The 56871-nt window shown below is 61.7% G+C and carries 54 protein-coding genes and 1 other RNA gene (2 of these 55 running past the window's edge); 40 read left to right on the forward strand and 15 right to left on the reverse strand.

Annotation, left to right across the window (positions count from 1 at the left end; genetic code table 11):
- On the forward strand, positions 1-905 hold the 3' portion of the coding sequence (gene zapE, locus BMZ23_RS07485; RefSeq protein WP_093474887.1) for a cell division protein ZapE. The gene continues 187 nt to the left of window position 1, outside the view; 905 of the gene's 1092 nt are visible here — the last part of the coding sequence; the start codon falls outside the window, past its left edge; its stop codon occupies positions 903-905.
- Here zapE and BMZ23_RS07490 read toward each other — a convergent pair whose 3' ends face one another.
- Together BMZ23_RS07490 and BMZ23_RS07495 are read right to left on the reverse strand one after the other, a co-directional pair.
- Complete coding sequence (locus tag BMZ23_RS07490) at positions 906-1841, reverse strand: GlxA family transcriptional regulator (protein ID WP_245748154.1); 936 nt, start codon at positions 1839-1841, stop codon at positions 906-908.
- Positions 1842-1967: 126 nt separating this feature from the next.
- Entirely contained in the window at positions 1968-3008 is a 1041-nt protein-coding gene (locus tag BMZ23_RS07495) for an NADP(H)-dependent aldo-keto reductase (RefSeq protein ID WP_093474893.1), read from the reverse strand.
- A gap of 289 nt (positions 3009-3297) precedes the next feature.
- On the opposite strand from BMZ23_RS07495, the gene rplM reads away from it, so the two are divergent.
- From rplM to BMZ23_RS07530, 7 genes are all read left to right on the forward strand, one after another.
- The gene (rplM, locus tag BMZ23_RS07500) at positions 3298-3726 is read left to right on the forward strand and encodes a 50S ribosomal protein L13 (RefSeq protein WP_093474896.1); all 429 of its coding nucleotides are present in this window, start codon (positions 3298-3300) and stop codon (positions 3724-3726) included.
- Positions 3727-3739: 13 nt separating this feature from the next.
- Positions 3740-4132, forward strand: coding sequence for a 30S ribosomal protein S9 (rpsI, locus tag BMZ23_RS07505; RefSeq protein ID WP_093474899.1), 393 nt, complete (start codon positions 3740-3742; stop codon positions 4130-4132).
- A 215-nt stretch (positions 4133-4347) separates the two neighbouring features.
- Positions 4348-4941: a ubiquinol-cytochrome c reductase iron-sulfur subunit gene (gene petA / locus BMZ23_RS07510; RefSeq protein ID WP_093474902.1), complete on the forward strand. Its 594-nt coding sequence runs from the start codon at positions 4348-4350 to the stop codon at positions 4939-4941.
- The gene (locus BMZ23_RS07515; protein WP_093474905.1) at positions 4941-6164 is read left to right on the forward strand and encodes a cytochrome b; all 1224 of its coding nucleotides are present in this window, start codon (positions 4941-4943) and stop codon (positions 6162-6164) included. The genes petA and BMZ23_RS07515 overlap by 1 nt, the downstream gene beginning before the upstream one ends.
- The gene (locus BMZ23_RS07520) at positions 6164-6943 is read left to right on the forward strand and encodes a cytochrome c1 (protein WP_093474908.1); all 780 of its coding nucleotides are present in this window, start codon (positions 6164-6166) and stop codon (positions 6941-6943) included. Before BMZ23_RS07515 ends, BMZ23_RS07520 begins: the two co-directional genes overlap by 1 nt.
- A gap of 133 nt (positions 6944-7076) precedes the next feature.
- Entirely contained in the window at positions 7077-7706 is a 630-nt protein-coding gene (locus BMZ23_RS07525; RefSeq protein ID WP_093474911.1) for a glutathione S-transferase N-terminal domain-containing protein, read from the forward strand.
- A gap of 19 nt (positions 7707-7725) precedes the next feature.
- Positions 7726-8118: a ClpXP protease specificity-enhancing factor gene (locus BMZ23_RS07530; RefSeq protein ID WP_093475163.1), complete on the forward strand. Its 393-nt coding sequence runs from the start codon at positions 7726-7728 to the stop codon at positions 8116-8118.
- Between the two features lie 65 nt (positions 8119-8183).
- Here the strand turns inward: BMZ23_RS07530 and BMZ23_RS07535 are convergent, their stop codons facing one another.
- Genes BMZ23_RS07535 through BMZ23_RS07550 form a run of 4 tightly spaced genes read right to left on the reverse strand, consistent with a single transcriptional unit; the run spans position 8184 to position 11532 of the window.
- On the reverse strand, positions 8184-8759 hold the full coding sequence (locus tag BMZ23_RS07535) for a BON domain-containing protein (RefSeq protein ID WP_093474914.1): 576 nt from the start codon (positions 8757-8759) through the stop codon (positions 8184-8186).
- Positions 8756-9349, reverse strand: a complete 594-nt coding sequence (locus BMZ23_RS07540; protein WP_093474917.1) for a phosphoheptose isomerase — start codon at positions 9347-9349, stop codon at positions 8756-8758. The genes BMZ23_RS07535 and BMZ23_RS07540 overlap by 4 nt, the downstream gene beginning before the upstream one ends.
- Before the next feature lie 8 nt (positions 9350-9357).
- Complete coding sequence (locus tag BMZ23_RS07545; protein ID WP_093474920.1) at positions 9358-9723, reverse strand: YraN family protein; 366 nt, start codon at positions 9721-9723, stop codon at positions 9358-9360.
- A 3-nt stretch (positions 9724-9726) separates the two neighbouring features.
- Entirely contained in the window at positions 9727-11532 is a 1806-nt protein-coding gene (locus tag BMZ23_RS07550; RefSeq protein ID WP_093474923.1) for a penicillin-binding protein activator, read from the reverse strand.
- A gap of 178 nt (positions 11533-11710) precedes the next feature.
- Between BMZ23_RS07550 and rsmI the strand changes: the two genes are divergently transcribed.
- The 18 genes from rsmI (at position 11711) to lpxC (ending at position 30977) form a co-directional block, all read left to right on the forward strand.
- Positions 11711-12562, forward strand: a complete 852-nt coding sequence (gene rsmI / locus BMZ23_RS07555) for a 16S rRNA (cytidine(1402)-2'-O)-methyltransferase (protein WP_093474926.1) — start codon at positions 11711-11713, stop codon at positions 12560-12562.
- 89 nt (positions 12563-12651) lie between these two features.
- An RNA gene (gene rnpB / locus BMZ23_RS07560) (RNase P RNA component class A) lies at positions 12652-13005 on the forward strand.
- Positions 13006-13308: 303 nt separating this feature from the next.
- Positions 13309-13761 (forward strand): division/cell wall cluster transcriptional repressor MraZ, encoded by a 453-nt coding sequence (gene mraZ, locus BMZ23_RS07565; RefSeq protein ID WP_093474929.1) that lies wholly within the window; start codon positions 13309-13311, stop codon positions 13759-13761.
- Positions 13758-14699: a 16S rRNA (cytosine(1402)-N(4))-methyltransferase RsmH gene (gene rsmH, locus BMZ23_RS07570; RefSeq protein ID WP_425431671.1), complete on the forward strand. Its 942-nt coding sequence runs from the start codon at positions 13758-13760 to the stop codon at positions 14697-14699. The genes mraZ and rsmH overlap by 4 nt, the downstream gene beginning before the upstream one ends.
- On the forward strand, positions 14696-14989 hold the full coding sequence (ftsL, locus tag BMZ23_RS07575; RefSeq protein ID WP_093474935.1) for a cell division protein FtsL: 294 nt from the start codon (positions 14696-14698) through the stop codon (positions 14987-14989). Before rsmH ends, ftsL begins: the two co-directional genes overlap by 4 nt.
- Positions 14989-16716 (forward strand): peptidoglycan D,D-transpeptidase FtsI family protein, encoded by a 1728-nt coding sequence (locus tag BMZ23_RS07580; RefSeq protein WP_425431672.1) that lies wholly within the window; start codon positions 14989-14991, stop codon positions 16714-16716. Before ftsL ends, BMZ23_RS07580 begins: the two co-directional genes overlap by 1 nt.
- Positions 16713-18161, forward strand: a complete 1449-nt coding sequence (locus BMZ23_RS07585) for a UDP-N-acetylmuramoyl-L-alanyl-D-glutamate--2,6-diaminopimelate ligase (protein WP_093474940.1) — start codon at positions 16713-16715, stop codon at positions 18159-18161. The genes BMZ23_RS07580 and BMZ23_RS07585 overlap by 4 nt, the downstream gene beginning before the upstream one ends.
- Positions 18158-19528, forward strand: a complete 1371-nt coding sequence (locus tag BMZ23_RS07590) for a UDP-N-acetylmuramoyl-tripeptide--D-alanyl-D-alanine ligase (protein WP_093474943.1) — start codon at positions 18158-18160, stop codon at positions 19526-19528. The genes BMZ23_RS07585 and BMZ23_RS07590 overlap by 4 nt, the downstream gene beginning before the upstream one ends.
- Position 19529: 1 nt before the next feature.
- Positions 19530-20612, forward strand: a complete 1083-nt coding sequence (gene mraY, locus BMZ23_RS07595) for a phospho-N-acetylmuramoyl-pentapeptide-transferase (RefSeq protein ID WP_093474946.1) — start codon at positions 19530-19532, stop codon at positions 20610-20612.
- Positions 20613-20622: 10 nt separating this feature from the next.
- Positions 20623-21972, forward strand: coding sequence for a UDP-N-acetylmuramoyl-L-alanine--D-glutamate ligase (gene murD, locus BMZ23_RS07600; RefSeq protein ID WP_093474949.1), 1350 nt, complete (start codon positions 20623-20625; stop codon positions 21970-21972).
- A 5-nt stretch (positions 21973-21977) separates the two neighbouring features.
- On the forward strand, positions 21978-23147 hold the full coding sequence (gene ftsW, locus BMZ23_RS07605; RefSeq protein ID WP_425431673.1) for a putative lipid II flippase FtsW: 1170 nt from the start codon (positions 21978-21980) through the stop codon (positions 23145-23147).
- Positions 23144-24217: an undecaprenyldiphospho-muramoylpentapeptide beta-N-acetylglucosaminyltransferase gene (gene murG / locus BMZ23_RS07610; RefSeq protein WP_093474955.1), complete on the forward strand. Its 1074-nt coding sequence runs from the start codon at positions 23144-23146 to the stop codon at positions 24215-24217. The genes ftsW and murG overlap by 4 nt, the downstream gene beginning before the upstream one ends.
- A 31-nt stretch (positions 24218-24248) precedes the next feature.
- Entirely contained in the window at positions 24249-25661 is a 1413-nt protein-coding gene (murC, locus tag BMZ23_RS07615) for a UDP-N-acetylmuramate--L-alanine ligase (protein WP_093475165.1), read from the forward strand.
- The gene (locus BMZ23_RS07620; RefSeq protein WP_093474958.1) at positions 25661-26578 is read left to right on the forward strand and encodes a D-alanine--D-alanine ligase; all 918 of its coding nucleotides are present in this window, start codon (positions 25661-25663) and stop codon (positions 26576-26578) included. The genes murC and BMZ23_RS07620 overlap by 1 nt, the downstream gene beginning before the upstream one ends.
- A 10-nt stretch (positions 26579-26588) precedes the next feature.
- Complete coding sequence (locus BMZ23_RS07625; RefSeq protein WP_093474961.1) at positions 26589-27455, forward strand: cell division protein FtsQ/DivIB; 867 nt, start codon at positions 26589-26591, stop codon at positions 27453-27455.
- An 8-nt stretch (positions 27456-27463) separates the two neighbouring features.
- A complete protein-coding gene (gene ftsA / locus BMZ23_RS07630) occupies positions 27464-28696 on the forward strand; it encodes a cell division protein FtsA (protein ID WP_093474964.1) in 1233 nt (410 codons plus the stop codon).
- Positions 28697-28773: 77 nt separating this feature from the next.
- Positions 28774-29955, forward strand: a complete 1182-nt coding sequence (gene ftsZ / locus BMZ23_RS07635) for a cell division protein FtsZ (protein WP_093474967.1) — start codon at positions 28774-28776, stop codon at positions 29953-29955.
- Between the two features lie 110 nt (positions 29956-30065).
- Positions 30066-30977, forward strand: a complete 912-nt coding sequence (gene lpxC, locus BMZ23_RS07640; RefSeq protein ID WP_093474970.1) for a UDP-3-O-acyl-N-acetylglucosamine deacetylase — start codon at positions 30066-30068, stop codon at positions 30975-30977.
- 204 nt (positions 30978-31181) lie between these two features.
- On the opposite strand, the gene BMZ23_RS07645 is transcribed toward lpxC, so the two are convergent.
- From BMZ23_RS07645 to gatC, 5 genes are all read right to left on the reverse strand, one after another.
- Positions 31182-33254, reverse strand: coding sequence for a BCCT family transporter (locus BMZ23_RS07645; RefSeq protein WP_093474973.1), 2073 nt, complete (start codon positions 33252-33254; stop codon positions 31182-31184).
- Positions 33255-33350: 96 nt separating this feature from the next.
- Positions 33351-33737 carry a septal ring lytic transglycosylase RlpA family protein gene (locus BMZ23_RS07650; RefSeq protein ID WP_093474976.1) on the reverse strand — a complete coding sequence of 129 codons (387 nt, stop codon included), beginning with the start codon at positions 33735-33737 and terminating at the stop codon, positions 33351-33353.
- A 55-nt stretch (positions 33738-33792) separates the two neighbouring features.
- Positions 33793-35241 carry an Asp-tRNA(Asn)/Glu-tRNA(Gln) amidotransferase subunit GatB gene (gatB, locus tag BMZ23_RS07655; protein WP_093474979.1) on the reverse strand — a complete coding sequence of 483 codons (1449 nt, stop codon included), beginning with the start codon at positions 35239-35241 and terminating at the stop codon, positions 33793-33795.
- Between the two features lie 17 nt (positions 35242-35258).
- Positions 35259-36710, reverse strand: coding sequence for an Asp-tRNA(Asn)/Glu-tRNA(Gln) amidotransferase subunit GatA (gene gatA, locus BMZ23_RS07660; RefSeq protein ID WP_093474982.1), 1452 nt, complete (start codon positions 36708-36710; stop codon positions 35259-35261).
- 22 nt (positions 36711-36732) lie between these two features.
- The gene (gene gatC / locus BMZ23_RS07665; protein ID WP_093474985.1) at positions 36733-37020 is read right to left on the reverse strand and encodes an Asp-tRNA(Asn)/Glu-tRNA(Gln) amidotransferase subunit GatC; all 288 of its coding nucleotides are present in this window, start codon (positions 37018-37020) and stop codon (positions 36733-36735) included.
- A 263-nt stretch (positions 37021-37283) separates the two neighbouring features.
- Between gatC and mreB the strand changes: the two genes are divergently transcribed.
- The 8 genes from mreB to tldD all read left to right on the forward strand — a co-directional run bounded on the left by mreB (position 37284) and on the right by tldD (position 48059).
- Positions 37284-38321, forward strand: coding sequence for a rod shape-determining protein MreB (gene mreB / locus BMZ23_RS07670; protein ID WP_093474988.1), 1038 nt, complete (start codon positions 37284-37286; stop codon positions 38319-38321).
- A gap of 99 nt (positions 38322-38420) precedes the next feature.
- Positions 38421-39335, forward strand: coding sequence for a rod shape-determining protein MreC (gene mreC, locus BMZ23_RS07675; protein WP_425431674.1), 915 nt, complete (start codon positions 38421-38423; stop codon positions 39333-39335).
- Positions 39325-39798, forward strand: a complete 474-nt coding sequence (gene mreD, locus BMZ23_RS07680) for a rod shape-determining protein MreD (RefSeq protein WP_093474994.1) — start codon at positions 39325-39327, stop codon at positions 39796-39798. The genes mreC and mreD overlap by 11 nt, the downstream gene beginning before the upstream one ends.
- Entirely contained in the window at positions 39788-40381 is a 594-nt protein-coding gene (locus BMZ23_RS07685) for a Maf family protein (protein ID WP_093474997.1), read from the forward strand. Before mreD ends, BMZ23_RS07685 begins: the two co-directional genes overlap by 11 nt.
- Before the next feature lie 92 nt (positions 40382-40473).
- Positions 40474-41931 (forward strand): ribonuclease G, encoded by a 1458-nt coding sequence (rng, locus tag BMZ23_RS07690; RefSeq protein WP_093475000.1) that lies wholly within the window; start codon positions 40474-40476, stop codon positions 41929-41931.
- 16 nt (positions 41932-41947) lie between these two features.
- Entirely contained in the window at positions 41948-45763 is a 3816-nt protein-coding gene (locus BMZ23_RS07695; protein WP_177197243.1) for a YhdP family protein, read from the forward strand.
- A 5-nt stretch (positions 45764-45768) separates the two neighbouring features.
- Positions 45769-46620, forward strand: a complete 852-nt coding sequence (locus BMZ23_RS07700) for a carbon-nitrogen hydrolase family protein (RefSeq protein WP_425431675.1) — start codon at positions 45769-45771, stop codon at positions 46618-46620.
- Complete coding sequence (tldD, locus tag BMZ23_RS07705) at positions 46617-48059, forward strand: metalloprotease TldD (protein WP_093475009.1); 1443 nt, start codon at positions 46617-46619, stop codon at positions 48057-48059. Before BMZ23_RS07700 ends, tldD begins: the two co-directional genes overlap by 4 nt.
- Before the next feature lie 9 nt (positions 48060-48068).
- Here tldD and BMZ23_RS07710 read toward each other — a convergent pair whose 3' ends face one another.
- Positions 48069-48557, reverse strand: a complete 489-nt coding sequence (locus BMZ23_RS07710; protein ID WP_093475012.1) for an asparaginase domain-containing protein — start codon at positions 48555-48557, stop codon at positions 48069-48071.
- Positions 48558-48587: 30 nt separating this feature from the next.
- Between BMZ23_RS07710 and BMZ23_RS07715 the strand changes: the two genes are divergently transcribed.
- The 3 genes from BMZ23_RS07715 to BMZ23_RS07725 all read left to right on the forward strand — a co-directional run bounded on the left by BMZ23_RS07715 (position 48588) and on the right by BMZ23_RS07725 (position 51788).
- Positions 48588-48875 (forward strand): GIY-YIG nuclease family protein, encoded by a 288-nt coding sequence (locus BMZ23_RS07715; protein WP_093475015.1) that lies wholly within the window; start codon positions 48588-48590, stop codon positions 48873-48875.
- A gap of 72 nt (positions 48876-48947) precedes the next feature.
- Entirely contained in the window at positions 48948-49886 is a 939-nt protein-coding gene (locus BMZ23_RS07720) for a glutathione S-transferase family protein (protein WP_093475018.1), read from the forward strand.
- 279 nt (positions 49887-50165) lie between these two features.
- Positions 50166-51788: a methyl-accepting chemotaxis protein gene (locus BMZ23_RS07725; protein ID WP_093475021.1), complete on the forward strand. Its 1623-nt coding sequence runs from the start codon at positions 50166-50168 to the stop codon at positions 51786-51788.
- 200 nt (positions 51789-51988) lie between these two features.
- Here BMZ23_RS07725 and BMZ23_RS07730 read toward each other — a convergent pair whose 3' ends face one another.
- Genes BMZ23_RS07730 through coaE form a run of 3 tightly spaced genes read right to left on the reverse strand, consistent with a single transcriptional unit; the run spans position 51989 to position 53756 of the window.
- Positions 51989-52921: a Nudix family hydrolase gene (locus BMZ23_RS07730; RefSeq protein ID WP_281242313.1), complete on the reverse strand. Its 933-nt coding sequence runs from the start codon at positions 52919-52921 to the stop codon at positions 51989-51991.
- Complete coding sequence (yacG, locus tag BMZ23_RS07735; RefSeq protein WP_093475024.1) at positions 52918-53109, reverse strand: DNA gyrase inhibitor YacG; 192 nt, start codon at positions 53107-53109, stop codon at positions 52918-52920. Before yacG ends, BMZ23_RS07730 begins: the two co-directional genes overlap by 4 nt.
- Positions 53106-53756 (reverse strand): dephospho-CoA kinase, encoded by a 651-nt coding sequence (gene coaE / locus BMZ23_RS07740; protein ID WP_245748156.1) that lies wholly within the window; start codon positions 53754-53756, stop codon positions 53106-53108. Before coaE ends, yacG begins: the two co-directional genes overlap by 4 nt.
- Before the next feature lie 271 nt (positions 53757-54027).
- Here coaE and BMZ23_RS07745 point away from each other — a divergent pair, with 271 nt between their 5' ends.
- From BMZ23_RS07745 to fliD, 3 genes are all read left to right on the forward strand, one after another.
- Positions 54028-55515: a flagellin gene (locus BMZ23_RS07745; RefSeq protein ID WP_093475027.1), complete on the forward strand. Its 1488-nt coding sequence runs from the start codon at positions 54028-54030 to the stop codon at positions 55513-55515.
- A gap of 72 nt (positions 55516-55587) precedes the next feature.
- Positions 55588-55974, forward strand: coding sequence for a flagellar protein FlaG (locus BMZ23_RS07750; protein ID WP_093475030.1), 387 nt, complete (start codon positions 55588-55590; stop codon positions 55972-55974).
- A gap of 97 nt (positions 55975-56071) precedes the next feature.
- A protein-coding gene (gene fliD, locus BMZ23_RS07755) for a flagellar filament capping protein FliD (RefSeq protein ID WP_093475034.1) crosses the window boundary here: on the forward strand, positions 56072-56871 show its 5' portion. The gene runs 673 nt beyond the window's last position; the window shows 800 of its 1473 coding nt (coding positions 1-800); its start codon is at positions 56072-56074; its stop codon lies beyond the right edge, outside the window.

Genomic DNA, 56871 nt, shown 5'->3' on the forward strand with positions numbered 1-56871 from the left:
TCTGGGGCGGCGTCGGTCGCGGCAAGACTTATCTGGTCGACACCTTTTTCGATGCCTTGCCGTTCCAGCGCAAGATGCGCACCCACTTTCACCGGTTCATGCAGCGTGTACACCAGGAACTGAAAGGTCTCAAGGGTGAAAAAAATCCGTTAACCCTGATCGCCCGGCGCTTTGCCAACGAGGCGAGGGTAATCTGTTTTGACGAGTTCTTTGTGTCCGATATCACTGATGCGATGATTCTGGCCACCCTGCTGGATGAGTTGTTCAGGAACGGCGTGACACTGGTAGCGACCTCCAACATAGTGCCTGACGGGCTGTACAAGGACGGCTTGCAGCGTGCGAGATTCGTGCCGGCGATCGATCTGCTGAATCGTTATACCGAAGTGGTGAACGTCGATAATGGCGTGGACTATCGCCTGCGCGCCCTTGAACAGGCCGAGCTCTATCATTGGCCGCTGGATGACGGAGCGGATGCCAGTCTGCGTCGCAGTTTCGAGAGTTTGGTGCCGGATATCGACGAGGTATGCGAGGGCGAGGTGCTGACCATCGAGAACCGTCCAATCCGCTCGTTGCGTGTGTGTGAGGATGTCGCCTGGTTCGAATTCCGCGAGCTCTGTGATGGCCCGCGCAGCCAGAATGACTATATTGAACTGGCCAAGATATTCCATGCGGTACTGCTGGCGAATGTCGAGCAGATGAGTGTAGCTACCGATGATATTGCCCGGCGCTTCGTCAATATGGTGGACGAGTTCTACGACCGTAACGTCAAACTGATCATTTCTGCCGATGTCGAACTCAAGGATCTGTATGCTGGTGGGCGACTGGATTTCGAGTTTCAGCGTACGCTCAGTCGTCTGCTGGAAATGCAGTCTCACGAATTCCTCTCACGTCCGCACCGGCCCTGATCAGCCGTCCTGGCGGTGATCGTGCCGGGGTGTTTTGCGATGAAGGTGTTGCCGGTACTGGCTGGGTGAGAAGCCGGTGTGTTCGCGAAATAGCCGGGCAAAGAAGCTGGCGTCGTCGTAGCCGACCTGATAGCTGATGCTCTTGATGCTTCGGGTGCTGCCGGCCAGCAGATTTTTCGAGTGCTCCATGCGCAGGCGCTGCAGGTACTGCAGTGGCTTGTCGCCGGTAGCCGCCTGAAAGCGGCGAATGAAATTCCGTGCACTCATGCCGTGCTGCTCGGCCAAGTCCTCGAAGCGGAAGCTTTCCGCCAGATTGTCTTCAAGCCACTCCTGGACCTGCAGGATCACCGGGTCCTGATGCATTTTCTGACCGCCAAAGCCCATTACGCCAGGCCGGTAGCTGCGCTGGGTTTCATACAGCGCATCGCGCGCCACATCCTGGGCAACCTTGCTGCCGCACAGTTGTTCTATCAGGTGCAAATACATATCACAGGCGGAACTGACACCGGCAGCACAGAAAATCCGTTCGGTTTCTGTCAGGTGGCGGTCGCGGTTCAGTTGGACGCGCGGAAAGCGTTGCTCAAATTCGCGGTAAAAGCGCCAGTAGGTAGTGGCTTCGTGGCCGTCCAGCAGGCCGGCGGCGGCAGCCCAGAACACGCCATTGGCGGTGCAGCATATCAGGCTGCCCTGTGCGTGCTGGTGTGCCAGCCAGTCGGGGAGTTGTGCATGTGTTTGCAGGAGCGTATCGAAGTCGGCCCAGAAAGCGGGAAGGATGATCAGTGCCGGTTGCAGGGTTGTCAGCGCCGCGTCAATCGGCAGCAGCTCGCCGCTGAACCCGGTTGCGGCAGGTGTTTCGCCGGCAATGCGGATTTCAAGCTGCGGCTGGTCAGGCCCCTGGCTGCGCAACGCCGCCATATGGAATACATCGCGAGCCATGGTCAGGGTTGAGCCGATAACACCGTCGGTGGCAAGGATGACAATCTGGCGGTGCTGCCGGCCGTCATTGCTGGTCCGGGCGGGCAATCCGGCACCGCTATTGCTGCAGAATAATGCAGGCATGACTCAGGGCGCCGGATTGGGGTGGTCGCGATGCAGTGCCTCGAGTTCTTCCAGCAGCGCGTCACTTAGCCCCATATTGATGCTTCCCAGATTGGTCTCGAGCTGGTCGAGATTGGTCGCGCCAATGATGTTGCTGGTAACGAAGGGTTGGCGATTGACGAAAGCCAGTGCCATCTGTGCCGGGTCCATGCCATGCCGCCGAGCCAGTTCAACATAGGCGCGGGTGGCGCGTACGGCCGCTTCCGATGTGTAGCGTGTGAATCGGCTGAAAAGTGTCAGGCGAGCGCCGGAGGGCTGGCGGCCGTCAAGGTATTTTCCGCTCAGGCTGCCGAAAGCCAGCGGTGAGTAGGCCAGCAGTCCTGTCTGTTCGCGAATGGCAATTTCGGCAAGACCAACCTCAAAGCTGCGGTTAAGCAGGTTGTAGGGGTTCTGTATTGAGGCGATACGCGGCCAGCCACGGGTTTCGGCCAGGTGCAGGAAGCGCAGCACGCCCCAGGGCGTCTCGTTGGACAGGCCGATATGGCGAATCCGGCCGGCTTGTACTTCTGCGTCCAGTGCCTCGAGGGTGTCTTCTATCGCGGTAAGCTGTTCGTCGGCATTGTGGCGGTAGCCAAGGGTGCCGAAAAAGTTGGTGCTGCGGTCCGGCCAGTGCAGCTGATACAGATCTATATGGTCGGTTTGCAGTCGCTTCAGACTGCCATCGATGGCCGCCTTGAGGTGTTCGCGGACAAAGCGCGTACGACCGTCGCGTATATGCGGAAGCCATTCACCGGGGCCGGCGATCTTGCTGGCAATGATCCAGTCATTGCGGTTGCCGCGGGCGGTCATATAGTTGCCGATGATGGATTCTGTGGAGCCGACGGTTTCTGCGCGCGGGGGAACCGGATACATCTCGGCGGTATCAATAAAGTTGATGCCGGCCTGGCGTGCGCGATCGATCTGCATAAAGGCATCGGCTTCGGTGTTTTGCTCGCCCCAGGTCATGCTGCCGAGACAGAGTGCGCTGACTTTGATGTCGGTACGGCCAAGCGGACGGTAGTGCATGCGGTAATTTCTCCTTGCGGGTCGGGGCTGCTGCGACAGTATCCTACGAGAGGCTACAAATAAAAGGTTGTATTTTTTCTGGTGAAAGGCATAATGCGCGGCACTCTCGACAGGATGCCTGGGACTGCCGTTGCGGTTCCCTGTCGGTGTTTTGCAACTCACGGATGCCACCCAGACCCACAGAGCCCCCACTGAGTGTCTGTGCACAGGCTTTGTTACTTGTAAAAACACAACTCATTCTGTAAGATTCGCCCTCTTTAAATCAGAGCGGCCTCTGAGGCTAGGATTGATGAAAACCTTCAGCGCCAAACCCGAAACCGTAAAACGTGATTGGTACGTCGTAGACGCCACAGGTCTGACCCTGGGTCGTCTGGCTACCGAAGTTGCCACGCGTCTGCGCGGCAAGCACAAGCCCGAATATACTCCGCACGTCGATACTGGCGACTACATCGTCATCGTCAATGCCGAGAAGGTCCATGTGACCGGTGCCAAGGCTCAGGACAAGATCTACTACAGCCACTCGGGCTTTCCCGGTGGCATCAAGTCGATCAGCTTCGAAAAGCTGATCCAGCGTGCTCCCGAGCGCGTGATCGAGATCGCAGTCAAGGGCATGCTGCCGAAGAACCCGCTGGGTCGCGCCATGTACCGCAAGCTCAAAGTGTACAAGGGTGAGGCTCATCCGCACACCGCACAGCAACCCCAAGAACTGAAGATCTGACAGGAGCTCACCAATGTCGGCGACACAAAACTACGGTACTGGCCGTCGTAAAACCGCCACCGCTCGCGTGTTCCTGCGTCCGGGTGCTGGCAATATTTCTATCAACAACCGCAGTCTGGACAACTTCTTTGGCCGCGAGACCGCCCGTATGGTGGTTCGCCAGCCGCTGGAGCTGACCGACAGTCTGAACAAGTTCGATGTCTACGTCACCGTCAAGGGTGGCGGCATCAGCGGTCAGGCCGGCGCGATCCGTCACGGCATTACCCGTGCCCTGATGGAGTATGACGAAACCCTGCGTGGCGATCTGCGTCGTGCCGGCTTCGTTACTCGCGATGCCCGTGAGGTTGAGCGTAAGAAGGTCGGTCTGCGTAAAGCACGCAAGCGTCCGCAATACTCCAAGCGCTGATATCTCCGCGCAGTGGATGTACGCAACGCCCAGCCAATGGCTGGGCGTTTTCGTGTCTGAAGCCTGCGACACTTTGCCTGCAATAGCTCTGAAATGCGCTGTTCGCCTTGTAATGCAAGGGCCATTTCATTACCATCAATTTCATTTTTTGCAGGCAGTTCAAAACCTCTACAAGGGCCCTTGAGGGTCTGATTTAGCTGATGGGAGACGACTGGATGAGTAATGACGGCGTAAATAACGGCCGGCGTCGCTTCCTGGTTGCAGCCACCTCTGTGGTGGGTGCGGCCGGAGCCGTGGGAGCAGCAGTACCCTTTGTCGGGTCCTGGTTTCCGAGCGCCAGGGCCAAGGCGGCAGGTGCGCCGGTACGGGTGAATATCAGCAAGATCGAACCGGGTCAGCAGATCGTAGCCGAATGGCGCGGCCAGCCCATGTTCGTCTCGCGACGCACCCCTGAGGCCCTTGCCATGCTGGAACAGATGGAAGGCGTACTGGCAGATCCGGACTCAAAGGCTTCAGATCAGCCTTCTTATGTGGATCCCAAACATCGGGCTATCAATGCCGAACTGCTAGTGGTTGTCGGCATCTGCACCCATCTTGGCTGCTCTCCGCTGTTCCGTCCGGAAGTCGCCTCGGTTGATATGGGGCCGGACTGGAAAGGCGGCTATTTCTGCCCTTGTCACGGTTCCTCCTACGACATGGCCGGCCGTGTGTTCCGCTCCCAGCCGGCACCGCTGAACCTGCCGGTTCCCCCGCATTCCTATGAAACCGACGATGTGATCATCATCGGTGTGGATCAGGAGACCGCCTGATGAGCAAACTGATGAACTGGGTTAACGAGCGTATGGCGGTCAGCAAGGTGATCGAAGATCACCTGACCAAGTACTACGCGCCGAAAAACTTCAACTTTTTCTACTTCTTTGGCTCCCTGGCCATGCTGGTACTGGTCAACCAGATCGTTACCGGTATCTGGCTGACCATGAGCTACGAGCCTTCTGGTGCCGGCGCCTTTGCCTCCATCGAATACATCATGCGTGATGTTGAATACGGCTGGCTGCTACGCTACCTGCACTCGACCGGCGCTTCGGCGTTCTTCGTGGTGGTCTACCTGCACATGCTGCGTGGCCTGATGTACGGTTCCTACCAGAAGCCGCGCGAGCTTATCTGGCTGTTCGGCATGCTGATTTACCTGGTACTGATGGCTGAGGCCTTCATGGGTTATCTGCTGCCCTGGGGGCAGATGTCCTACTGGGGTGCCCAGGTGATCATTTCGCTGTTTGGTGCCATCCCCTTCATTGGTCCGGATCTGGCCCAGTGGGTGCGTGGTGACTACCTGATCTCCGGCATTACCCTGAACCGCTTCTTTGCGCTGCACGTGATCGCCCTGCCGATCGTATTGCTGGGTCTGGTGGTACTGCACATCATCGCCCTGCATGAAGTCGGCTCAAACAACCCGGACGGTATCGATATCAAGAAGCACAAGGATGCCAACGGTGTACCGCTGGACGGCATTCCGTTCCATCCGTACTACACCGTCAAGGATATTGTCGGCGTGGTGGTGTTCCTGTTCGTGTTCTGCACCGTGGTGTTCTTCTTCCCGGAAATGGGCGGCTACTTCCTTGAGAAGCCCAACTTCGAGATTGCCAACCCGCTGAAGACGCCTGACCACATTGCTCCGGTATGGTACTTCACGCCCTTCTACGCGATTCTGCGTGCAGTGCCGGCGATTGGTGGTTCGGCCTTCCCAGGTGTATTGGCGATGGGTGCCGCCATTGCTGTGCTGTTCGTGCTGCCCTGGCTGGATCGCAGCCCGGTTCGCTCGATCCGCTACAAGGGCTGGATGAGCAAGCTGTGGCTGGTGATCTTCTGCGTATGCTTCGTGATCCTCGGTATTCTGGGTGCTATTCCCTCTACCCCGATTCGCACGCTGGTTTCGCAGATCTGCACCGTACTGTATTTCGCGTTCTTCTTCCTGATGCCGTTCTATACCCGGATGGAGAAGACAAAACCCGTTCCGGAGAGGGTTACAGGCTAATGAAAAAGCATATTCTTGCCCTGGTATTCGCGCTGCTGCCATGCATCGCGCTGGCAGCGCCGAGCAACTATCCGCTGGAAAAGGCCAATGTCGATCTGCGTGACAAGGCAGCCCTGCAGGACGGCCTGCGCACCTTCGTCAACTTCTGCATGGGCTGCCACTCGGCCCAATACCAGCGTTACGAGCGTGTTGCCACCGATCTCGGCATCCCTGAAGAGGTGATGATGGAGAACGTGGTGTTCACCGACGGTACGCTGATCGGCGAGCACATGAGGATCGGCATGCGCGAGCGTGATGCCAAGCAGTTCTTTGGTGCTGCGCCGCCGGATCTGACCATGGTGGCACGTGTGCGTGGTGAGGACTGGCTGTACACATACATGAAGACTTTCTACGAGGATCAGTCGCGCCCGTTCGGTGCCAACAATCTGGTGTTCCCGAATGTTGGTATGCCGAATGTCCTGGCCGAATTGCAGGGTCGGGTGGTGATGGGTTGTGCGCCAGTCGAAGTGCGTGATGGCCGCAAGGTCCAGCGTGACCCGCTGACCGGTGATGCCCTCAAGGAAGAGCAGTGTGATGTGCTCACAGTTGTGGAAGAGGGCGCGATGAGTGCCGAGGAGTTCGATACCACTGTTCGTAATCTGGTATCTTTCCTGGCTTACTCGGCGGACCCGATCAAGCTCGAGCGTCACCGCATTGGTATCTATGTTCTGCTTTATCTGGCCTTCCTGTTCGTGTTTGCCTACCTGCTCAAGCGTGAGTACTGGCGCGACGTGCACTAAGGCGGTCAGTTGTATCCAGTGAAAGCCATGCGCCCTTCGGGGCGCATGGCTTTTTTGCGTTATAATGCCGGCCCCGCAGCATTAGCCAGCCATTCGGGCAGGCTGTTGAGGCAGATCGTATGAGGGTTCAACTATGGGCGTAACTGCCAACAAGCGTTCGACGATGGCATTCTTTTCCGATCCAAAAGATCACAACAGCCACAGGGTGCGGCTGGTGCTGGCGGAAAAGGGTGTGAATGTCGAGATTATTGATGTTGACCCTGTGCAGATGCCGGACGAGCTACTGGAAAACAATCCTTACGCCTCTTTGCCGACACTGCTCGATCGTGACCTGGCGCTGTATGAGTCAAAAGTCATCATGGAGTACCTTGATGAGCGCTACCCGCATCCACCGCTCATGCCTGTGTATCCGGTGGCTCGGGCCAACACCCGCTTGTTGATGTACCGTGTCGAACGCGATTGGTGTGAACCCATGGGGCGCCTGCTCACAGAAAAGATGCCGGAGAGCAAACGGGAGCAGCTACGCAAGGAGTTGCGTGAGAGTCTGGTGGGTGTCGCGCCGGTATTTGCCGAGATGCCATTCTTCATGAGTGACGAATTCAGTCTGGTGGATTGTTGCCTGGCCCCGATTCTCTGGCGCTTGCCGCTGGCCGGTATCGAATTGCCGCGACAGGCCAAGCCGCTGCAGCAATACATGGAGCGGTTGTTTGCGCGTGACAGCTTCAAGGCCAGTCTGTCGTCCTTTGAGCGCGACCTGCAGTAAGGAGAAAAGCATGCACGAGATGACCTCTAGCCGGCCTTATTTGCTGCGTGCCCTGCACGAGTGGATTCTGGACAATGACTGCACGCCCTACCTGCTGGTCAATGCAGGCTACCCCGGTTGCAGTGTGCCTGAGGGGTTTATCGAGGACGGACAGATAGTCTTTAACCTGTCTCCGGGTGCCGTGCGTGATCTGAACATGGATAACCAGTGGGTGATCTTCAATGGCCGTTTTGGCGGTGTGGCGAGGCAGGTTAGCGTGCCGCTGCCGGCAGTCATGGCGATCTATGCGCGAGAGAATGGCCAGGGTATGGTGTTTGAGCTGGAGCCATCGACTACGCCGCCGGATGACACCCCGCCGCCACAGGATGAGAAGCCTGCTGCTGGGCGACCTGCATTGAAAGTGGTCAAGTAAACACGTCGGTGACTGCCTCTGGCTGAAGGCTCGCAGCAGCGGAGCCTTCAGCGTTCAGCAATCAATCAGTCGATATACTCAAACAGTTTGACGATCCGCTGTACACCGCCCACTTGCTGCACAGTCTGCACAGCCCGTTCGGCTTCGGTGCGGCGCACCAGTCCCATCAGATAGACAACACCGGCTTCAGTGGTAACGCTGATCCGGCGCCCGGGGATATTGTTGTCAGCCAGCAGGCGGGTCTTGGCGTTGGTGCTGATCAAGCTGTCGTTATTGCGCGCCAGCAGACTGATGGGGGCACCGATGGTCAGCTCGTTATGCACATGCTTGACCCGTTGTACCTCGCGTACGGTTTTCTCCGCCAATGCCGACAATTCGCTGTTAGGTACCTGACCGGCCAGCAGGACTATGCCGTTAAAACTTTGCACAATGATCCGTGAGTTTTCCTTCAGCGCGGGATGGGCCTTGGCTACATTCACCCGGGCTTTGGTTTCTATCAGCGGGTCATCAATCCGGCTGCCGATTGTACGGGTGCCGTGGTTTTCCTGGATGGGATTGTCTCGGGTAGCGGTGAGTACATTGCTGCAGCCAGTCATGGAGGCGACCAGCACAGAAGCAAGCAACAGGTGGAAAAGCTTCATTCTTCAGTCCCGAACAGTTGGCGGTCGATCAAGTCGCACAGGCAGTGAATCACCAGCAAGTGGACTTCCTGGATGCGAGCGGTAGAGCGGGCAGGGACGCGTATTTCCACGTCTTCCGGCAACAGCAGCGAGGCCATCGAACCACCATCACGCCCGGTCAGCGCCACCACCAGCATTTCCCGGTCGTGTGCGGCCTGAATCGCTTGCATGACGTTGCCGGAGTTGCCGCTGGTGGAGATCGCCAGCAGCACGTCACCCGGCTGGCCGAGCGCCCGGATCTGTTTGGAAAAGATTTCCTGATAGCTGTAATCGTTGGCGATTGATGTCAGTGTCGAGCTGTCGGTGGTCAGTGCAATCGCTGGCAGGCTTGGACGTTCACGTTCAAAGCGGTTGAGCAGTTCGGATGAGAAGTGCTGCGAGTCGCCAGCCGAGCCGCCGTTGCCGCAGGCAAGAATCTTGCCCTCGGACAGCAGGCTGTTGACCATCAACTGGCTGGCCTGTTCGATGCTTGGACCAAGCACATCCATCGAGCGGGTCTTGGTCTCGATACTGTCGGTGAAAAGCTGTCTGATTCTGTGCTGATTGTCCATGGATAGACTCACTGGCTGGTAAAGGCGTCACGGATCCAGCGATAGTTCTGCGGATCTTCCGGATTGCCGGCAGCGGCGACCACGTCGAAACGACAAGGCTGGTCGGCCAGATGCGGATGGGTCAGCAGGTAATGACGAGCGGCATTCACAACGCGTTGCCGCTTGCGCCAGTCGACGCTTTCTTCAGCGCTGCCCCATCGATTGCTGCGGCGGTAACGAACTTCGACAAATACTACTGTATCGGTATCGCGCATGACCAGATCCAGCTCACCCAGCCGGCAGCGGTAATTGCGTGCGAGCAAACGCAGGCCCGCCTGTTGCAGCAAACTGCAAGCCTGGCGTTCGCTCAACTGGCCGAGTGCATGACTGGTCACGGCTCAGTCGATGGCGCCAAGGCGTCCGTTGCGGATAACGCCCCAGTCCAGCTCTCGGCGGATGCGTCCGTCTTCCGGCAGTGACAGCAGCCCGGTGGCGCCGCTGAACTGCAGACTCTCGTTACTTTGCAGTTGTGGCAGGCGGCTGAAAATACGCTGGGCATCAATGCCCATGGCATACAGTCGGCCCAGCGGGCCGCTGGCCTGCGGCCAATGGCTGGTGACCTTGGGGTAGAGGCTGTCACTACGACTCAGCAACCAGGGTGTTTCGGCAATCAGGATACCGTCCAGATCGGCCATCTGGCTGCTGTCGGCGTCATACTGGAAAGCGTGCGAGGTGGCATATACCGGAAGGTCTGCTGCGTACTGGAAGGCCAGCGTTGGCATCAGTTGACGCGCTTGCTGCGGTGTGGCGGCAACAAAAAGCGCCTCTATATCCTGGCGAGGTGTCGGCTGTACTGCAATCTCGTTACCCAGAAGGCTCTGTATGCGTGTGTTGCGTTGCTCGCTCTGGCGGATCTGAAGCAGTTGGCCGATCTGGTTGGCCATGGTGGTGGGTTGGTCAAGCAATTCGTGACCGACAACCCGGCCACCGAGAGCCTGCCATTGCTCACGGAAGGCATGCTGGGTGCGCTGTCCCCAGTCGCTATTGCTGCTCAGAATGGCCATGCTGCGGTGGCCGTCCGCCCAGGCGCGCAGGGCGGCCGAACGGGCTTCATCTTCCGGAGCCAGGCCGAACTGGAACAGATTGGCCGGAGCGCCGGCCTGCTCGCTGTAATTCAGGGCCAGTGTCGGCAACGGCAAGCTGTCCCTGCGGGCAAGCTGACTGACCCGGTCGCGCTCCAGCGGTCCAATGACCCACTGCATGCCGTCGGCTATTGCCTGGTGATAAAAGCTGTCGGTGTCGTTGAACTGGCTGCTGTCATAGAGCCGGATTTCCGGCTGCTCAAAGCCTTCGGCAAAGGCCTGATACTGGGCGCTGAGAAAGCCGTCACGCAGCGCCTCACCGGCCGCACTCAACTGTCCCTGCAGAGGCAGCAGCAGTGCAATGCGCTGCGGCCTGCGGGCATGCAGCTCCAGCAGTTCGCTGAGCTCGCCGGGCAGATGCATGGCGGCGGCGTGACGGTTGTTCTCGCCCTGCCAGCGCTGAATCTCGCGCACCTGCAGGTCAAGATTGCCGGCCTGGCCGGCAATCAGTGCCAGCTCGATCCAGCCGTCCATTTCGTTGCCGCTGCGTCCGCGCTCGCTGGCGAGTGTGGCGACGGGGAGCTGGCGCAGGCTTTCCCAGATGCCGGCTCGGTTGCCCGGCTGGCGTTCGGCTGGCAGCAGGGCATCGATGAATATCCGTTCGCGGGCGGCTTCAAGGTGTTGCTTGTTGACTTCAAATACATCCGCGCGCAGCAACTGGATACGCAACTGCTCTTCCATCGGTCGTTGATCAAGTTGCTGCAGTGAGGCATGACTGATGGCGCGTAATGCCAGCTTGGGGCGGTCGCCGAGCAATGCCGCGCTGGCCTGCAGCTCGCTGAAACGGATCTGCTGGTCTGCCGGCAGTTCCGACTGGGGGACTTGCGCAAGTATTTCCATTACCCGCTGGTGCTGAGCGTTGTTCAGCGCGGCCTGGGCGGCGTGCAGGCGCAGCAGGTTGGCTTCCGGGCCTTTGCGTCGGGAAGCATCCTGCAGGATCTGCTCAACCGAGGCCTGGGGCGTGCGTGGCAGGTCATCCAGCTGTCGGGGCGGCGATGAGCAGCCGCTGGTGGCGAGGGTGATGGCCAGAGCCAGCAGTGCTGTGGCAGGTAGCTTGGGCATTCGCGAAAATCCTTGCGCGGAAGAGACGGCATCAATAGTCAATCAGTGCTGCATTTTATCAGAGCCGGGGACAATCGCCATGTTATATGCCCGGGGAGCTGTGCACTGGTTGGCAATGTTGCGCCATGGGGCGCGCCAAGCAGGTAGAATCGACACTTTGCCGTCGTGGAGCCAGACAATGAATGCCAGTGGAACTCTGTTTGTAGTCGCCACGCCGATAGGCAATCTGCAGGATATCAGCGCGCGCGCTGTGGAGGTGCTGCGCTCGGTGGCCTTGATTGCCGCAGAGGACACCCGTCACAGCGCGCGACTTCTGCGTGAGTACGGTATTGCTACTCCGTTGACAGCCTGTCACGACCACAATGAGCGCGAGCGCAGCCATTCGCTGGTACAGCGTTTGCTCGCAGGGGATGATCTGGCGCTGATTTCCGATGCGGGCACACCGCTTGTCTCGGACCCGGGCTTCCAGTTGGTGCGCCAGGCCCGTGAGGCCGGGGTGCGGGTTTCTCCGGTACCCGGCCCTTGCGCGCTGATTGCTGCGCTGAGTGCTGCCGGTCTGCCTTCGGACCGTTTTGCCTTCGAGGGCTTTCTGCCGGCACGCAGCAGTGGCCGGCGTCAGCGAATCGAAGCGCTGGCTGCCGAACCGCGCACCTGGATTATCTACGAAGCGCCGCATCGGCTGCTCGAGTGTCTGGCCGATCTGCGCGACCTGCTGGGCGGCGAGCGTCAGGTGGTGTTGGCGCGCGAGATCAGTAAAACGTTCGAGACCATCCGTGGATTGCCGCTGGCCGAGCTGCATGACTGGGTGCGCGATGACCCGGATCAGCAGCGTGGCGAATGTGTGTTGTTGGTCGAGGGTGCGCCGGTCGTGTCCGATGACAGCGAGCTCGACAGTCAAACCCTGCGTGTATTGACGGTATTGCTGGAGGAGTTGCCGGTCAAGCAGGCGGCGGCACTGGCGGCACGTATCACCGGCGTGAAGAAGAACCGCTTGTATCAGCAGGCATTGACGATGCAGGCGAGCGATTGACGTATCAGCTTCTGCGCTTGGCTGTAATTGGCCATCAGTCTCGCTGATAGGGCTTGCCGGAGGGCCTTTCAGCAGATAGTCTTGCCGCTGGAGTTGGCCGGACAGTCGCTGTGCCGCGTGCGGCAGGGAGGAAAGTCCGGGCTCCGCAGGGCAGAGTGCCAGGTAACGCCTGGGAGGCGCGAGCCTACGGAAAGTGCAGCAGAGAGCAGACCGCCGATGGCCCCGCAAGGGGATCAGGTAAGGGTGAAAGGGTGCGGTAAGAGCGCACCGCGCGACTGGCAACAGTTCGTGGCACGGCAAACCCCACTCGGAGCAAGACCAAATAGGAACCCATTGGCGTGGCCCGCGCTGGGTTCGGGTAGGTTGCTAGAGGCTGTCAGTGATGGCAGTCGTAGAGGAATGACTGTCCTCGACAGAACCCGGCTTACAGGCCAACTCCATTTTTTTTCGGCAATGACTCCCTGTGGTTGCCTGCTTGATTCCCCTCTTTTTTAGAGCAAAAAAATCTTACTCTTAACACTTCACTTTAAGTTGTAAGTGCATCCCTCTCTATTGATTGATGTTTTGTTGTCAATTCTCTGTCGTTTTCTCCCTGATTCAAGCTAACTCTCTGGCCTGCAAGGGTTTTTCTGTTCTCTGGCAGCTTGACGCTGTGCCTGCGTGATTTCTATAGTGTGCCGTGGTGGTGGAAAGTGGAACAAAGTGGGATTTTTTGGCAGGGATAGTCCAATAACGAGGGTCAGCAGGTGTTTCGGGGAGCCAACGGAATCAGTCTGGATGCCAAGGGGCGGCTTGCCATGCCGGCGCGTTATCGCGACCAGCTGGTAGAGCAGTGCGCCGGCCAGCTGATGGCTACCATCGGCATCGAGGACCGCTGCCTGTGGATCTACCCGCTGCCCGAATGGCATGCCATTGAAGAAAAGCTCAAATTGGTTCCCAACATGCATCCGGCGCAGAAGGCGCTGAATCGCTTGCTGATCGGTAATGCCAGCGAGATCGAGCTGGACGGCAATGGCCGCTTTGTCGTGCCGCCACGCCTGCGTGAATACGCCAATCTGGACAAGAAAGTCATGCTTGTTGGCCAGTTGACCAAGTTCGAGCTGTGGAGCGAGGACGCCTGGGAAGCTACCACCAATGCCTATCTGGAGCAGATTCAGGGCGGCGAGCTGCCACCTGAACTGCACAACTTGAGTCTGTGACCATGCAAGTCGAATTGACACATACCAGCGTTTTGCTGGACGAGGCCGTCGAAGGACTGGCCGTGCGTCCTGACGGCCTGTATGTGGACGGCACCTTTGGCAGGGGCGGACACAGCCGGGCGGTACTCGAGAGGCTGGGCCCGGGGGGGCGGCTGATCGGCTTCGACAAGGACCCTCAGGCCATTGCCGAAGGTTCCAGGTTGGCGGCCGAAGACGGCCGCTTTGTCGTTGTGCAGCGGTCGTTTGCGGAGATGGCCGATGAGCTGCGTCTGCGTGAGCTGGCCGGCAAGGTGGATGGCATCCTGCTGGATCTGGGCGTGTCCTCCCCGCAGCTGGATGACGCCGGGCGCGGTTTCAGTTTTATGCAGGACGGGCCGCTGGATATGCGCATGGATCCGGATCGTGGCCAGAGTGCTGCCGAATGGATCAACAGTGCCGGTGAAAGCGAGATTGCCGACGTGCTCTACACCTACGGTGAGGAACGATTCTCCCGGCGCATGGCGCGAGCGATTGTCGAGCGCCGGGAGCAGCAGCCGTTCACCCGTACCGCTGATCTGGCCGACGTTATCAAACAGGCCAATCCGGCCTGGGAAAAGCACAAGCATCCGGCTACCCGTGCCTTCCAGGGTATCCGCATTTATATCAACCGTGAGCTTGAAGATCTGGCGGCAGGTCTTGAGGCGGCGGTGGCGATGTTGTCACCGGGCGGGCGTCTGGCAGTGATCAGCTTTCACTCGCTGGAAGATCGCATGGTCAAGCAGTTCATGCGTCGCGAAGCCAAGGGCGCACCGGTGCCGCGGGATCTGCCGATCCGTCAGGACCAGATTGCCACGCGTCTGAAGCTGATTGGCAAGGCCATCAAGCCCTCGGCAACCGAGCTGACAGCCAATCCGCGTGCCCGCAGTGCGGTGCTGCGTGTGGCGGAGCGTCACTTATGAGCGCCGCAGCCAACCGTGGACTGCCCAAGGGCAGCGGCCTGTTGCTGCTGGCCTGGCTTCTGGTGATCGTCTCGGCACTGGCAGTGACCTACAGCACCCATTGGAGTCGTGAGCTGTTGAACCAGTTGGCCGCTGACATGACCCAGCGGGAAAAACACCATGCTGAATGGGGGCGTCTGGTGCTGGAGCAAAGCACCTGGACCGCACACAACAGGGTCGAAACGCTGGCCGGCCGTGAGCTGGGCATGCGTGTACCGCGCCCTGACGAAGTGATTCTGGTGAAGCCATGATGCGTATTCCGTCAAACGGCAGCCAATATCCCTGGCGCTTCCGGGTAGTGGTCGGAATGCTCGGGATCATGTGCGTGGCGATTGTTGCGCGCATTGTTGACTTGCACCTGCTTGACGAAGGCTTCCTGAAAAATCAGGGCGACAAGCGCAGCGTTCGCCATACCGTCATCCCTGCCCACCGCGGCCAGATTCTTGACCGTAATGGTGCGCCCCTGGCAGTCAGTACACCGGTTACCACCTTGTGGGCCAACCCGCGTCAGCTCAATGAGCACCCCCAGCGTTTTGCTGAACTGGCCACGGCCCTTGGCATCAGTCTGCCGGTATTACGCGAGCGCCTTGAGGCCAATGCCAGTCGGGAATTTATCTATTTGCGGCGGCACATGACGCCCGAAGACGGCGAGACCGTCATCCAGTTGCGGGTGCCTGGCGTATACAGCATTGAAGAGCAGCGGCGTTTTTATCCTGCCGGCGAGGTGTCTGCCCATGTGGTTGGGTTTACCAATGTCGACGAACAGGGGCAGGAAGGCCTGGAGCTGACTTACAACGATTGGCTCAAGGGTGTACCCGGCCGCCGTCAGGTGCTGCAGGATCGCCGCGGCCGGCTGATCAAGGATGTGCAGGTGGTCAGCAATGCCCGGCCTGGAAACGATCTGATGCTGTCGATCGATCTGCGCTTGCAGTATCTGGCGCACCGCGAGTTGCGCAAGGCACTGGATGAGTTTGGTGCACGTGCCGGCTCACTGGTGCTGGTGGATGTGCGTACCGGTGAAATTCTCGCCATGTCCAATCAGCCCAGTTACAACCCGAACAATCGTACCAACCTGCGCCCGGAGGCCATGCGTAACCGTGCGCTGATTGATGTGTTCGAACCGGGCTCGCCGATCAAGACCTTTACCGTGGGTGTTGGTCTGATGTCCGGCCGCTATCAGCCCAATACCATGATGGATACCCGTCCCGGCCGCATGCGGGTGGCGACCATGACCGTCAGTGACGTACGCAACTACGGTGTGCTCGACCTGACCGGGGTGATGATGAAATCGAGCAATATCGGTGTGGCCAAGATTGCCCTGGATGTGGGTGCCGAACCTTTGCGGGAAATGCTTGCCCAGCTTGGCTTGGGCGAGTTCAGCGGACTTGGTTTCCCCGGCGAGAGCGTTGGCAACCTGCCCAACCATCGCCGCTGGCGTCCGGTTGAAACGGCCACGCTGTCCTACGGCTACGGTTTGTCGGTGACCGCCACACAGCTTGCCCAGGCCTATGCCGCGCTTGGCAACCAGGGTCGCAAGGTGCCGCTGTCTCTGCTGAAGGTCGACCGGCCAGCCACAGGCGAGCAGGTGATTCCGCCCCAGGTCAATCAGCAGCTTCTGGATATGCTGCGTGCCGCCGTGGATGGTGAAGGGGGTACCGGTGGTCGTGCCCGGGTACCCGGTTACCAGATCGGCGGCAAGACCGGCACTGTACACAAGACCGACGCCAGTGGCGGATACGCGCGGGATCGTTACCGCTCGGTATTTGCCGGTGTGGCGCCGATCAGCAATCCGCGGTTTGCCGCGGTGGTGGTCATTGATGAGCCAACCAAGGGCGGCTATTACGGCGGACTGGTGGCTGCACCGGTGTTTGGTCAGGTAATGGCGGGTGCGCTACGCCTGATGAATGTGGTGCCGGATGATCTGCCGCCACTGCAACAGGTTGAATTGCCGCTGCCGGCCAAGGGGGTGCGCGGATGACCAGCCTGCGCCAGTTGTTCCCTGAATGGAGTGGTGTCGACCAGTCACTGGACGGCCTGACGCTGGACAGCCGCGCCGTGCAACCGGGCTGGTTGTTCCTGGCGTTGCCGGGTGCCAGCAGTGATGGTCGTCGGCATATCACCGAGGCGGTAGCCGCCGGTGCCCGAGCGGTGGCCTATGAGTCCGCTGATGGCTTTTGTTGTGATCCGGGTGTGCCAGCCGTTGCCGTGCCGGGCCTGCGCCGCCGGCTGTCGGCGCTTGCCGGATTGTTCCATGGCGAGCCGTCGCGCCAGCTTGGAGTGCTGGGTGTAACCGGCACCAACGGCAAGACCAGTGTCAGCCAGATGCTGGCCCAGGCCCTGCAACTGCTTGGCGAGCCGTGTGGCGTGATTGGCACCTTGGGCAGCGGCATGCCTGGCCAGTTGCAGTCGCACGGGATGACCACTCCGGACCCGATCGGCGTACAGCGCCAACTGGCTGAACTGCTGCAACAGGGCGCGCGCTGGGTCAGCATGGAGGTGTCTTCCCATGCGCTGGACCAGCAACGGGTGGCGGCGGTGCGGATGTGCGTGGCGCTGTTCACCAACCTGAGTCGCGACCATCTGGATTACCACGGCGATATGCACAGCTACGGCGAGGCCAAGGCGCGTCTGTTCACCGAGCAGCCAATCGAAGCGGCCGTGATCAATCTGGATGACGAATTCGGTGCCAGCCTGCCGGTACGCTGCCAGGTGCCGGTGATCGGCTATTCGCTGCAGCAGCCGCAGGCACAATTATTTGCCGACCAACTGGTTTTCGATTCCGATGGCATCCATGCACGGGTGCACTGGCAGGGTCGCAGTCATACCCTGCATAGCCCGCTGCTCGGGCGTTTCAACCTGTACAACCTGCTGGCGGTACTGGGTGGGCTGCTGGCCCTGCAGCGACCGATCGAACTGTGCCTGCCGTTGCTGGCGCAATTGCAGGCGCCGGCTGGGCGCATGCAGCGGCTGGGTGGTGATGGTCTGCCGCTGGTGGTGGTGGATTATGCGCATACGCCGGATGCCTTGCACAACGCGCTGGCGGCACTGCGCGCCCATACCCGCGGACGCCTGCTGTGTGTGTTCGGCTGTGGCGGTGACCGCGATCGCGGCAAGCGACCACTGATGGCGGAAGCTGCCGAGGCCGGCGCGGATGCCGTGCTGGTCACCAGCGACAACCCGCGCAGCGAGGCACCGCAGCAGATCATCGACGACATTCTTGTCGGCTTGCGCAAGCCGCAGCCGGTTGAAGCCGATCGTGGTCAGGCGATCCGCCAGGCCATTTTGCAGGCAGACGCCGCAGACGTGATTCTGCTGGCTGGCAAGGGGCATGAAGACTATCAGGAGATCGCCGGCGTGAAGTATCCGTTCAGCGATATCGAACAGGCACAGGCGGCACTGGCTGCACGGGGAGAAACGGCATGATCGAAGCCATGCGGCTGTCGCAACTGGAATCCGCACTGCCGGGCCGTCTGCAGGGCGCTGATGCGACCTTTGACAGTGTTGCCATAGACACCCGCTGCCTGCAGCCCGGCGCGCTGTTCGTCGCCCTGTCAGGCAGTCGTGTGGATGGGCATGACTTTGTTGGCGCCGCCCGTGAGGCTGGCGCCGTGGCAGCCATGGTCGAACATCCGGTGGATGACCCGCTGCCGCAATTGCTGGTGCACGATTGCGAGTACGCGCTGGGTCAGCTCGGCGCGCTGGCACGCAAGGCCTATGGCGGGCCGTTGGTAGCGATCACCGGCTCCAGCGGCAAGACCACCGTGAAGGAAATGCTCGCTGCGATTCTGGCCACGCGTGGTCCGGTACTGGCTACCCGTGGCAACCTCAATAATGAACTGGGTGTTCCCCTGACGCTGTTGTCACTGCAGCCGGAACACCAGTTCGCCGTGGTGGAAATGGGTGCCGCCCAGCTGGGTGATATTGCCCGCAGCATGGCGCTGGCCTATCCCGACCTGAGCATTCTTACCAATGCCGGTATGGCGCATGTAGGCCGTTTCGGTAGTCCGGAAAACATTGCCCGGGCCAAGGGCGAGATCATTACCGCGCTGCGCCGCGACGGTGACGTGGTGCTGAATCTGGACAGCCCCTGGTTTGAGACCTGGCACAAGACGCTGGGCGAGCGGCGCTGCCATGCCTTCAGCCTGCATAACCAGACCGCCGAGCTGCGTGCCGAGTCGGTTGAGCTGGATGCGCGTGGCTGTCCGGGTTTTTTGCTGGTGTCCGCACAGGGCTCGATCACCGTGCAGCTCAACCTGCTTGGCCGCCATAACATCGGTAATGCGCTGGCGGCGGCAGCGGCGGCACTGGCTCTGGGTTGTACGCTGGAGCAAGTCCGCCGTGGTCTGGCCAACCTGCAAGCGGTAGCCGGACGTGCCCAAGGGCTGGCCGGACGTGCCGGTTCGCTGGTGATTGATGACAGCTATAACGCCAATCCCGGATCGGTAGCGGCGGCCATTGAATTGCTCGCCGGCTTCGATGGCACGCGCATTCTGGTGCTGGGCGACATGGGTGAGCTGGGGCAGTGGGAGCAGGCGGCACACCGCGAGGTGGGTGAGCTGGCCCGTCAGCGCGGCCTGGATGGCCTGTATGCCTGTGGCCCGCTGGCCACCCTGGCGGCACAGGCGTTTGGCGACGGCGGGCACAGCTTTGCCAGCCGCGAGGCGCTGGCCGAGGCATTGCTGCAACGGCTGGATGGACGCACCCGGGTACTGGTGAAGGGCTCGCGCAGCGCCGGTATGGAGCAGGTTGTGGCACAACTCACCGATAACAACAAACACAAGGCGGATTGACATGCTGCTGTATCTGGCCCAGTACCTGCAACAGTTCCACACCGGGTTCTCGGTATTCCAGTACCTGACCCTGCGCGGCATTCTGGGCGTGTTGACCGCACTGGCGATGGCGCTGCTCCTGGGTCCCTGGATGATCCGCACCCTGCAGATCCGCCAGATCGGCCAATCGGTACGCAACGACGGCCCACAGTCGCACCTGTCGAAGAAGGGCACGCCGACCATGGGTGGTGCGCTGATTCTGGTGTCCATCGCCATCAGTACGCTGCTCTGGTCAGACCTGTCCAATCTTTACGTGTGGGTAGTGCTTGGCGTGACCTTGAGCTTCGGTGCGATTGGCTGGGTCGATGACTACCGTAAGGTGATTGAAAAGAACTCCCGTGGCCTGCCGTCGCGCTGGAAATACTTCTGGCAGTCGGTGTTCGGCCTGATTGCTGCGGTTGTGCTGTATATGACCGCCAAGACGCCGGTAGAAACCACCCTGATAGTGCCGTTCTTCAAGCAGCTGGAGTTCCAGCTGGGCATCCTGTTCGTGGTGCTGACCTACTTCGTGATCGTCGGTTCGAGCAATGCGGTCAACCTGACCGATGGTCTGGATGGTCTGGCGATCATGCCGACGGTAATGGTGGGGGCGGCGCTGGGAATTTTTGCCTACCTGTCGGGCAACATCCGTTTCGCCGAATACCTGCTGATCCCGCATGTGCCGGGTGCGGGTGAACTGATCATTTTCTGCGGTGCGCTGATCGGCGCCGGCCTGGGCTTTCTCTGGTTCAACACCTATCCGGCCCAGGTCTTTATGGGTGACGTCGGCGCGCTGGCGCTGGGCGCTGCGCTGGGCGTGATTGCGGTGATCGTGCGCCAGGAAATCGTGCTGTTCATCATGGGTGGCATCTTCGTGGTCGAGACCCTGTCGGTGATCGTACAGGTGGCCTCGTTCAAGTTGACTGGCCGGCGGGTGTTCCGCATGGCCCCGATCCACCACCATTTCGAACTCAAGGGCTGGCCCGAGCCAAGGGTGATCGTGCGCTTCTGGATCATTACCGTGATCCTGGTGCTGATCGGTTTGGCCAGTCTGAAGCTGCGTTGAGGAATTGCGAGTGTCACTGATCAGTACGGACAAGCGGCGGATCATCATCGGGCTGGGCAGCAGCGGGCTTTCGGTTGCCCGCTATCTGGCCGGCCGCGGGATGCCGTTTGCCGTCTGCGATACCCGCAGCGAGCCGCCGGGTCTGGCGCAGCTCAAGCGCTTTGCGCCGATGGCTGATATTTATCTGGGTGAGCTGGATCAGGTCTTGCTCTGTGCCGCCGATGAACTCATTGTCAGCCCCGGTATCGCCATCAGCTCCCCGGCGATTGCCGCCGCCCGTGCGGCTGGCGTGGCGGTGGTCGGGGATATCGAGCTGTTTGCCCGCGAGGCACAGGCGCCGATCGTCGCCATTACCGGCTCGAATGCCAAGAGCACCGTTACCACGCTGGTTGGCGAGATGGCCAAGATGGCTGGCAAGCGGGTGGCGGTGGGCGGCAACCTGGGTACGCCGGCGCTGGATCTGCTGGATCAGGATGCCGAGCTCTATGTGCTGGAAGTCTCCAGCTTCCAGTTGGAAACCACCGACTGCCTGAACGCCGAAGTGGCCACTGTGCTGAACATCAGTGAAGACCATATGGATCGTTATTCGGGTTTGCCAGCCTACCATCAGGCCAAGCACCGGATTTTCCGTGGGGCTCGCCAGGTGGTGGTAAATCGCGATGATCCGCTGTCGCGGCCGCTGGTGTCTGACCAGCTGCCATGCTGGACCTTCGGCCTGTCGCGTCCGGATCGGCACGGCTTCGGCTTGATCGAGCAGGACGGCGAGCGCTGGCTGGCCTACGAATTCAAGGCGTTGATGCCCGTGAGTGCGCTGAAAGTCCGCGGCGCACACAACCAGTCCAATGCGCTGGCCGCACTGGCGATAGGGCAGGCCGCCGGACTGCCGATGGACAGCATGCTCAATACCCTGCGTGGTTTTACCGGATTGCCGCATCGCTGCCAGTGGGTGCTCCGGCATGCCGGCGTCGACTTCTACGACGACTCCAAGGCGACCAATGTGGGTGCTGCGCTGGCTGCCATCGAGGGACTGGGGCAGGACATGACCGGCAAGTTGATCCTGATTGCCGGTGGTGACGGCAAGGGTGCCGACTTTGCGCCGCTGCGCGGCCCGGTTGCCGACTATTGCCGCGCGCTGGTGTTGATCGGGCGCGATGCCGCGCTGCTGGAGCAGGCGCTGTATGGCAGCGTACCCATGGTGCGCGTGGACAGCCTGGACGAAGCTGTGCTGCAGGCGGCCGCCCGTGCGCGCTCTGGCGATGCGGTGCTGCTGTCGCCGGCCTGTGCCAGCCTGGATATGTTCCGCAATTTCGAGGAACGCGGTCAGGTGTTCGCTGCCGCCGTACGGAGATTGCCCACATGAGTGCCCTGATTCTCGACAATCTTGCTCAGGTGCTGCAGCCGATACGCGGAGAGCGCCGGTTTGCTTTCGATATGCCGCTGCTGGTGACTGCCTGTGCGTTGTTGGGACTGGGGCTGGTAATGGTCAGTTCGGCTTCCATGGAGGTCGCCGCCGGCCAGCTGGGTAATCCCTTCTATTACATGATCCGCCAGATGATCTACCTGGTGATTGCAGTGGTTGCGCTGTTCTGTGCGCTCTGTGTGCCGATGTGGGTGTGGGAACGCTCGCGCTTTCTGCTGTTGTCGCTGGGCGTGATACTGCTGGTGGCAGTGCTGGTGCCGGGTATCGGTCGTGAAGTCAATGGCAGCTGGCGCTGGATTGCCCTGGGGCCGATCAATATCCAGCCTTCGGAGTTGGCCAAGCTGTTTGCCGTGGTGTTTCTGGCCGGTTATCTGGTGCATCGCCAGACCGAGGTTCAGGAGCACTGGCTGGGCTTCGTCAAGCCGTTCATGGTGCTGGGCCCGATGGCCGTACTGCTGATGCTGGAGCCGGACTTCGGTGCCACCGTGGTGCTGTTGGGTGCTGCTGTGGCCATGCTGTTTCTGGGGGGAGTCGGACTGGTACGCTTTACCCTGTTGTTTGCCGGACTGGCCGCCTGTGCCGTGGCACTGGTTCTGTACGAACCCTACCGGTTGCAGCGGCTGACCAGTTTTTCCAACCCCTGGGAAGATCCCTTCGGTACCGGTTACCAGCTCAGCCAGGCGCTGATCGCTTTTGGCCGCGGTGAATGGTTTGGCGTAGGCCTGGGTAACAGCATCCAGAAGCAGTTCTATCTGCCCGAGGCACATACCGACTTTGTGTTTGCGGTGATTGCCGAGGAGCTGGGCATGATTGGTGCCCTGCTGGCCTTTGCCCTGTTGATTCATCTGGCCCTGCGCAGCCTGTATATCGGCCTGTGGGCAGAGCGCGCGGGAAGACTGTTTGCTGCCTATCTGGCCTATGGCATCGCCATCATGTGGTGCGGCCAGATCATCATCAACGTCGGTGTGAATGTCGGCCTGCTGCCGACCAAGGGGCTGACCCTGCCATTTCTCAGCTACGGCGGCAGCTCACTGGTGGTCTGCTGCATCAGCCTGGGCATCCTTCTGAGGATTGACTGGGAACGGCGACAGGCGGAACAGGGAGGTGGCGCATGAGCGCGCGCATTCTGGTAATGGCCGGTGGTACCGGCGGACACGTGTTTCCGGCACTGGCCTGCGCCCTGCAACTGCAACAGCAGGGCTACGAGGTGCACTGGCTGGGTACGCGGCGCGGCATCGAAGCCGATCTGGTGCCTCAGGCCGGTTTGCCGATCCATTTCATCGATATCCAGGGTATCCGTGGCAAGGGCATGCTGGATCTGCTGAAGGCGCCTGTACGCATTATCCGTGCACTGCTGCAGTCGCTGCGATTGCTGCGCCAGCTGCAGCCGGTCTGTGTGCTGGGTGCCGGCGGCTATGTCACCGGCCCTGGCGGTCTGGCCGCCTGGCTCAAGCGTATTCCGCTGGTGATCCACGAACAGAACGCCGTGGCCGGCACCAGCAACCGGCTGCTGGCGCGTCTTGCCGCCCGCCGTTGCGAAGGTTTTCCTGGCACTTTTGCCGACTCCGAGCGGCGTCGCAGTACCGGTAATCCGGTGCGCCAGGAGATTTTCTCGGTCAAGCCGCAAGCCTGGGATGGCCAGCGCCGCCCGCGCTTGCTGGTACTGGGCGGTAGTCTGGGCGCCATGCCGCTCAATCGCTTGCTGCCACAATCGCTGGCCCTGCTGCCGACGACCCTGCGACCCGAGGTGGTTCACCAGTGTGGCAAGCAGCACGTCGAGGCGACCCGCGAGCTGTATGCCGATGCCGGCGTACAGGCTTTTGTCGAGCCCTTTGTCAGCGACATGGCCGGTGCCTACCAGTGGGCAGACCTTGTGGTTTGTCGTGCCGGCGCACTGACGGTCAGCGAACTGGCGGCAGCCGGTCGTACCGCGCTACTGATTCCACTGCCGCATGCGATTGATGACCACCAGACTGCCAACGCTCGCCATCTGGCCTCGCACGGTGCTGCCGAACTGCTGCCGCAACGCGGCCTGACCGCTGAAGACCTGGCGCGGCGCCTGGAATTCCTGTTTACCCATCCGGAGACACTTAAGCAGATGTCCGACCAAGCCCGCCTGCTGGCCTCGCCGACCGCCACCACCGACGTGGTGCGCGCCTGTCTGGAGGTGGCCCGTGATCACTAAGCGCCCGCAGGCAACCTTTACCCTGCCGGAGATGCGGCGGATTCGCCGTATCCACTTCGTCGGCATCGGTGGTGCAGGCATGTGCGGCATTGCCGAAGTACTGATGAACCTCGGCTACCAGGTATCCGGTTCCGACCTCAAGCGCTCGGCGGTTACCCAGCGGCTGGAAAGCTTCGGTGCGCGGATCGATATTGGTCACCGTGCCGAGAACCTGGCCGAGGCGGATGTGCTGGTCGTGTCCAGCGCCATCAACCCGAGTAACCCGGAAGTGGCTGCAGCTATCGACAAGCGCATTCCGGTGGTGCCGCGTGCCGAAATGCTGGCCGAACTGATGCGCTACCGGCATGGCATTGCCGTAGCCGGCACCCATGGCAAGACTACCACCACCAGCCTGATGGCCTCGATTCTGGCCGCCGAGGGCCTGAGCCCGACCTTCGTGATCGGCGGCAAGCTGACCAGCGCCGGCACCAATGCCCAGCTGGGCGAAAGCCGCTATCTGGTCGCCGAGGCGGACGAGAGCGATGCCTCCTTCCTGCACCTGCAGCCGATGGTCTCGATTGTCACCAATATCGATGCCGACCACATGGCGACCTATGGCGGTGACTTCAACAAGCTCAAGCGCACCTTTGTCGAGTTTTTGCACAACCTGCCGTTCTACGGTCTGGCAGTGCTGTGCATCGACGACCCGGTGGTGCGCGAGATACTGCCGCAGGTGAATCGCCAGGTGATCACCTACGGGCGCTCGGATGATGCCGATGTGCGTGCCGTGGATATCGAGCAGCACGGCATGCAGACTCATTTCACCGTACTGCGTGAAGGTCGCGAGCCGCTGCGCGCCTTCGTCAACATGCCGGGTGAGCACATGGTGTTGAACGCCCTGGCAACGATTGCCGTGGCCACCGACGAGCTGATCAGCGATGCGGCCATTATCGAAGGCCTGACCACCTTCCAGGGCGTTGGCCGGCGCTTCCAGGTTCACGGACATTTCCCCGTGGGCGAGGGCGAAGTGATGCTGGTCGACGACTACGGCCATCATCCGCGTGAAGTGGCGGCAGTCATCAAGGCCGTGCGCGCCGGCTGGCCGGGCAAGCGTCTGGTGATGATCTACCAGCCACACCGTTACAGCCGTACCCGCGATCTCTACGAGGATTTCGTGCAGGTACTCGATGAAGCCAATGCGCTGCTGTTGATGGAGGTCTATCCGGCTGGCGAGGAACCCATTCCCGGTGCGGACAGCAAGCAGCTGTGCCGCAGCATTCGCCAGCGCGGCAAGCTGGATCCGATCTACGTCGAGCGCGATGCCGACATGCTGCCACTGTTGCGTGCGGTATTGCAGCCCGGCGACATCCTGCTGGCACAGGGGGCCGGTGATATTGGCGCGCTGGCCGTCCAGCTGGCCGAAGCGCTGGCCCAGGGCAAACTGAACGAAGGGGAGAGTGTGTGATGGTTGCGGCAGCGTCCTTCGGGCGTGTGGCAGTGCTGTACGGTGGCCGTTCCGCAGAACGCGAGGTGTCACTGAAGTCCGGTCGTGCGGTGCTTGAAGCCCTGCAGGGTGCCGGGGTGAACGCTTTTGGTATCGATGCCGGTGAAGATCTGGCGCAGCGTCTGCTGAGCGAAAAGCCCGATCACGTATTTATCGCATTGCACGGTCGCGGTGGCGAGGATGGCAGCCTGCAGGGGCTGCTGGAAAGCCTGCAACTGCCCTATACCGGCAGCAGCGTGATGGCTTCGGCGTTGGGCATGGACAAGCTGCGTACCAAACTCCTCTGGCGTGGCGTGGGACTGCCGACCCCGGCCTGGGCGGTACTGGAGGAATCTTCCGACTGCCAGGCGATTATCGACCAACTCGGACTGCCGCTGATCGTCAAGCCGATCCACGAAGGTTCAAGCATCGGCATGGCCCGGGTGGAGACTCTGGAGCAGTTGCGTGAAGCCTGGGACAACGCCCGCCGGTATGACAGTCAGGTGCTGGTCGAGCAGTGGATTACTGGCGCCGAGTTTACCGTGGCAATCCTGGACGGACGCGCCCTGCCGGCGATCCGCCTGCAGACCAGTCACAGCTTTTACGATTACGACGCCAAGTATCTGGCCAATGACACCCGTTACCTGTGCCCCTGCGGCCTGGATGCCGAACGTGAGGCGGAGCTGGCACAGCTGTGCCTGGCGGCCTTCGAGGCGGTCGGTTGCCGTGGCTGGGGCCGGGTAGATGTGATGCAGGACGCTCAGGGCAATTTCCAGCTGCTGGAAGTCAATACCGTACCCGGCATGACTGATCACAGCCTGGTACCCATGGCGGCTCGCGCCGCCGGAATGGATTTTACCCAACTGGTACTGGCCATTCTGGCCGGTGCCCACCGCTGAGGCACAGACAATGATCGGGCCGATGGTCAAGGGCATGCAGGGCGGGGCGGGGCGGCGCAAGCCGGCCAGCCGTGGCGCTGTGCGTGTTGCACCGCCGGCTCCGCGCAAGCCGCTGAGCCAGCGCTTGCGGTTCAGCCTGCCATCGCCGCAGCCGTTGCTGAAGCGTTCGCGGGAGCTGCTGTGGCCGCTGCTGCTGGTATTGCTGGGGGTTGGTCTGTATGAGCTGGGCACCCGTTTGTGGCCGCTGGCCGACCGGCCGGTAGCACTGATCAGCGTGCAGGGCGAGTTGCAGTATATCGACCGTAACGCCATGCAAGGGGTGATTCAGCCGTATCTGGACAGTCGCTTTCTGACACTGGATCTACATGCCCTGCAACGGGATCTGGCGCAGATGCCCTGGGTTGCCAGCGTGTCCCTGCAACGGGTGTGGCCTGACCAGCTGGTGATCCGTATTGACGAGCACCTGCCGGTGGCCCGCTGGGGCGATACAGCGCTGCTGAACAATGCCGGGCGTACCTTCACTCCCGGTGACATCAGCGAATTTGCCGACCTGCCACGGCTGGACGGCCCGCAGCGCAACAAGCGCAAGGTGATGCAGCAGTACCAGGAGCTTAACCGCATGCTGCGCAGCCACGGTCACAGCATCGCCGCGCTGGAATTGCGCGAGCGGGGCAGCTGGTTCCTGACCACCCAGGACGGCATCCAGATGCTGTTCGGGCGCGATCAGCTGGTCGACAAGCTGCAACGATTTCTGACTATCGACCAGCATTTGCTGGCCGACCGACGTGAACTTATCGCGCAGGTGGACCTGCGCTACAGCAACGGCATGGCGGTGACCTGGCGCACCCCGGCCGATGCCGGAAACCAAGCGGAGTAGTGGCAACCATGGCAAGCAAGCAGGGCAGCAAGATGATCGTCGGACTGGACATCGGCACTTCCAAGGTGGTGGCGCTGGTGGCCGAGGTTGGTGCCGACGGTCAACTGGAGATCGCCGGAATCGGCTCGCACCCCTCGCGTGGCATCAAGAAGGGCGTGGTGGTGAATATCGAGTCCACCGTGCAGTCGATCCAGCGTGCCATCGAGGAGGCCGAACTGATGGCTGGCTGCCAGATTCACTCGGTATATGCCGGGATAGCCGGTAACCACATACGCAGCCTGAACTCCCACGGCATAGTCGCCATCCGTGACCGTGAAGTGGTGCAGGCGGATATCGAGCGGGTACTGGATGCCGGGCAGGCGGTGGCGATTCCGGCAGACCAGAAGGTGCTGCACATTCTGCCGCAGGAATATGTGATCGATAACCAGGAAGGCGTGCGTGAACCGCTGGGCATGTCCGGCGTTCGCCTGGAGGCCAAGGTACATCTGGTGACCTGTGCGCTGAACGCAGTGCAGAACGTGGAGAAGTGCATCCGCCGCTGTGGTCTGGAAGTGGACGACATCATTCTCGAACAGCTGGCATCCAGTCATGCCGTGCTGACCGAGGACGAGAAGGAACTGGGCGTGTGTCTGGTCGATATCGGCGGAGGTACTACGGATATCGCCATCTTTACCGAAGGCGCAATCCGGCATACCGCGGTGATCCCGATTGCCGGCGACCAGGTCACCAACGACATCGCCATGGCACTGCGTACGCCGACCCAGTACGCCGAAGAAATCAAGATCCGCTACGCCTGTGCGCTGGCGAAGCTGGCCGGTCCCGAAGAAACCATCAAGGTGCCGAGTGTTGGCGAGCGGCCGCCGCGTGATCTGTCGCGTCAGGCATTGGCCGAGGTGGTCGAGCCGCGTTACGACGAGTTGTTCACCCTGATCCAGGCAGAACTGCGTCGTTCCGGTTACGAGGACATGATCCCCGCCGGCATAGTGCTGACCGGCGGCACCGCCAAGATGGAAGGTGCGGTAGAGCTGGCCGAAGAGATTTTCCACATGCCGGTACGCCTGGGCTACCCGCATGAGGTCAAGGGGCTGACTGATGTGGTGCGCAACCCGATCTACGCCACCGGCGTAGGGCTGTTGATGTATGGCGCACGGCATCAGGGCAATTCAGGCGGCCTGACCCCCGAGGGGCCGCGTGAACCATTGCTGCAGCGGGTGCGGCGCTGGTTCAAGGGCAATTTCTGAAGCAGGACCGAAAGGTCTGAATGTAAAAACAACGAAACAACGAAACAACGAAACGAGTGCAACTCAAGGAGAACAACATGTTTGAACTCATCGACAACCTGCCGCCGAATGCTGTCATCAAGGTCGTTGGCGTAGGTGGTGGCGGCGGCAATGCGCTGCAGCACATGGTGACCAACAACATCGAAGGCGTTGAATTCATTTGTGCCAACACCGATGCCCAAGCCCTGCGCAACGTCAGTGCACGGACTGTACTGCAGCTGGGCACCACGGTGACCAAGGGTCTGGGCGCCGGTGCCAACCCGCTGGTAGGCCGCGAAGCGGCAATCGAGGATCGCGAGCGCATCGCCGAGGTGCTGCAGGGCTCCGACATGGTCTTCATTACCGCCGGCATGGGCGGTGGTACCGGTACCGGTGCGGCACCGGTGGTGGCTGAAGTGGCCCGTGAAATGGGTATCCTCACGGTCGCTGTGGTGACCAAGCCCTTCCCCTTCGAAGGCCGCAAGCGCATGCAGATCGCTGACGAGGGTATCCGCGAGCTGAGCCAGCATGTCGACTCGCTGATCACCATCCCCAACGAGAAGCTGCTCACCGTGCTTGGCAAGGATGCCAGCCTGCTGGCTGCCTTCAGCAAGGCCAACGACGTCCTGTTTGGTGCGGTCCAGGGTATTGCTGACCTGATCATGCGTCCCGGCATGATCAACGTCGACTTTGCCGACGTGAAAACCGTCATGAGCGAAATGGGCATGGCGATGATGGGAACCGGCCACGCCAGCGGCCCGAACCGCGCCCGTGAAGCCGCAGAAGCCGCGATCCGCAGCCCGCTGCTGGAAGACGTCAACCTGATGGGCGCACGCGGCATTCTGGTCAATATCACTGCCGGCCCGGACCTCTCCCTGGGTGAGTTCAACGAAGTCGGTACAACCGTTGAGGAATTCGCCTCCGATCAGGCTACCGTGGTCGTCGGTACCGTGATTGATCCGGAGCTGCGTGATGAACTGCGGGTTACCGTGGTTGCCACCGGCCTCAGTGGCAAGGTGGAAAAGCCGGTCAAGGTGGTTGATAACACTGTCCAGCAGTCACCGGTTGCCCAGCCGCGCCGTAATGACATGATGGAGCCGAACTACCGTGATCTGGACCGTCCGACGGTAATGCGCAGCCAGAATGCTCAAGGCGCAGCGGCTGCCCGTCACAGCGCGGCACCGGCGGAAGATCTGGACTATCTGGATATTCCGGCGTTCCTGCGTCGCCAGGCCGATTGATTGGATCAATCGGTCGTATAGACCGCGGCGGTGTTCAACGGGCGGCGCACTCTGTTAAGATGTGCGCCACTTGTTGAAAATCATTCTTGTTTGTGGCGGGTGCTCATCACATGATCAGACAACGCACGCTGAAGAACGTCATCCGGGCAACCGGTGTCGGTCTGCATTCGGGTGAAAAGGTCTACCTGACCCTGAAACCGGCTCCGGTCGATTCGGGTATCGTATTCCGTCGCGTGGATCTGGAGCCGGCAGTTGATATTCCAGCCAAGGCCGAAAATGTCGGCGAAACCACCATGTCCACCACCCTGGTAAAGGATGGTGCCAAGGTGGATACCGTCGAGCATTTGTTGTCGGCCATGGCGGGTCTGGGTATCGACAACGCGGTGATCGAGCTGAGCGCGCCGGAAGTGCCAATCATGGACGGCAGCGCCGGGCCCTTTGTGTTCCTGATCCAGTCAGCCGGAATCGAGGAGCAGGAAGCGCCCAAACAGTTCATTCGCATCAAGCGTGAAGTGACGGTGGAAGAAGACGGCAAGCGTGCCACCTTTGTGCCGTTCAACGGGTTCAAGGTGTCTTTTGCCATCGACTTCGACCATCCGGTATTCCGCAACCGTAGCCAGTTTGCCAGTGTCGACTTCTCCAGCACCTCCTTTGTCAAGGAAGTCAGCCGGGCACGCACCTTTGGCTTTATGCGCGATATCGAGCAGTTGCGTTCACATAACCTGGCGCTTGGCGGCAGTGTCGACAATGCCATCGTGGTTGACGAGTACCGCGTGCTCAACGAAGACGGCCTGCGTTACGAAGACGAATTCGTGCGGCACAAGATCCTGGATGCTATCGGTGACCTGTATCTGCTGGGCAAGAGCCTGATTGGCGAGTTTCGCGGCGAGAAGTCCGGCCACGCGCTGAACAACAAGCTGCTGCGCGCCCTGTTGGCACAGCAGGATGCCTGGGAGCTGGTGACCTTCGACGATGCAGTCACTGCCCCGATATCCTTTATGCGGCCCGCCGCCGCAGTCTGAAATACCTCGTTTCGTTGTACTTCAACGGCTGCCTCGGCAGCCGTTTTTTATTGCCCTCGCAAAACCCCGGCAGACCTGCGGGCTGCATTGCCGAATGAATTCGGCGATCCCAAAATCAAAGCCCCAACACGGGGGCCTTGACGGGTGCCGGGAGCCTGGGATCGCCGACGTCAGTCGGCCAGCACGGCGAAGCCCTGCGCAGGGTTAGCCCTGAGTGCCGGCAGGTGGTGTCTCCTGCGGCGCTGTCTGCAGCAGTTCGTCATGCTCCGCCATGTTCCACGGCAGGGTGCCGGGGGAGATGTGACGAAAGTGCAGGTACTTCTCGAACTGGTCCAGCACATCGCCGATCAGTTCGTGTTCGTCATAGCCGAACACATCGTAGGACTGCCCGCCACGGCGCAGGAACACCTCGGCACGATAGTAATGGACATCGCCCTCCGGACTGCGGTCCATTTCCGGGTAGGCAAAGCTCGGCCGCGCGTAGTCACGCAGGCGGATTTCATAGAGGAAGTCCAGTTCCTCCGGACGGGTAACTTCCAGCCAGGCGCGGCACAGTTCCGGGTCGTGGCTGACGCTGGCTGGCCAGCCCTTTTCCTGCAGGCCCTGGCTGACCTGTTTCAGGCTGTCCATCACGGTGCCCTCAACAAAGTCCACCACCTGCTGGCGCTCGGCAAAGTGCACCATGCTGGCCAGACGCTTTTTCCAGTTCAGCGGGCCGCCACTGCCGGAGTGCCGGCCGCTTTGCATGGCGTACTCCAGACTGGTCTGGCGATGCCCTTCGATGGTCAGGGCTCGCCACATGCCCACTGCGGCCACCAGCATGATGATCGAGAACGGCAGGGCGCTGGCAATGGTCATGGTCTGCAGGGCGCTGAGGCCACCGGCCAGCAGCAGCACCGAGGCCAGTGCACCTTCCAGAATCGCCCAGAAGGCCCGTTGCCAGGCGGGAGTTACCAGAGCGCCGCCAGAGGCCAGCGAATCCACCACCAGCGAGCCGGAATCCGAGGAGGTGACGAAGAAGGTGATGATCAAAATCACTGTGATAAAGGACACGATGGAGGTCAGCGGCAAGCGCTCGTAGAGTTTGAACAGGGCGATGGCGGTGTCGCCCTGGACTTCACCGATCAGCGCGGTATAGCCCTCGTTCATGATCAGGTGCAGGGCAGTGTCGCCAAAGATCGAGAACCACAGGAAGGTGAACATGGTCGGCACGAACATCACGCCGAAAACAAACTGGCGAATGGTCCGGCCACGGCTGATCTTGGCGATAAACAGGCCGACAAAGGGTGCCCAGGCAATGGTCCAGCCGAAGATGAACAGCGTCCAGTTGCCGATCCAGTCAGAGCGTGAATAGGCCTGCAGGTTGAAGGTGCGCTCGACAATATTGTTCAGGTAGCTGCCGGTATTCTGCAGGAAGGTTTCCAGAATCAGGATGCTCGGCCCGACACTGAACACGAACAGCATCAGGAACACGGCCAGTACCATATTGAGGATCGACAGGTTCTTCACGCCCTTGTCCAGACCGGCAACTACCGAAATCAGGGCCAGCCCGGTAATCACCGCAATGGCGATGATCTGCACATTGACGTTGACCGGTATCTGCGGCCACAGGTAGTTCAGGCCGGCGTTGATCTGGGCCACTGACAGACCCAGGGTGGTGGCAATACCGAACAGCGTGCCGAGGATGGCAAATACATCCACCGCATGGCCTATCGGGCCGTAGATGCGCTCGCCGATCAGCGGATAGAGCGCCGAGCGGATCGACAGCGGCAGGCCGTGGCGAAACGAAAAGTACGCCAGCACCAGGCCGACCAGTCCGTAAATTGCCCAGATATGGAAGCCCCAGTGGAAGAAGGCGATCTGCATCGCCTGTTTGGCGGCATCCACGGTTTCTGCTGCGCCGGCTGGCGGCGAGGCATAGTGCAGCACTGGCTCGGCCACGCCGAAGAACAACAGGGCGATGCCGTAACCGGCGGAGAACAGCATGGCGAACCAGGCCGGAAAGCTGTACTGCGGCTCGGCATGGTCGGGCCCGAGCTTGATCCGCCCCCAGGGGCTGATCGCCACCACCACGATAAAGATCAGAAACAGCGCCACCGCCAGCATATAGAACCAGCCGAAGGTTTCGGTGATCCAGGCGAGGGTGGCAGCAAAGGCCCTGCCGGCCAGTTCGGGATTGCTGATGGTGCCGATTACCAGCAGCAGGCTGACGATCACCGCCGGGGCAAACACCGGCAGCAAGATGGTGGATTTCCAGGGGGAGGTGGTTGTGCTCATGCATGAGTCCTTGTTCAGGGGTGTCTCAGGCAGACGCGGGGGCCTGTCGGGTGAAGTTCACCCTGCAGTATAGACAGTTGGCTGTTTGGCACGGCTTCAGTCGGTTGTTTCGACCAATTCCAGCTGCACCCGCACACTGCCGGCGCGCAGCATGCCGAGCTGCTCGGCGGCGCTGCGCGAGACATCGATGATGCGTCCGCCGGTAAAGGGGCCGCGGTCATTGATGCGCAGTATCACGCTGCGGCCGTTGTACAGGTTGGTTACCCGCACCAGACTGCCGAAGGGCAGGGACGGGTGGGCGGCTGTCATCGCCGTTTGGTCATAGCGCTCGCCACTGGCGGTGGGGCGGCCATGCAGGCGCGAGGCATAGTAGGAAGCCTTGCCGGTCTGGCTCCAGCCGGCATCATTCAGCTGATCGGCGCTGCTGCCGAAGACAGACAGCATTAGCAGTGACAGGCAGACAGTCTGCAGAATCGTACGCATATGGCCTCCCTGACCTGCACGCGCCGGCCATCCCGGCCGGCGGCGCGCTGCGGTATCAGCCTTCGAGTTTCTGTTTCAGCAGCTGGTTGACCTGCTGCGGATTGGCCTTGCCCTTCGATGCCTTCATCGCCTGACCGACAAAGAAGCCGAACATCTTGCCGCGCTTGGCCTCGTCGCTGGCGCGATACTGCTCAACCTGTTCGGCATTGGCCGCCAGCACCTCGTCGAGCATCGCCTCGATGGCGCCGCTGTCAGTGACCTGCTTGAGCCCCTTGGCTTCGATGATGGCATCGGCCGACTCACCCTCGCCATTGGCCAGTGCCTCGAACACCATCTTGGCGATCTTGCCGGATATGGTGTTGTCCTGGATACGCTGGATCAGCCCGCCCAGTTGCACGGCGCTGACCGGCGACTGCTCGATGTCCAGATCGGCCTTGTTCAGCAGGCTGGACAGCTCGCCCATCACCCAGTTGGCGGCCAGCTTGGCGTCGCCACAGACCTGCTGTACCTGCTCGAAATAATCCGCCAGCTCACGCTGGGCCGAGAGCACGCTGGCGTCGTAGGCAGACAGGCCGAACTGGCTCTGGAAACGCTCGCGCTTCTGCTGCGGCAGTTCCGGCAGCTCGCTGCGTACCTGCTCGACAAAGGCCGGCTCGATGACCACTGGCAGCAGGTCCGGGTCGGGGAAGTAGCGGTAGTCGTTGGCTTCTTCCTTGCTGCGCATCGAACGGGTCTCGTCGCGGTTCGGGTCGTACAGGCGGGTTTCCTGAATCACCTTGCCGCCGTCCTCGATCAGCTCGATCTGCCGCTGCACTTCGCTGTTGATGGCCTTTTCGATGAAGCGGAACGAGTTGACGTTCTTGATCTCGCAGCGAGTGCCGAATTCGCTCTGGCCCTTGGGCCGAATCGAGACGTTGCAGTCGCAGCGCAGCGAGCCTTCGGCCATGTTGCCGTCGCAGATGCCCAGGTAGCGTACCAGCGAGTGGATGGTGCGGGCGTAGGCCACCGCCTCCTTGGCACTGCGCATGTCCGGTTCCGAGACGATCTCCAGCAGCGGCGTGCCGGCGCGATTCAGGTCGATCCCGCTCATGCCGTGGAAGTCCTCGTGCAGGCTCTTGCCGGCGTCTTCTTCCAGGTGTGCGCGGGTGATGCCGACGCGCTTGACTGTGCCATCCTCCAGGGTGATGTCGAGGTGGCCCCTGCCGACCACCGGCAGGTCCATCTGGCTGATCTGGTAGCCCTTCGGCAGGTCCGGGTAGAAGTAGTTCTTGCGTGCGAACACGTTGGTCATGCCGATCTCGGCGTCCACCGCCAGACCGAACTTGATCGCATTCTTCACCGCCTGGGCGTTAAGCACCGGCAGCGTGCCGGGCATGCCCAGATCCACCAGGCTGGCCTGGGTGTTCGGCTCGGCGCCAAAGGTGGTGGCGCTGCCGGAGAAGATCTTCGAGGCGGTGGTCAGCTGGGCGTGGATTTCCAGGCCGATGACGATTTCCCATTGCATAGTCGTTAATCCTCGCCTCAATAGCCGTCGGGTGTGCGGGTATGCCAGTCGCTGTGCTGCTGGTACTGGTGGGCGATATTCAGCAGGCGTGCCTCGCTGAAATAGGGCCCGAGCAGCTGCATGCCGATCGGCAGGCCGTTGGCAAAACCGGCTGGCAGGGCAATGCCCGGTACACCGGCGAGGTTGGCGGTAATGGTGTAGATGTCGGTCAGGTACAGGCTCACCGGGTCATCGATCTTCTCGCCGATGCGGAATGCCGGGGTCGGCGCGGTCGGGCAGAGGATCACGTCGACCTGTTCATAGGCGGCGATGAAGTCGTTCTTGATCAGCCGGCGAATCTTCTGGGCCTGCAGGTAGTAGGCATCGTAGTAGCCGGCCGACAGGGCGTAGGCGCCGACCATGATCCGGCGCTTGACCTCGGCACCAAAACCCTCGGCGCGGGAACGCTTGTACAGGTCGGTGAGGTCCGCCGGGTTGTCGCAGCGGTGGCCAAAACGCACACCATCAAAGCGCGACAGGTTGGACGAGGCTTCGGCCGGGGCGATCACGTAGTAGGCCGGAATCGCCAGCTCGGCATTTGGCAGGCTGATCTCGCGGACCTCGGCACCGAGTGCCTGGAACTGTTGCACGGCCGCCTGGATGGCCTCGGCGGTGGCGCTGTCCAGTCCGGCTCCGAAGTATTCCCTGGGCAGGCCGATACGCAGCCCCTTCAGCGAGTCATTCAGGCTGGCCGAATAGTCCGGCACCGGCTGCTCGACGCTGGTCGAATCCTTCGCATCGAAACCGGCCATGGCCTGCAGCATCAGCGCGCAGTCTTCGGCGCTGCGCGCCATCGGGCCACCCTGATCCAGGCTGGAGGCATAGGCAATCATGCCCCAGCGCGATACCCGGCCATAGGTCGGCTTGAGGCCGGTCAGCGCGGTGAAGCCGGCGGGCTGACGGATCGACCCGCCGGTATCGGTGCCGGTGGCCGCTGCGCAGAGCCTGGCGGCGACCGCGGCGGCCGAGCCGCCGGAGGAACCACCGGGTACGTGCTCAGTGTTCCACGGGTTGCGCACCGCGCCATAAAAGCTGGATTCGTTGGACGAACCCATGGCGAACTCGTCCATATTGGTCTTGCCCAGCATCACCGCGCCGGCGTCGATAAAGCGCTGGGTCACGCTGGATTCGTAGGGCGCGATAAAGTTGTCGAGCATCTTCGAGCCGCAACTGGTGCGTACGCCACGGGTACAGAACAGGTCCTTGTGCGCCAGCGGGATGCCGGTCAGCGGGCCGGCGTCACCGGCGGCAATCCGTGCATCGGCGGCGCGCGCCTGCTGCAGTGCCAGCTCAGGGGTGACGCTGATATAGCTGTTCAGGGTGCCATCGAACTGCTCGATGCGCTTGAGGTAATGTTCGGTCAGCTCGACGCTGGAAATCGCCTTGCTGCGCAGGGCCTGTGACAATTCGGCCAGGGTTTTCTCGTGCATGGGAATCTCTCGTCGCGGCGGATTATTCGATCACCTTGGGAACCAGATACAGACCGGCCTCGGTGGCCGGGGCGATCTGCTGGTAGGCGTCGCGCTGATTCTGCTCGGTCACCTCGTCGGCGCGCAGGCGCTGGGTGGTTTCCAGCGGGTGTGCCAGCGGCTCGACGTTACTGGTGTCCACCGCCTGCATGCGGTCGATCAGGTCGAGAATGCCCGACAGCTTGGCGGTGGTGGCGGCAATGTCGTCCTCGTTGATGGCAATTCTTGCCAGGTGGGCGATCTTTTCCACATCTGTGCGGTCCAAGGCCATGTGCGTTCTCCAGAAGGCGGGCAGGGGCTGCCATGGCGGCAGGCAAGGCGGCGAATTTACCACAGACGCGCCTTGCCCAAAACCCGCGCCGTTGTTAGAGTTGCGGCACTTCCGGAACCATCGATCAAACGCTTGCCGTACCCGGTTTGCATGGCCCGTGCGGCATGCTGCTTGTTTGCAGGCAGCTGGCCATTATTGGCCGCAGGCGTTTCATCCGTGTTTCCGTACATTCAACCCACGCGTCCTCAGGGTAATTTCAGCGCATGTTCAAAAAAATTCGTGGCATGTTTTCCAGCGATCTGTCCATCGACCTGGGTACAGCCAACACCCTTATTTATGTTCGCGAGCGCGGCATTGTACTCGACGAGCCCTCGGTGGTTGCCATCCGCAGCCACGGTAACCAGAAAAGCGTAGTGGCAGTCGGCACCGAAGCCAAGCGCATGCTCGGCCGCACACCCGGCAATATTCAGGCTATTCGCCCGATGAAGGACGGCGTGATTGCCGACTTCAGCGTCTGCGAAAAGATGCTGCAGTACTTCATCAACAAGGTTCACGAAAACAGCTTTATCCAGCCCAGTCCGCGGGTGCTGATTTGCGTACCCTGCAAGTCGACCCAGGTCGAGCGCCGGGCCATCCGCGAGTCGGCACTGGGTGCCGGTGCCCGTGAGGTGTTTTTGATCGAGGAGCCGATGGCCGCGGCCATTGGTGCCGGCCTGCCGGTGGAGGAAGCACGCGGCTCCATGGTTGTGGATATCGGCGGCGGCACTACCGAAATCGCCCTGATCTCGCTGAACGGTGTGGTTTATGCCGAGTCCGTGCGGGTGGGTGGCGACCGTTTCGACGAAGCTATCGTCACCTATGTTCGCCGCAACTACGGCAGTCTGATTGGCGAATCCACCGCCGAGCGCATCAAGCAGGAAATCGGTGTGGCTTTCCCCGGCGGCGAAACCCTGGAAGTTGACGTGCGTGGTCGCAACCTGGCTGAAGGCGTGCCGCGCGCCTTCACCCTGAACTCCAACGAAGTGCTGGAGGCGCTGCAGGAATCCCTGGCGACCATCGTCCAGGCAGTCAAGAGCGCCCTGGAACAGTCGCCCCCGGAACTGGCTTCGGATATCGCCGAGCGCGGCCTGGTGCTGACCGGTGGTGGTGCCCTGTTGCGTGACCTGGACAAGTTGCTGGCCCAGGAAACCGGCCTGCCGGTGATTGTTGCCGAAGACCCGCTGACCTGCGTCGCCCGTGGCGGCGGCCGGGCGCTGGAGCTGATGGACAAGCACAGCATGGATCTGCTCTCCACCGAATGAGTTGCTGGCCGCAGCCGCCCGGCTGCGGCCGACTGATCCTGCAAGGAGCCGGTCATCAAACCGCTATTCATCAAGGGTCCCCCGCTGGCCGCCAGGCTGCTGGTGCTGCTGCTTTTGTCGGCAGCACTGATGGTTGCGGACGCCCGTTATGATGCCCTCAAGCCTGTGCGCAGCCAGCTTGGCATGCTGTTGTCACCGCTGTACCAGGTTGCCCAGTGGCCGGTGCGTGGCTGGGAGCAATTGCATCAGGTAACGGCCAGCCGCACCGAGTTGATGGAAGAAAACCAGCGACTGCGTGCCGAGGCTCTGCTGATTCGCCAAAAGCTGCAAAAGCTCGCCAGCCTGACCGAGCAGAACGTACGCCTGCGGGAACTGCTGAACTCTTCGACCCTGGTCGAAGAGCGCGTGCTGGTTGCTGAGCTGGTCGGCGTCGACCCCAATCCCTTTACCCAGCGCATCCTGATCAACAAGGGTGAGCGCGACGGCCTGTTTCCCGGTCAGCCGGTACTGGATGCCACTGGCCTGATGGGGCAGGTGGTCGAGGTCATGCCCTTTAGCGCCCGCGTGCTGCTGATTACCGATGCCTCGCACAGCCTGCCGGTGCAGATCAACCGCAACGGCCTGCGGGCGATTGCCAGCGGCACCGGCAACAATGACTGGCTGGATTTGCGGCATGTCAGCGATACCGCTGATGTGGAAGTGGGTGATCTGGTGGTTAGCTCCGGCCTGGGCCAGCGTTTCCCGGCCGGCTATCCGGTCGGGCAAGTGGTGGCGGTAGAGCGTGATCCGATCCAGCCCTTCGCACAGATCAGGGTGCAGCCCTCGGCACAACTCAACCGCAGCCGATACCTGCTGCTGGTTTTCAGTGAGGGTAGCGGTTTTGGCGAGCAGGTCCCGCTGCTGCTGGAGCAATTGCAGGGCGAGGAGTCCGGGCCGTCACCGGTAACACCTGACAGCGAACAGCCGCAAGCTACTGTTGCGCAAGAGGACAGGGAGCAGGGCGATGCGCAGTAGCCTGATCATTGCGGCCACCCTGATACTGTCGCTGGTGCTGGCGGTAATGCCGGTGTCTGCGATGCTGGAGCTGTATCGGCCAATGTGGCTGGCACTGGTGCTGGCTTACTGGGTACTGGTGCTGCCGCACCGGATCGGGCTGCTGACCGCCTGGATCAGCGGGCTGGCCTGCGATGTGCTTTACGGCCAGTTACTCGGCCAGCACGCCCTGGCACTGACGCTGGTGGCAACCATGGTGCTGCTGTTGCAGAACCGTCTGCGCCGGGGACCGCTGTGGCAACAGGCCCTGATACTGCTGCCGGTGCTGGGCATTTCGCAGTTGGTATTGCTGTGGCTCAACAGCCTCTCCGGCAGCCGGCCGCCAAGCCTCCTGTTCATGTTGCCGGTGCCGGTCAGCGCCTTGCTCTGGCCTTGGGTGTATTCGATTCTGGCTGCCTTGCGCAAGCGCTACCATGTCCACTGAAATGCTGGTTCTGGCCTCCGCTTCACCCCGTCGCCGCGAGTTGCTGGCACAGATAGGTGTGCCCGTGCAGGTGCAGCCTGCCGATGTGGACGAGCGGGTGCTGGATGGCGAAACGCCCCTGGCCTACGTCGAGCGGATTGCCCGGACCAAACTGGATGCCGGGCTGCGTGCAGCGGCGCCGGATGCTGTGGTGCTTGCAGCAGATACCGCGGTAGTGCTGGATCAGCGAATTCTCGGCAAGCCAAAAGACGCCGAGGACGCGAAAAACATGCTCGCGGCACTGTCGGGACGCTGCCATCAGGTGATAACCGCAGTGGTGGTCGGGCAGGGGACGCGTCAGCGGAGCGCTGTGGTCAGCAGTCATGTCACCTTTGCCCGGCTGGATGCGGCCACCATTGAAGCCTACTGGCAGACCGCAGAGCCGCGTGACAAGGCGGGAGCCTATGCCATTCAGGGGTTGGCGGCGGTATTTATCGAGCGCCTTGAAGGCAGTTACAGCGGTGTGGTCGGGTTGCCTTTGAAGGAAACTGCCGAACTCCTGCAAGAATTCGCGATACCCTGCTGGCAGACACTGGCCGGCTGACGGCACGGGAATCCTCCGTCCGTAGCACTGTCCATGACAGTAGAACCCAACTTTACGCAGCCGGAGCGCCCGGCACAGCAGGCGGAACAGCCATGACCGAAGAAATCCTGATTAACGTGACGCCCATGGAAACCCGCGTGGCACTGGTGGAAAACGGCGTGCTGCAGGAAGTGCATATCGAGCGCACGCTCAAGCGGGGCATTGTCGGCAATATCTACAAGGGCAAGGTGGTGCGGGTGCTGCCGGGTATGCAGGCCGCCTTTGTCGATATTGGCCTGGACCGCGCCGCCTTTATCCATGCCGCAGAGATTTCCGAGCGCGAGGGGCAGGCGGTCGAGCCGATCAGTGCACTGGTACACGAAGGCCAGGCGCTGGTGGTGCAGGTCACCAAGGACCCGATAGGTACCAAGGGTGCACGCCTGACCACCCAGCTCTCGCTGCCGTCCCGGTATCTGGTGTACATGCCGCGCACCCCGCATGTCGGCATCTCGCTGAAGATCGAGGACGAGGCCGAGCGTGAGCGTTTGCGTCAGATTGTCGCCGCCTGTGTTGAGGCCGAGGGAGTCGAAGAGCCGGGAGGATTCATTCTGCGAACGGCTGCCGAAGGCGCGCGCGAGGAAGATATCCTCGCCGATATCCGCTATGTACGACGCTTGTGGCAGCAGATTGACCAGCAGAAAAAAGTCGCTGGCGCCCCCTCGCTGATCTACGAGGACCTGACACTGGCGGTGCGCACCCTGCGCGACCTGGTCAATCCGCGAGTGGAAAAGATTCGCATCGACTCGCGGGAAACCTTCCAGAAAATCGAGCAGTTTGTGCAGGAACTGATGCCCGGTATCGAAGACCGCCTGGAGCATTACCCCGGCGAGCGACCGATTTTCGACCTCTACGGTATCGAGGACGAAATCCAGCGCGCGTTGGAGCGCAAGGTGTTGCTGAAATCCGGCGGTCATCTGGTAATCGACCAGACCGAGGCCATGACCACCATAGACGTCAACACCGGCGCCTTTGTCGGCCACCGCAACCTCGAGGAAACCATCTTCAAGACCAATCTTGAAGCCGCCTCGGCGATTGCCCGTCAACTGCGCCTGCGCAACCTTGGCGGCATCATCATCATCGACTTTATCGACATGCAGGACGAGGAGCACCAGCGCCAGGTGCTGCGCGCCCTGGAAAAACAGCTGGAACGCGACCACGCCAAGACCAATATCATCGGTATCACCGAACTGGGACTGGTGCAGATGACCCGCAAGCGTACCCGCGAAAGTCTCGAACAGGTGCTCACCGAAGCCTGCCCCTGCTGTGCCGGTCGTGGCATCCAGAAAACCGCCGAAAGCGTCTGCTACGAAATTTTCCGCGAGATCCTCCGCGAAGCCCGTGCCTGGCAGGCCAATGCGTACATGGTGCTGGCCTCACAGTCGGTGATTGACCGCCTGCTGGACGAAGAGTCCGGCAATGTTGCTGACCTGGAGCTGTTTATCGAGCGACCGATCAAGTTCCAGGTTGAGGCGCTCTACAGCCAGGAACAGTACGACGTGGTGCTGCTGTGAGCGGAGCATCGCACTGATGTTCAGTGCAGCGCGGATCAAGCGTCTGCTTGGCGTGCTGATCCTCTTGCTGGTCGGCTGGCTGCTGCTGGCCGCCGCTTATGTCAGCAGTGGCCGCCTGCTGATGCCGGTACTGGACCGCTATCAGGCAGAGCTGGTCGAACGGGCACGCGAACTGACTGGTCGGCATATCGAGTTGCAACGCCTGCAGGGACAGATGCAGGGCAGTCAGCCGGTGCTGCTGCTGCACGGTCTGAAAGTTCATGCCGATGCCGACCCGCAGAGTCCGCGGCTGTTTGACTTGCAGCATGTGACCGCGCGTCTCGACCTGTTTGCCAGCCTCTGGCAGCGCCAACCGGTGATGGATGCCGTGCAGATCGAAGGACTGTCACTGGCGCTGGTGGAGGATGCCGAGGGCCGGTGGCAACTGGAAGGCCTGGGCGAGCGTCCGCAACAGGCGCTGGATTTGCCGGCCCTGCTGGCCAGCCAGCGGCGCATTACCCTGCTCGACACCCGCATCCGCATCAGCCCTCGGGAACAAGGTTCCTGGCAGTTCGAACAGGGCCAGCTGACCTTGCGCCAGGATCACCACCAGCGCCGTCTGGACGCGCAGGTGCAATTGCCTGACGGGCGCACACTCAGCCTGCAACTGAGCGCCACTGCAGGTACCAGCGGCTGGCTGCCGGACACCGGGCGTCTCTATCTGCAGTTACCGGATACCGACTGGCAACGCTGGCTGCCGTCCCTCTGGGTTAATGACTACGGACTGGACGAGCTGCGCCTGCCCGGCCAATGGTGGCTGGACTGGGACAACGGCACTGTGCGGCGTTTGCAGGCTGAACTGCAGCAAGGCGTGATGCGGCTGGGGCAGCGTGAGGCGCAGTCGGCCATGCAGGTGCAGAGCCTGCCGCTGCGACTTGACTACCAGCGCAGCGGCAGCAGCCAGAGCCTGCAGGTTGAGGACTTTGGTTTCCGACTGGACGACAACCACTGGCCCGCCGGTCGTTTGCAACTGCATTGGCAGGATGCCGAATCCGCCTGGCAACTGCATGCCGAACACCTGGCATTGCAACCGCTGGCCCGCTTGCTGGCGCGGTTGCTACCGGATCAGGCCGGACTGCTTGGGCAACTGGCGCCCGAAGGGTATCTGCAGCAGCTACAGGTGAGCGGTGAACGGGGACTGGACTGGCAAGCGCTGCAATTCAGTGCGCGTCTGCAGGATGTTGGCATCGCCGCCTGGCAGGGCGCACCGGCAATGCACGGGATCGATGGCGTGATCACGGGTAGTCCGGCCAGCGGCCAGTTGCAACTGGATGCCCGTGACTGGTCACTGCATCTGCCGCGGCTGTTTCCCGAGGCCTGGCACTACCAGCACGCGCTGGGTCGCTTTGACTGGCACTGGAGTCCGCAGCAAGGCTTTGATCTGAGCACCGATGGCGTGCGGGTCGAGGGTGAGGAAGGGCGCATCGGTGTGGTATTGGGCCTGCAGTTGCCGCCGGCGCCGGCAGACCCGCATATGCAGCTTCGCGTGGCGCTGCACGACAGTCATGCACGCTGGCACCGCCGTTACCTGCCAACCCGTTCGCCGGCATTCCTGCCGGCAGTGGATGCGTGGCTGGTCGGCGCCGAACTGGATGGCCGGGTGCCGCTGGGTATTTTCAGTTACCAGGGATCGTTGGCGGCCGATGCCGACCCCGATGCACGCCGCTTCGACCTGCAACTGGATGTGCGCGACGGCCAGTTACGCTTCCAGCCGGACTGGCCATTGCTGCAGCAGGTCAATGCCCGCCTGTGGCTGGATGATGGCGTGCTGGATATTGCCGGCAGTAGTGCCCGTTTGTGGAATACCCGGCTGACGGATATCCGGGTGGATACCCGGCGCAGTGAGCCGCAGCAGCCGCTGCGGCTGAATATCGACGGACTGCTGCAAGGACCGCTGCAGGATGCCCTGCAACTGATGCAGGACAGCCCGCTGGCGCAACTCAGTGGCGACCCGTTACAAGGCTGGCGTGGTGACGGTAGTGTCGACGGGCGGCTGCAACTGGCTGTCCCGCTGGTGTCTGAAGCGGAGCTGGCGGTTCAGGTGGACTGGCAACTGGAAGCTGAACAACTGGCAATCCCGTTGCTGCAGGAGCCCCTGCAGGCAGTGGCTGCAACACTACGCTGGAGCAGCGACAGCGGCCTGTCCAGCAGCGCGCTGGATGCCTCCTTCCTTGATCAGCCCCTGCAGGCGGCCCTGAGTACCGACAGCCAGGGACTGCTGATCGAACTGGCGGCACGTCACAGCGTGGCGCAACTGCAGCGTTGGCCTCTGCTGCAACAATGGCCAGCGCAACTGGCCGAAGGCGCGGCCGACTGGCAGGCGCAGGTTCGTATTGGCAGTACCGGCAGCACCCTCACGGTACGCAGTGACCTGCAGGGCCTGGCACTGATGCTGCCGGGCGAGCTGGGCAAAACCGCCGAACAGTCACGCCAGTTGCTGTTGCAGGCAAACCTGCAGGCGCAACGGCAGCTCTGGGAGTTGCAACTGGGCGATGACCAGCGTGCGCGGGCTCAGCTCGACTCGCGCGGATTGACGGCAGACCTGCGGGTTGCCAGTGGTCAGCCACAACTCGGCGACCAGCCCGGGCTGACCCTGAGCGCCCGTCTGCAGCAGCTGGACTGGGATGAGTGGCGTGACCAGTTTGCACGCCTGACCCGTCGCGAATCCGGCCAGGCGCTGGCCTTGCCGGTGCGTGAAGCCAGTTTGCAGGTGGCTGATTTCAACGGTTTTGGCCGGCAATTGAATACTCTTGACGCCAGTCTGGCGCGGGTCGAGGGCGGCTGGTTGCTGGCGTTGGAGCAGCAGGACATCCGAGGGCAGATTCTCTGGCCTGATTCGGATCGCCCGGCACGCATCGATCTGCAGCATTTCAATCTGCCGCGCCCCGCCAAGCATGACCCAGACAGTGCAATTGCCAAGCCGCTGCTGCCGGTCGACCCGCTGGCCGATGTCGATCCCGCCAGCTTGCCGGAGCTCGACCTGCATATCGAGGAGCTGCGCTGGGGTGGCGAGGCCGTTGGCGAGCTGCGCACCCGCCTGCGCCGCAGCGAACAGGGCATGCGCCTGCATGACCTGGATATTGACCTGCGCGGGCTGCGCCTGACCGGTGATCTGGACTGGTCCGGACAGGGCCACAGCCGCTTTGACGGCGTGCTGCAGGCCGACGACATCGGACAGGTGCTGCGCGCCTGGAAATATGCCCCGACCCTGACCAGCGACACCTTTGTCACCGATGCGCGCCTGCAATGGCCCGGCTCGCCTGCCTTCTTCGCGCTGTCGCGTAGCACCGGCGAGCTGCGCCTGCAGGCGCGTAACGGCATGCTGCAGAGCGGTGATGGTTCGGCCGAGGCGCTGCGGGTGTTTGGTCTGCTGAATTTCAACGCACTGACCCGCCGCCTGCGGCTGGATTTCTCCGACCTGTTCGGCAAGGGCACCGCCTACGACACGCTGGGCGGCAAACTCAGGGTCGAGCAGGGCGTACTCAGCACCATGGAGCCGCTGCGCCTGGAAGGCCCGAGCGCTCGTCTGAAGCTGGAGGGCCAGCTCGACCTGCCGCAGGATAATATCGACATGGGACTGCTGGTTACCCTGCCGGTGACCAACAACCTGCCGCTGGCCGCGCTGATTGCCGGTGCACCGCAGCTCGGCGGCGTACTGTTTATCGCCGACCGTCTGTTGGGTGAACGCATGTCGCGTTTTGCCTCGGTAAAATACCGGGTCAGTGGTGACTGGCAGCAGCCCACCGTGGAATTCGATCGCGCCTTCGACAACAAGGCCGCCCTGGAGGACTGACAATGTTGCGTGTCGCCGCCATACAGATGACCAGTGGCCCGCAGCCCGAGGCCAATATCGCCGAGGCTGACCGACTGATCGCCGCAGCCGCGCAGCAGGGTGCCGAACTGGTGCTGCTGCCGGAATGTTTCGCCGCCTTTGGCGCTGCCGAGCTGGCCCGCATCGCCGCTGCCGAGCAGGGCGGGCAGGGCCCGATCCGGCGCTTTCTGGCCGACTGCGCACGCCGGCATGGCGTCTGGCTGATCGCCGGCAGCCTGCCGCTGGTGCACCAGCCGGGCGGGCCGGTATATGCCAGCTGTCTGGTACTGGATGCCGAGGGGCGAGAAGTGGCCTGTTACGACAAGCTGCACCTGTTCGATGTGGATGTCGCCGACAGCACCGGCAGCTACCGCGAATCCCGCGACTACCGGCACGGAGAGCACTGGCTGTGTGTCGACACCCCGGTGGGCCGGGTCGGCCTGAGCATTTGCTACGATCTGCGCTTTCCCGAGCTGTATCAGGCCCTGCGCGCCGACGGTGCCGAGCTGCTGGTGGTGCCGGCAGCCTTTACCGCCGTCACCGGCGCCGCCCACTGGGAGGTGCTGCTGCGCGCTCGCGCCATCGAAACCCAGTGCTATGTGCTGGCCGCCAACCAGTGTGGCAGCCATCCCAATGGCCGCCAGACCTATGGCCACAGCTGCCTGATCGACCCCTGGGGCGAAGTAACCGCCTGCCTGCCGGACAACCCCGGTACACTGGTGGCCGAGATTGATCCCGAGCGCATCGCCAGGGTGCGCCGTAATATGCCGCTGGCAGCACACCGGCGCTTTGCCGGCAACCCGCAGATAGTGCCGCCCAACGAGGAATCCAGCCAATGAACGATACCCTGTCGCAGGTTGAACAGCGCCTGCTGGCGCCCGCCGAACTTGACCCCCAGGCACTCGCCGGGGTGCTTGAGCGGATCATGGCAACCCCCGGCGTGGATGCCGCCGACCTGTACTTCCAGCACCAGCTCAGCGAAAGCTGGGCGCTGGAGGATGGCCTGGTCAAGGATGGCAGCTTCAACCTCGACCGTGGGGTCGGTGTGCGCGCCCAGAGCGGCGAGAAAACCGGCTTTGCCTACAGCAACGAAATCGCCCTGGCACCCCTGCAGCAGGCCGCACAGGCCGCCGCCAGCATCGCCCGCGCCGGCCAGAGTGGCCGCCTGCAGGCCTGGCAGAAACGCAGCGGCACCCCGCTGTATGCCGGCGACAACCCGCTGGATGTGCTCAGCCAGGCCGACAAGGTCGCCCTGCTGCAACGTCTGGATGCCTACACTCGCAGCCTCGACCCGCGCATCACCCAGGTCAGCGTCAGCCTCGCCGGGGTCCACGACAGCGTGCTGGTGCTGGCCAGCGACGGCACCTGGGCCGGTGACTTGCGCCCGCTGGTGCGGCTGAATGTCAGCGTAATCATTGAACACAACGGCCGCCGCGAGCGTGGCAGCTTTGGCGGCGGTGGGCGTACCGACTACCGTTTCTTCGAGGCCGAGGAACGTGCAATGGCCTATGCCCGCGAAGCGGTGCGCCAGGCCAGCGTCAACCTTGAGGCGATTGCCGCACCGGCCGGCAGCCTGCCGGTGGTGATGGGCCCCGGCTGGTCCGGGGTGCTGCTGCACGAGGCGGTCGGCCACGGTCTGGAGGGCGATTTCAACCGCAAGGGCAGCTCCGCCTACAGTGGCCGGGTTGGCCAAAAGGTCGCCTCCAGCCTGTGCACCATCGTCGATGACGGCACCCTCAGCGGCCGCCGCGGCTCGCTAACGCTGGACGACGAGGGCACCCCGACTGCCTGCACCACACTGATCGAGAACGGCGTGCTGCGCGGCTACATGCAGGACAAGCTGAATGCCCGGCTGATGGGCGTGCCGGTCACCGGCAACGGGCGCCGCGAGTCCTACGCGCACCTGCCGATGCCGCGCATGACCAACACCTACATGCTGGGTGGCCAGAGCGAGCCGGAGGAAATCATCCGCTCGGTGAAGAAGGGCATCTACTGCGCCAATCTCGGCGGTGGCCAGGTCGACATCACCAGCGGCAAGTTCGTGTTCTCCACCAGCGAGGCCTACCTGATCGAGGATGGCCGGATTACCGCGCCGATCAAGGGCGCCACCCTGATCGGCAACGGCCCCGAGGTGATGAACCGGGTCAGCATGGTCGGCAACGACCTGCAGCTCGACAGCGGCGTCGGCACCTGCGGCAAGGATGGCCAGTCGGTGCCGGTCGGTGTCGGTCAGCCAACCCTGAAGATCGACCAGATCACCGTCGGCGGTACCGGCTGAGGCGGGCTTTTAGCTCGCGTTTTCCTCAAAGCGCCCGGCCAGGCGATTCTTGCGAACCCCGTCGGCGGCGAAGATACGTCCGCTCATGGCGATCCATACGCCCGGTGGGCAGCAGTTCAGCGCGCCGATGGCCAGCCCCAGGTTGAACAGTGCATCGCTGTCGCGAAAGCGCGCCGGCTGCATGGCGCCGGTCAGCACCATTACCTTGTCCGGGATATCCGCCAGTTCGGCGGCGGTCAGGGTCATGGTGTCGGTGCCGTGCACGATCAGCACATGGCTGGCGTTGCTGGCCGCCACCCGCTGGCGGATCAGCGCCCGGTCGGCGTCATCCAGCTCCAGACTGTCCTTTTTCAGCAGCGACTCGATGCGGTAGTCAAAACCGACCCGCGCCTGCTGCAGCAGCTCGCCAACCATCGGCTCGCCGATGCGGTAATCGCTCAGGGCATCGAAGTACAGCTTGTCGAAGGTGCCGCCAGTGGTGAAAATCTCGACCAACATCAATCCGTTCCTCCAGTGAATCGCCACAGTATGCCTGCACAACCGCCAGAGCACAGCCCGACCGCGCAGTGGTGGGTGTACCTGATCCGCGCCGCCAACGGCCACCTCTACTGCGGCATCAGCACCGACCCGCAGCGTCGCCTGCGTCAGCACCAGAGCGGCAAGGGCGCACGCTTTTTCAATCGCAGCCCGGCGCAGGCGCTGGTCTGGCAGGAGCCCTGTGCCGACCATGCCAGCGCGTTGCGCCGCGAGCGGGCGATCAAGGCGCTGGACCGCGCCGCCAAACAGCGACTTATCAGTGAGTTCAATAGCCGCTGATCAGCCTTGCCGAGGTACTGGGCAGCGCGCCGGTGGCGGTCTAAGCTTGGATTAATTAACCGGAGACCCCCCATGACCGACCTGATCCTGCATCACTACCCGCAATCGCCCTTTGCCGAAAAAGCCCGCCTGATGCTCGGCTTCAAGGGGCTGTCCTGGCATTCGGTGATGATCCCGGCAGTGATGCCCAAGCCCGACCTGACCGCGTTGACCGGCGGCTACCGGCGTACCCCGGTGTTGCAGATCGGTGCGGATATTTATTGCGACACCGCGCTGATCGCCCGTCGGCTGGAGCATGAAAAGGCCGCACCGCCGCTGTTCCCCGAGGGGCAGGAGGCGGTTGCCACCAGTCTTGCGCAGTGGGCCGACAGCGTGCTGTTCCAGCATGGCGTGGCAATGAATTTCCAGCCACAGGGGCTGGCTGCGCGCTTTGCCGGTATGGCCAAGGAGGTGATTCAGGGCTTTGTCAGCGACCGGCAGGCGCTGTTCAAGGGCGGCAGCGCGCAGCCGCTGGAGCCGGCGGTAGGCTTCTCGCAATGGCCGGTACTGCTGGCGCGGCTGGAAACCCAGCTCAATCGCGGCAGCGAGTTTTTGCTCGGCAACAACGCCTGCATTGCCGATTTTGCCCATTATCACCCGCTGTGGTTCGTCACCAGCAACACGGCGCTGGCCGATGCCCTGCACGACTACCCGGCGCTGCGCGCCTGGATGGCACGCATGGCCGACTTCGGGCATGGCGCGTTCAATGCGCTGGATTCCGCCGAGGCGGTAAAAATCGCCGCCGACAGCCAGCCATCCAGCCAGCATTTCGGTGCCTTCTTCAGCCCGTCCGGGCTTGTGGTGGGCCAGCGCGTCAGCATCAGCGCGGTGGACTATGGTTGCGATCCGGTCGAGGGTGAGCTGGTGCATGAGGCGCTGGATGAACTGGTGATCGCCCGCGACGATGAGCGCGCTGGTCGCGTGCACGTGCATTTCCCCAGGGTCGGCTTCCGTATCCAGGCCATCCAGTAAGCACTGCCAGCGCAGGCTGGGCGCTGCAACCGCCTGGCCTGCGCGCCAACCGCACATCACCCCGCGCATTGCTGCGCAATGCTGGCCGACTGACGCAGGCGATCCCAAAAAGCAGTCCCCACCGGGCCCGCCGGCTTCAGTTGGCAGCGCAGCCCGTAGGGCTGCCGTGGTAGAATATTCACCAACAACCGGCAGTGGCGCACTGGCAATCAGCGCTTACGGAGCTAGGCTTACGCTGGTAGGCACTTTTGCATCACTCCCAAAGGGGAAACAGGATCCATGATCAGACAACTCAAAATTGGCCAACGCTCGATTATCTCTTTCGGACTATTGGGATTGATTGCGCTTGGCCTTGGCCTGACAGCTATATTGCAGTTCAATCGCATTGGTCAGGTGGTCGACACCCTCACCGAAATGCGCGTGCCTGCAGCAACCACCGTAGGCGAGTTGCGCAGCGACTTCCTGTTGACTCACCTGCACACGCTGAATGCCATCTATGCCCAGAATGAACAGGGACGCCGGGCTGCCTATGACCAGCTTGACAGCCTGCAGGAAAACTTTACCAGCAACCTTCGGCTTATCGAGAACTACATCGAGTCCGATGATGGTCGCCGGCTTTTGGCTGAAGTGGCCAATAGCCGCAATGAATATGACGCCCTGCACCGACAGCTGATGACGATGATCCGTGCCGGGGACATCCAGCAAGCCGACCAGTTTCGCTATCAGGGTTTTGGGGATCTCGGTACCAGGGTCATCAATGCCTTGAACCAGTTGGGCAGCTATCAGCAGGAACGTTCGGCGGCAGCGGGAAGCGAGGCCAAGTCGACCATCTCTGCGACCAACAGCCTGATGGTGATTGTAATCATCGTCGCTCTGGTGCTGGTCGTAGTACTCGCCCTGCTGTTCAGCAACAGCCTGATACAGCCAATCCGGCGTGCGTTGCAGGCCAGTGCCACCATTGCCGGCGGCGACCTGACCAGCCAGTTCAACGACACCGCCCGTGACGAAATGGGCGAGATGATTCGGGGGCTGGCGCAAATGCAGGCACAGTTGCGCGATACCATTCTGGCGATCAACGACTCCTCCACCCAGTTGGCCTCCACCGCCGAGGAACTCAGCGCAGTGACCGAGGAATCAACCCGGATCGTGCACAAGCAGAGTGACGAGCTGGAGCAGTCAGCCACGGCGGTCAACGAAATGACCGTGGCGGTCGATGAAGTGGCACGTAATGCGGCGGCCACCTCGCAGAACTCCGAGATGGCCGAAGAAAAGGCCACGCTCGGTCGCAGCAAGGTCAACCACACGGTCAATACGGTGGTCGAGCTTGAACACGAGATCACCCATACCCGTGAGGGCGTCGAGCAGCTGGCGCGGCGGGTTGGCGATATCAGCAGCGTGCTGGATGTGATTCGCGGCATTGCCGAGCAGACCAACCTGCTGGCATTGAATGCCGCCATCGAGGCGGCACGTGCCGGCGAGACCGGTCGCGGCTTCGCCGTGGTCGCCGACGAGGTGCGCGCACTGGCGCATCGCACCCAGGAATCCACCAAGGAAATCGAAAGCATGATGCACGCTATCCAGTCGGATACCAGCAGCACCGTGCAGGCGATGGCCACCAGCAGCCAGAAGGCCGAACGCACACGCCAGATCGCCCAGGAGGCGGGTGAAGCGCTGGAGCAGATTGCCGCGGCGGTGGTGCAGATCAACGAGCAGAACCAGACCATCGCCAGTGCTGCCGAGGAGCAGTCCAGCGTGGCGCGTGAGGTGGATCGCAGCCTGGTGAACATCCGTGACCTGTCGGTACAGACCGCCTCGGGCGCCAATCAGACCAGCGCCGCCAGCAGCGAACTGGCACGGCTGGCAGAACAGCTTAACCAGCTGGTGCAGAAGTTCCGTATCTGAACAATGTATAGTCCAACATGCAGCCCGCTGGGCTGCCGGGTTCAGTGTTCGCCCGACCTGCGCGCCAACCGCACATCACCCCGCGCATTGCTGCGCAATGCTGGCCGACTGAAGTCGGCGATCCCAAACAGCAGTCCCACTGGGCCCGCCGACTTCAGTCGGCAGCGCAGCCCAGCGGGCTGCCGGGTTTCAGCCAGGCATTACCGCCACAAGCCACGTATTCCGGCGATGCCCTGGGCGCCGTGTTGCCAGGCCTCGGGCAGCTGTGGCGTGGTCAGGCCACCGAGCAGGTAGGCGGGTTTCGGAAAGTCCCGCAGCAGCGCAGCGGCCTGCTCCCAGCCCAGCGGCGTGGCCTGCGGGTGGCTGGCGGTCGGCAGCAGCGGGGACAGGGTGACAAAATCCACGCCCAGCGCCAGCGCCTGCTGCAGCTCATTGGCATTGTGGCAGGACGCAGCAGTCCAGCCGCTGCAGCGCGCCAGTTCCTCGCGGCTGACCTCGCCCAGCTGGCTGGCGCGCAGGTGCCAGCCAGCGCCCGGCCAGTGCGGCGCGTGGCTGCCCTTGAACAGCCAGTCGATACGCCCGTCAAAGCGCGCCAGCAACTGTTCGGCCCAGGCTGCATAGGCCGGCGCATCCAGCTGGTTCTGCCGCAGTTGTACCAGCCGGATGCCCCCGGTCAGCGCCTGTTCCAGGCCGTCACACAGCCGACCAAGGTCATCCAGTTCCGGAGTGATCAGGTAACGCTCGGGCAACTGCGCGGCAGTCACTATCGGGCGGTTGGCCTCGGGGAAGGCATACGCATCCAGTGCCGCCGGCTCGACCCAGCGCAGCGGCTGGCCTTCGGCGCCATGCGCCTCGCCACTGAATGAACTGACCAGCCACACATCCAGCCATACGCTGCGTTTCGGGTAATGGTGCAGCACGCCGATCAGCGGGCGCGCCGCCTGCACGTCTATCCCCAGTTCCTCATGCAGCTCGCGGCGCAGCCCGTCAAGGCGCGCCTCGCCCGGCTCCAGCTTGCCGCCGGGGAACTCCCAGAGCCCGCCCTGATCCTGATGACTGCCGCGCCGGGCAATCAGGATGCGCCCGTCACTGCCGCGAATCACTGCGGCCATGACATGCAGCGCCTCGCTCACGGCTGCTCCAGGTCGTCGGAAAACAGCTGTTGCTCGTCATCCTCGCGACCGGCGATGACATGCTCCTCGGCGGCCCAGGCACCCAGATCAATCAGCCGGCAGCGCGGCGAGCAGAACGGCCGTTGCGGAAAGCTCTCGTCCCAGCGCACCGGGGCCTTGCAGGTCGGGCACTGCAGTTCAATGGTCATGGCTTGGCTCCCTCGCGCAGGCTCAAATAATACTGGTGCAGGCGATCCACCCCGGCATGCAGCGTCGCCAGATCGCGGTCGTTGACGATGACATCATGCGCATGGCGCAGACGTTCCTCGCGGCTGGCCTGGGCTTGCAGGATGGCGCGTACCTGGGCTTCCGGCACACCGTCACGGGCCAGCGTGCGGCTGATCTGCAGTGCCTGCGGCACATCGATAACCAATACCCGGCGGGTCAGCCGATGCTGGCCGGACTCCACCAGCAGCGGCGATACCAGCAGCGCATAGGGCGATTGCGCGCTGTGCAGGTCAGTGACTATCTCGTCGCGGATCAGTGGGTGCAGCAACTGCTCCAGCCACTGACGCTCGGCCGGCTCGGCAAACACCCGCTGGCGCAGCGCGGCGCGGTCGAGCTGGCCGTCGGCCTGCAACACCGCCTGGCCAAAGCGGTCAACGATCTGCCCGAGCGCCGGGCGACCCGGCTCGACTACAACGCGCGACTTGATATCGGCATCCACCACATGGATGCCATGCTGGCTGGCAAAACGCTCGGCGGCGGCGCTCTTGCCACTGCCGATGCCGCCGGTCAGACCGATGATCAGGGGGGTGTCCACGGTTGCTCCCTCGTTGACGTGATCGGCAGGGATGATAAAGCAGCCGCCGGTCGATGGCACCTGCTTGCCGCTCCGTCGGCACGGGGGCAAGAAAATGCCGAGTTTGGCCTAAAGCTTTTGCTGCACTGACCGATCACCTTATTACAAGTGGGCGTGTTGGCCAGGCTGCAAAAAAATTGCAAACAGGGCTAAAGCTTTTCCCTTCGCAGCCGATACCTCACTTGAACGCAGATTTCATGGTTGCCCGGCTGCTGCCGCACCATGAGATGCATACCGGGCAATTGCCACAATCGGAGGCTACACCATGTCCCTGACAGTAAATACTAACGTTGCATCCCTGAACACCCAGCGCAATCTGGGCAACTCTTCCAGCGCCCTGCAAACTTCGCTGCAACGGCTATCTACTGGCTCGCGCATCAACTCCGCCAAGGACGACGCCGCCGGCCTGCAAATTTCCAACCGTCTGACCAGCCAGATCAACGGCCTGAACGTGGCGGTGCGTAACGCCAACGACGGTATCTCGCTGGCACAGACCGCCGAAGGCGCCATGCAGCAGTCGACCAATATCCTGCAACGTATGCGTGACTTGTCGCTGCAGTCGGCTAACGGCAGCAACTCAGTCAGTGAGCGTCAGGCGCTTAATCAAGAAGTTACCCAGCTCAAAGAAGAGTTGGATCGTATTGCCAGTACCACAACCTTTGGTGGTCAAAATTTGCTGACTGGAGAGTTTAGCAACGTAAACTTCCAGGTGGGGGCTCAGGCGAATGAAACCATTGGGTTCTCGATTAGCTCAACTGAAGCTGCACGTCTTGGGAACAATAAATACGACACTAAAGGAAATGTTGCGGGCTCAAATGTTGCCGGGCCCACTAATGGAATTTCCGTAGTGGATGCTTCAGCAAACTTCAAGATCACTGATGCTCAAGGTTCCACTGGCGCAATCACTTACGCAGCTAACGCAACCTCAAAAGGTATTGCTGATGCTATCAACACCGCGACAGCTGCGGCTGGTGTCGGGGTGACTGCCTCTGTGAAGAACGAGGTTACACTTGGTAATTTTGTAAATACCCTTCAGGGTGGGACGCTGAATCTCACTGTTAATAGTAAGGCTGTTAGCGTTACAAATTTTAATGGTAACGACCTGACTGCCCTGAAAAACCAGTTGAACTCTGCAGATGCAGGGGTTTCGGTTGATTTTGCGGTCAACGATGACGGTTCCTTGGACAGAAGCAAGATCGTGCTTAGCGGCTCGGATGATATTACCTTTGCTGCTACAGGTATGCAGAGTGATGGTGCAACCCCAATTGCTGCTGGAGCATTGACCTTTGGTATGGGTATCAATGGAGTGGGTCTGACCAGCACAACTGGTGAAGCCCGTATCGCTGTTGGTACAGTGGAGTTGAGTGGTGTTAGGGACTTTGGCTTCTCAGGCGCTAGCACTCAAGTTTTTGGTAGTGCGACTGCAAGCTCTGGCGTGGACTCTGTTGCTAATATCAATATCTCCTCCGCTAAAGGCGCTCAAGATGCAATTTCGGTGATTGATGCGGCCTTGAAGTCCATTGACAGCCAGCGCGCTGACCTTGGTGCGGTACAAAACCGCTTCGAGAATACCATTGCCAACCTGCAAAACATCTCGGAGAACGTATCGGCTGCCCGTGGTCGTATCCAGGACACCGACTTTGCCGCCGAGACTGCAAATCTGACCAAGAACCAGATTCTGCAGCAGGCCGGTACTTCGATCCTGGCCCAGGCCAATCAGTTGCCACAGGCCGTACTCAGCCTGTTGGGCTAAGGCGGAAACCGGCGTAGACTGCGGGGGGAGGGGTAACCTTCCCTCCGCTTTTGCCATTGCGAGGTAAGTACCATGGATATGGGAACACTAAAAACTCCGGAGCTCAGCCGCAGTCCTGCGGTCGGCTTGGCAGGTGACGCGCCAGTGCGGGCGCCAGCAAGGCCGCAGGCACCGGCCAGCAGTGACCCTGTGCCGGTGCAGACGCCCCAGGCGGTCGAGCAGGCGCAACCGCTCCAAGGCAAGGCGCTGGAACAGGTGGTAGCTGACATGCAGGACTTTGTGCAGTCGGTACAGCGCAATATCAACTTCAGTCTGGATGACGACAGCGGTCGGGTAGTGATCAACGTTACCGAACGCGAAACTGGCGAGGTGATTCGCCAAATACCGTCGGAAGACGCCTTGCGGCTGGCCGAGAATCTGGCTGAGATCCGCAGTCTGCTGTTTTCGGCAGAGGCCTAGCCCTTTGCTGGCCGGCACTGGCAAGCTTCTTGCTTGAGGTGACGGGTCATTCATTTCGGCAAGCAGACCGTCAACAAACGGTCGCGGGAGCAGTGTCATGGCTATTTCCGGATTGGGTTCCGGGCTGGACATCAATGCCATCGTCAAGGCGATGGTGAATGCCGAGCGCGCCCCTAAAACCCTGCAGCTCGATCGTCTGGAGAAATCTACCACCGCCCGTTTTTCCGGGCTGGCCCAGTTTCGTAGTGCGCTGTCGGACTTTCAGCAGGCACTGGACCGGCTGAATAATCCCGAGCTGTTTGAAAAGCGCAGTGCCACTTCCGGCAAAACCGATGTGTTCAGCGTCAGCGCCGACCAGACCGCCTCATCAGGCAACTACAGCGTGCAGGTGTTTAACCTGGCGCAAACCAGCAAGGTGGCGTTACAGGGTGTAGCCAGTCCTTCTGCCTCTGTTGGCACAGGTACCCTTACCATCAATGTTGGTGCTACCGAAGTTGACGTTCTGGTAGAGGAGGGCAAGGACAGCCTAAGTGCCATCCGCGATGCAATCAATGTTGCCGGCAAGGAAAGCGGCCTGAGCGCCAGCATTGTCAGCGATCCCTCGGGTGCCGGAGGTTCGCGGCTGATTCTCAGCTCTACCCAGGCTGGCGATGGCAAGGATATTCGTGTCAGCGTCAGCACAGATGCCGAAGACACTGGCGACCTGTCCGTGCTAGCTTTTACGCCGCCAGCCCCGGATGCTAACTACACGCCGGGCGCAGTAGATCCCGATAAACCGTTGGCGCCGCGGGTTATCAGTTACGCGCGGGATGCCAATCTGGCCATTGACGGTATTGCCATTCGTAGTCCGGGCAATACCGTAGAAAACGCTATTGAAGGGGTGACTTTGACCCTCAA

The sequence above is a fragment of the Halopseudomonas yangmingensis genome, from assembly GCF_900114825.1.
GTDB lineage: Bacteria > Pseudomonadota > Gammaproteobacteria > Pseudomonadales > Pseudomonadaceae > Halopseudomonas > Halopseudomonas yangmingensis.

Coding starts and splice junctions, on each gene's coding strand:
- BMZ23_RS07720 (WP_093475018.1), top strand. CDS start 48,948: ATGACCGACCTGATCCTGCATCACTACCCGCAATCGCCCTTTGCCGAA.
- murC (WP_093475165.1), top strand. CDS start 24,249: ATGCGGCGGATTCGCCGTATCCACTTCGTCGGCATCGGTGGTGCAGGC.
- rpsI (WP_093474899.1), top strand. CDS start 3,740: ATGTCGGCGACACAAAACTACGGTACTGGCCGTCGTAAAACCGCCACC.
- BMZ23_RS07530 (WP_093475163.1), top strand. CDS start 7,726: ATGACCTCTAGCCGGCCTTATTTGCTGCGTGCCCTGCACGAGTGGATT.
- tldD (WP_093475009.1), top strand. CDS start 46,617: ATGAACGATACCCTGTCGCAGGTTGAACAGCGCCTGCTGGCGCCCGCC.
- mreD (WP_093474994.1), top strand. CDS start 39,325: ATGCGCAGTAGCCTGATCATTGCGGCCACCCTGATACTGTCGCTGGTG.
- BMZ23_RS07625 (WP_093474961.1), top strand. CDS start 26,589: ATGATCGGGCCGATGGTCAAGGGCATGCAGGGCGGGGCGGGGCGGCGC.
- BMZ23_RS07525 (WP_093474911.1), top strand. CDS start 7,077: ATGGGCGTAACTGCCAACAAGCGTTCGACGATGGCATTCTTTTCCGAT.
- BMZ23_RS07645 (WP_093474973.1), bottom strand. CDS start 33,254: ATGAGCACAACCACCTCCCCCTGGAAATCCACCATCTTGCTGCCGGTG.
- BMZ23_RS07725 (WP_093475021.1), top strand. CDS start 50,166: ATGATCAGACAACTCAAAATTGGCCAACGCTCGATTATCTCTTTCGGA.
- BMZ23_RS07750 (WP_093475030.1), top strand. CDS start 55,588: ATGGATATGGGAACACTAAAAACTCCGGAGCTCAGCCGCAGTCCTGCG.
- lpxC (WP_093474970.1), top strand. CDS start 30,066: ATGATCAGACAACGCACGCTGAAGAACGTCATCCGGGCAACCGGTGTC.
- BMZ23_RS07540 (WP_093474917.1), bottom strand. CDS start 9,349: ATGGACAATCAGCACAGAATCAGACAGCTTTTCACCGACAGTATCGAG.
- BMZ23_RS07520 (WP_093474908.1), top strand. CDS start 6,164: ATGAAAAAGCATATTCTTGCCCTGGTATTCGCGCTGCTGCCATGCATC.
- BMZ23_RS07495 (WP_093474893.1), bottom strand. CDS start 3,008: ATGCACTACCGTCCGCTTGGCCGTACCGACATCAAAGTCAGCGCACTC.
- BMZ23_RS07515 (WP_093474905.1), top strand. CDS start 4,941: ATGAGCAAACTGATGAACTGGGTTAACGAGCGTATGGCGGTCAGCAAG.
- BMZ23_RS07620 (WP_093474958.1), top strand. CDS start 25,661: ATGGTTGCGGCAGCGTCCTTCGGGCGTGTGGCAGTGCTGTACGGTGGC.
- gatB (WP_093474979.1), bottom strand. CDS start 35,241: ATGCAATGGGAAATCGTCATCGGCCTGGAAATCCACGCCCAGCTGACC.
- BMZ23_RS07550 (WP_093474923.1), bottom strand. CDS start 11,532: ATGCCCAAGCTACCTGCCACAGCACTGCTGGCTCTGGCCATCACCCTC.
- mraY (WP_093474946.1), top strand. CDS start 19,530: ATGCTGCTGTATCTGGCCCAGTACCTGCAACAGTTCCACACCGGGTTC.
- BMZ23_RS07710 (WP_093475012.1), bottom strand. CDS start 48,557: ATGTTGGTCGAGATTTTCACCACTGGCGGCACCTTCGACAAGCTGTAC.
- ftsZ (WP_093474967.1), top strand. CDS start 28,774: ATGTTTGAACTCATCGACAACCTGCCGCCGAATGCTGTCATCAAGGTC.
- BMZ23_RS07580 (WP_425431672.1), top strand. CDS start 14,989: ATGCGTATTCCGTCAAACGGCAGCCAATATCCCTGGCGCTTCCGGGTA.
- gatC (WP_093474985.1), bottom strand. CDS start 37,020: ATGGCCTTGGACCGCACAGATGTGGAAAAGATCGCCCACCTGGCAAGA.
- BMZ23_RS07745 (WP_093475027.1), top strand. CDS start 54,028: ATGTCCCTGACAGTAAATACTAACGTTGCATCCCTGAACACCCAGCGC.
- BMZ23_RS07585 (WP_093474940.1), top strand. CDS start 16,713: ATGACCAGCCTGCGCCAGTTGTTCCCTGAATGGAGTGGTGTCGACCAG.
- BMZ23_RS07490 (WP_245748154.1), bottom strand. CDS start 1,841: ATGGCTCGCGATGTATTCCATATGGCGGCGTTGCGCAGCCAGGGGCCT.
- BMZ23_RS07695 (WP_177197243.1), top strand. CDS start 41,948: ATGTTCAGTGCAGCGCGGATCAAGCGTCTGCTTGGCGTGCTGATCCTC.
- BMZ23_RS07650 (WP_093474976.1), bottom strand. CDS start 33,737: ATGCGTACGATTCTGCAGACTGTCTGCCTGTCACTGCTAATGCTGTCT.
- mreB (WP_093474988.1), top strand. CDS start 37,284: ATGTTCAAAAAAATTCGTGGCATGTTTTCCAGCGATCTGTCCATCGAC.
- rplM (WP_093474896.1), top strand. CDS start 3,298: ATGAAAACCTTCAGCGCCAAACCCGAAACCGTAAAACGTGATTGGTAC.
- ftsL (WP_093474935.1), top strand. CDS start 14,696: ATGAGCGCCGCAGCCAACCGTGGACTGCCCAAGGGCAGCGGCCTGTTG.
- yacG (WP_093475024.1), bottom strand. CDS start 53,109: ATGACCATTGAACTGCAGTGCCCGACCTGCAAGGCCCCGGTGCGCTGG.
- rsmI (WP_093474926.1), top strand. CDS start 11,711: ATGAATGCCAGTGGAACTCTGTTTGTAGTCGCCACGCCGATAGGCAAT.
- BMZ23_RS07715 (WP_093475015.1), top strand. CDS start 48,588: ATGCCTGCACAACCGCCAGAGCACAGCCCGACCGCGCAGTGGTGGGTG.
- BMZ23_RS07685 (WP_093474997.1), top strand. CDS start 39,788: ATGTCCACTGAAATGCTGGTTCTGGCCTCCGCTTCACCCCGTCGCCGC.
- ftsA (WP_093474964.1), top strand. CDS start 27,464: ATGGCAAGCAAGCAGGGCAGCAAGATGATCGTCGGACTGGACATCGGC.
- BMZ23_RS07590 (WP_093474943.1), top strand. CDS start 18,158: ATGATCGAAGCCATGCGGCTGTCGCAACTGGAATCCGCACTGCCGGGC.
- gatA (WP_093474982.1), bottom strand. CDS start 36,710: ATGCACGAGAAAACCCTGGCCGAATTGTCACAGGCCCTGCGCAGCAAG.
- murG (WP_093474955.1), top strand. CDS start 23,144: ATGAGCGCGCGCATTCTGGTAATGGCCGGTGGTACCGGCGGACACGTG.
- BMZ23_RS07535 (WP_093474914.1), bottom strand. CDS start 8,759: ATGAAGCTTTTCCACCTGTTGCTTGCTTCTGTGCTGGTCGCCTCCATG.
- rng (WP_093475000.1), top strand. CDS start 40,474: ATGACCGAAGAAATCCTGATTAACGTGACGCCCATGGAAACCCGCGTG.
- petA (WP_093474902.1), top strand. CDS start 4,348: ATGAGTAATGACGGCGTAAATAACGGCCGGCGTCGCTTCCTGGTTGCA.